Here is a 57,671-nt window from a genome sequence, read left to right on the forward strand (position 1 = left end):
GGACGGACCGACACCGATATTCACCAGGGTGATGCCTCGCCCATCCTCGCGGATCAGGTGATAGGCGGGCATTTGGTGGCGCCGCCACGCTGTGTCTGACAATTGCAGATGCGCAGAATCGACATTGCCCTCAATATGCAATCCGCCTGCGCCAGTCAGCGCGGTATAGCCATCGCTACCGATCTGCTGAGCGCCCCAGTCAACGAATTCATCAACATAGCGATGATAATTCGTAAACAGTATAAAGTCCTGAAAGTCCTCAACCCGCGTGCCGGTGTAGTGGGCGAGACGGGCCAGCGAATAGTCCGTGCGCAGTCCGTCGAACAGCGATAGCGGCATCGCCGTGCCCTCGGTTACTTCCAGTGCATCTGCGATTTCGTCACCAATCAGGGCCAAGTCTGTGGAGGGGAAGTGTTGGGCGATGTCTTGCGGCGCGATACCAACCATCGCGGCGCCCGCTTCCCCGTCGAGAACATAGGGAAATGGGATCTCCTGCCGCGATCGTCCGACAGTGACATCAACTTCATACTCGTCAAAGATCAGGCTGAGTTGCTCGGTCAAATATGATGCGAACAAATCCGGGCGGGTGACAGTGGTCTTGTATGTGCCCGGCTCTTCCAACCGACCGAAGGCCCGGCTGCGATCCTTGGGTTCCCCGACTCCTGAGTAATGCAATGTGATCTCGGGATAGGCATAGCTGCCATCGGTCCGCTTGCGGGCCGGGGGAATGGTGCCATCTCGGCCAAACGCGATTACATCGGCGCGCAGAGATGAAACCGCAGTGTCGTAGACTTGTTGGAGCTGGCTCAGGATTGCTTCGATTGATGTCATAGGGGCGACGTATACCTCTCATGCGGAATTTCAAAGACATGGCTCAAATCATGTCCATTTACAAAAAGGGCGCGACCCTCGCAGGCCGCGCCCCTTGAAAGCGCAAAGGCTAAGTTGAACTTAGTCTTCAGCTTTATCCTCTTCTACCGCAGGTGCAGCTTCTTCTTCAGCGGCAGGTTCTGCATCGTCAGCAGCTACCGCTTCGGCATCTGCTGGCTTTTCGAACATGTCTTCGGGAATTTCGCCCGGTTCCAGCGTTGAATCAACACGGGTTTCTGCGGCCGCTTCCTCGATCTCTTTCTGCTCGTCTTCGAACATTTGAGCGAGAACATCGACACCCTGGCTCTGAAGCTCGGCTTCATCGTCAGACCGTGCAACATTGGCTTTCACAGTGACGCGAACCTCTGGGTGCAGAGCAACAGTAACATCGTGCATGCCGATCGTCTTGATCGGGCTGCCCATGATCACCTGTTTCTTGTCGACGTCGTGACCCTGTTCGGCCAGGCCAGCGACGATGTCGCGAACATTGACAGAGCCATAAAGCTGACCAGCGTTTGACGATGCACGGATCAGAACGACCTCTGCCCCGTCCACTTTGCCGCCGGCCTTCTCGGCTTCTGTACGACGCTCAGCATTCTCTTTTTCGAGCCGCTCGCGGTTCGCTTCGAATACTTTCTTGTTGGCGTCGTTAGCGCGCAGAGCCTTCTTCTGCGGGAGCAGGAAGTTGCGGGCATACCCGTCCTTAACGGTAACAACGTCACCAATCGTGCCGAGCTTCTCAATACGCTCAAGGAGAATGATATCCATGTGTCTTCTCCCTTATTTCACGATGTAGGGCAGCAGGCCGATATGGCGAGCGCGCTTGATAGCCTTGGCCAGCTCACGCTGCTTCTTGGCGCTGACGGCGGTGATACGTGACGGAACGATCTTGCCGCGCTCTGACATAAAGCCCTGCAGCAGACGAACGTCTTTGTAATCGATTTTTGGCGCACCTTCACCCGAAAATGGGCAGGACTTGCGACGACGGAAGAATGGTTTTGACATTAGTCGTCTCCTCGCTCTGCGCGACGCTTCTTATCGCGATCGCTCTTGCGCATCATTACGCTTGGGCCGGCTTCGTGCTCGTCAACGCGAATGGTCATATAACGAATGACATCTTCGTTGATACGCGTCTGACGTTCCAGCTCTTCTACAACAGCGCCAGGGCCGTCGATGTTGAGCATGACGAAGTGCGCCTTGCGGTTGCGGTCGATTTTGTAAGCGAGTGATTTGAGGCCCCAAGTCTCCGTCTTGGTGACTGTGCCTTCATTCTTCTCGACAATTTCGGTAGCAGTGGCGGCCAGTTGATCGACCTGAGCCTGGCTCAAGTCTTGGCGCGCCAGAAAGATGTGCTCGTATAGAGCCATATCTCTGTCCTTTCAGTTCATGCCGATCGCTGGCACTCCCACGCGGCTCGCGGGGGCCCCTCCGGCTTTCTTTCTCGCCTCTTGGAAAGAAGCGATGGGCGCACATAGCGAAACGCGGTGATAATGCAAGGCTTGTCGCGCGCCGCAGAACGGGGCAGGGCATTTGTTGCTCTGAGGGGAGAAAAGTCAAATGCCATCAGGTTTGGTCGCTTTACTGGATGATGTATCGATAATCGCGCGCACAGCCGCTGCGTCGGTCGATGATATAGCCGCCGCTGCAGGGCGCGCAGGGTCAAAAGCCGCCGGTGTTGTGATCGATGATGCGGCGGTCACTCCGTCCTATGTCACGGGCCTGAGTCCAGCGCGCGAGCTGCCGATCATTTGGAAGATTACCAAAGGCAGCCTGATCAACAAATTGCTGATCCTGCTGCCTGGCGCGCTCTTACTCAGCGAGTTCCTGCCGCAAGCAATCATTTTCGTGCTCATGCTGGGTGGTGCTTTCCTTGCCTATGAAGGCGCGGAAAAGGTCTTGGAAAAACTCGGCGGTGCCAAACATGGTGCGACGCTGGAGGATGAAATTACCGATCCTGCAGCATTCGAAAAGCAGCGTGTTTCTGGCGCCATCCGTACGGATCTGATTTTGTCGGCGGAGATTATGGCGATCACGCTCAACGAAGTGGCCGCAGAAGACTTCTGGACACGGGCGGGCGTGTTGGCCCTGGTCGGCGTGGTCATCACAGTTGTTGTTTATGGTGCAGTTGCCTTGATCGTAAAGATGGATGACCTTGGTCTTGCTTTGACCAAGCGGGAATCAAACCTGGCCCAGTCAGTGGGGCGCGGCCTAGTCGCTGCCATGCCGGGACTGCTCACCGCACTTTCAATTATCGGAACGGTGGCAATGCTGTGGGTCGGTGGCGGCATCTTGTTGCATGGCACGCATGAGCTGGGCTGGCATGGGCTGTACGATGCCACTCACGGGATTGAGGCGGCGGTTGCGAACACTTTTGGGCCGTTGGGCGGACTGATGGGTTGGCTGACTTATGCAGCGCTATCCGCCTTGCTCGCTTTGATTGTCGGCTCGATAATCGCATTTCTTTTGCACAAAGTGTTGAAATTCGGTCACGAAGAGGGCGCAGAGGTCGCGCATTAGACCCACTCTGGGACAGTTTGAAAACGTGTCTTACCCTTAACCAGAAACCGTCCAGAGTCCCAATTCGGTACGCGGTAATGCGTAGCGCTAGCGCACCCTAAACGTCTGTCACACACCCCATTGAAGCCATGGTTTTTCGTCATGGTTAACGGGGAATAATTGTGCGTCGCATCGCGCTCTTTGCGTGGATCATAATGGTTACCAACTTCGCCTTTGCGGGCCCGGCACTAGCGCGATTCGCTGGGCCCGCAGAGGTGATGTCTGGGCTGTTTATGGCGTCCGTGACTGCGGCAGCGGTCCCTTTTCTTTCAAGCGCGCTGGCCGCAATGCTGGTTTGTGGGCTTCTGATCGTCCCCCTGATCTATGATGCGTTGTTCTATCGCATCCTGCGAGAGCGCTTCATTTTGCTGCATGCCGCGATGGTTGCCGCGATGCTGGGCTTTACGCTGACGAGCAGCGCTCTCGCTCCGGTGCTCTTCAATGGTGTTGCGCCCGATCTGCTGGGGCGCCTGAATATGCTGATCTTTGTGGTGGCGTGCATTTTCGCGCTGCTATTTGCAAGCCGAGTGATTGAGCGAACATATCGCAGTCAATTCATGGAGTTGAACCTGATCGGTGCGGCAATCCTGATATTAGCCATCACGGTCATCGCGCTTGTCGCTGGGCTTGAGCCCTATCTCAATGAGAACCCGCGCTATCTGCTGACCTTCTTTGTGCCGGCAGCGGTCTTGATGGCGGTGATCGTCTTGGCAATTGGTCAGGGGAGCCGTGCCGCGCAATGGGTGGGGTTTGGCCTGGTGGGCGTTTTGGCGGCAGTGGTAGTCCTGCTCTTGGATGCGGTTGGGATAATGCAACTTGGCATTGGTCCGACAGGTCTTGCGCTGCTCTCTTTGGTCACATTCGCTGTTGTAACCTCCCTTGGCGTTGGCGATCGCTTTCTGGCGATGCGTCAGGACCGCGACAGCGCCGTTCTGCAGGCGAACGAGCTTGGTCAGATGGCTCAGACTGATGGTCTTACTGGCCTGCTGAACAGGCGTGCATTTGAGAAGGTTGAGACCTTGCATCTGGGCGAAGGGTTGTTGGTCGCCGACATTGACCGCTTCAAGCCGATCAACGACAACTTTGGCCACCAAATGGGCGATCAGGTGTTGCGCCATACCGCCAACGTCTTGCGAGAATCCATGAGAGAACACGGACCTGCGGAGATTTATCGCTTGGGCGGTGAGGAGTTCGCCATACTCTGTCCGGCAGAGAGAGCGTCGCAACTCATGACGATCGCTGAGGAAGTGCGCGAAATGATTGCGGGCGAAGTGCTAGAGCTTGGTGATGAAATTCTGCCCCCCTATACGATCAGTATTGGAGCGGTAATTGGGCGGGGGCAGGAGATGGATCAGGCGTTTGCCGAGGCGGACTCTGCCTTGTATGGCGCCAAGGCGATGGGGCGCGACCGTTCGGTTCTGTATCGCCACAACCCCGCTACCGATGAGCCGCTGGTTGAGCAGCCGCCGCGCATTGATAACCGCAGCAATTTTGGCGGGACTGAGCGCGCCTAACCTAACCGGGTAAGAACCTCTTTTGCAAAAGTCGTGAGCGTATCGTCGCGCGCACCCATAATCACAATGCGGTCGCCGTGCTGTGCGATCTGAATGAGGCGGTGCGCAACCTCCGCCCGTTCCGGGACATGCTCCGCATCTCCGCCAGCTTCTTTGATCAAGTTGATAATGCGCTCGCTGCCCTCGCTGCGGTCCACGGTCCCGCCGAAATAAACGGGGTCACACAAGATGGTAACGTCCTCGGCGTCTAATTCGCGCGCAAAGGTCTCGGCAAGTTCCGCGCCCATTTGCCGCAACGGTCCGTATCCATGGGGTTGGAAAAACGCGATAATCCGGTCGGAATGCGATTTGAGGGTGCGCAGAGTAGCAGCGCATTTCTCTGGATTGTGTCCGAAATCATCGATGACGGTCACGCCTGATGGGCTGACACCGACAATGTCAAAACGTCGGGCTAACCCCGTAAAACTGCTCAATGCTTCGACTGCCGCGTTGACTGGCACACCGACCGCCGCTGCTCCAGCGATCGCGGCAAGCGCATTGGACAGGTTATGCGCGCCCGGCATCGTCAGCGTGAGCGGATGTTCGCTGCCGTCGTGACGATCTATAACTAACGCAGCCTGACGTGTCGGCCCCTCGGCAACGCTACCCGGCACGATACCGATCTGTGCCTTTTCTTGTGTTACCCCAAACGTGATCGCTTCTTTTGCGTGGGGAAGTAATGCGATGGCCTCTGGATCATCAGCGTTGATGACAGAAATGCGACTGCGCGACAGATACTCTCCGAACAAAATGCGCAATTCGTCCATGCTTTTGTGATCGAGACTGACGTTAAGCAAAACGCCTACCGCAGGCCGGTAGAGCGCGATTGAGCCGTCGCTTTCATCGACCTCGCTGACATAGATGCTCTGTCCACCGACGATCGAACTGGCGAACGGTACGCTCCTCGGATACGAAGTTCTTCATAACCGCGCCGTTCATCACTGTCGGCTCGCGACCGGTACCGCTTGCATGATCCAGCCCAGCATTCCGGTAACGGTCGATTTGCCACTGGTTCCTGCAATGGCGATGCCAGCACCGCTTGTGTTGAACAGGATGGAGTTAAGCTCCGCGCGAGTTAGGCGCAGGCAATCAAGCGTTTTCGCCTTCGCGATCTCTGGCACCGTGTCCTCGACAGCTGCGGAAGCTACGACGATCTGATCGCCTGACGTTATTCCGCTGCCATCCTGCGGATGCAGATCAAACCCTTGCGCCTCTAGTGCCGCAAACTTTTCTGGCGTGCGTCCCTGATCATGGCTGCGGTCAGACCCGGCGACGGTCGCGCCGCGCCCGTTCAGGATTTGCGCCAGCGGCAGCATCCCCGATCCGCCAATGCCGACAAAAAAGAATGGGCGGGCCAGCAATTCTTCAGGTGTGGGAAAGTCGCTCATGGCGCGGCGCTATTCAGTTGTGCCGGGAATGACAAGCGGGCTAGGGCACTTTCATGCAACGGATTGCAATATGTGCCCCAGCGACCCCGCTTGACCCCGCGCATGCGGGGCAGGTGACGGCCCTGGCCGCGGCGGAGTTTCCTGAGCTTGCGCTATCTTTCCATCCGCAGTGTTTCGTCGAGGATGGTCATTTCGCAGGCTCAGACACCGTAAGGGCAGCTGCATTGCTGGAGTGCGCCAATGACCCGGCTTATGACGCCGTCTGGTTTGCCAAGGGCGGATACGGATCGAACCGGATCATCCAGACTTTTATGGAGCATCACAACGCCGCAGCGGGTCATAAGACATACCTTGGATATTCTGATTGTGGGTTTCTGCTCGGTGCACTTCATCATCACCAGATTGGCAAGGCGGTTCACGGGCCGATGCCGGTGGATGTTGGCCGGACCGGTGGCGAGCAGGCAATTAGACGCGCTCTCGGATGGTTCGCCGGGGACGAAGCCGGTTCGGAGCCATCCCTTGATGATCGGCAGACACTGGCATTCAACCTGATGACATTGGCGATGATGGTCGGTTCTGAGCACATGCCAGACCACCGTGATCATGTCATTATGGTCGAAGAGGTGGCGGAACATCTCTACGCGATTGACCGCATGTTTTGGCAGATCACCAACAATCTGACTGATTGCGCTGGGATCCGTTTGGGTGAAGTCACGAACATACCCGAAAATGATCGCCCGTTTGGCGTGGGTGTGGAAGAGATTGCGCGGAATTCGTGCCAACGCCATGGAATCCCGTATCTGGGACGAGCCAAAATCGGGCACAGCATCGATAATCATATCGTACCACTTACAAGCCCGATCTGAGGCCGGGCCGAGCAGGAGAATATCCAGTGACCGCATTTATCTTTCCCGGACAAGGCAGCCAGAAAGTCGGCATGGGCGTCGAACTTGCCGAAGCAAGCGCCGCTGCCAAGGCCGTATTTGAGGAGGTGGATGACGCACTCTCGCAGAAGCTCTCGCTAATCATGAGCGCAGGGCCGGATGATCAATTGCTGCTTACCGAGAACGCGCAGCCCGCGATTATGGCCAATGCCATCGCGACCCTTCGCGTGCTCGAACAGGATTTCGGTGTGAGGCTTTCCGAGCATGCAACATGCGTCGCTGGGCATTCTCTTGGGGAATATACCGCCCTTTGTGCGTCGGGCGCATTCAATCTGGCAGATACCGCGCGACTGTTGAAGCTTAGGGGGCAGGCCATGCAAGAAGCTGTGCCTGTTGGTGCTGGCGCGATGGCTGCGTTACTGGGTGCTGATGTGGAAAAGGCGACGGCGCTCGCACAGGCAGCCGCTGGCACAAAGGTTTGCGAAATTGCCAATGATAACGATCCAACACAGGTGGTGATCTCTGGGCATTTGGATGCGATCGAGCGTGCCATCTCGATTGCCAAGGAGCACGGCATAAAGCGCGGGATCAAGCTGCCTGTTTCCGCTCCGTTTCACTGTTCACTCATGCAACCGGCGGCGGACCGCATGGCCGAAGCGCTAGCGGAAACCCCGCCAGAGGGGTTTATGGTTCCGCTCTATGCGAATGTTACCGCAGCCAAGGTGACCGATCCGGCAGAGGAACGCTCATTACTGATAGAGCAGGTCACAGGCCGCGTGCGCTGGCGCGAAAGTGTGCTGGCTATGCGAGCGGATGGGGTGGAGCATTTTGTTGAACTCGGCGGAAAGGTGCTCGGCCCGATGGTGGGCCGCATCGACAAAGAGGCTCAGGTTACGAGTCTGGTAACGATGGACGATCTGGAGGCTCTTGCGAGAACCATATAGCAAAGCTCCCGTTGCTCGGCATTATAGCAAAGCTCCCGTTGCTCGGCATTCATCCGCCGCGACGTAGCGTTTTGTCAGGAGGACGAGTCGTTATGGTTTCATTCGGACGATTTCGGGCGCTTTTGCTTCTGGCATCAGGATCGTTGGCGGCTGCAGGGTGCCAGCCTGCGGCGAAAAACATCGCGACAACAACGCATGGCGGCGGCCTGAACAGCTTTGCCAATGAGGCTGAGCTTGAAGCTTTCGCGGATAAAATGGCCAAGATGGCCGAGAGACAAAGGCGGGAATACGAATTCAATGCCGTGTTGGAATCAGCCTCATCCAAAGTAGCCGACGCCGGTGCGCCTGCCGACGAGTCCATCACTAATACGCAAGAGGCGGGCGTTGACGAAGGCGGCATAGTCAAACGCGCTGGTGACTATCTCGTCGTGCTGCGCAGAGGCCGGCTGTTTACCATCCGTGTTGGCGACGATGCCTTGACGCCCACCGATGCTGTTGATGCTTTTGCGCCGGACAAGCAGAACCCAGGGTCAACGTGGTATGACGAGATGCTGGTCCGCGGTGACCAGGTGATTGTTATCGGTTATTCGTATGGCGATTTTGGAACTGAGGTGAACCGGTTCAGCATATCTGGCGATGGCCAGCTGACCTATCGTGATACGCATTATTTGCGCTCTGGCGATTATTATTCATCGAGCAATTACGCCTCCCGCCTGATCGGCAATGAGCTGATATTTTACGCACCGGTTTTTATGGACTGGGGCAATTGGCGGGATCGCTTGCCGGCGATGCGTGGTGGTGATGCAAATGGCACTGCAGAGCCACTGGTTACACCACAAGGGTTGCACATTCCCCAGCCTTATCGAGATGGGCGCTATCACCTAAACGTTTTGCATACGGTAACACGCTGCGATGTTTCGACTGCTGAACTGGAGTGTACAGCACAATCGGTTGTCGGCACGTGGTCACATGCGTTTTATGTGTCGCGCGATGCGGTCTATGTCTGGACTGGGCTGGCGCACGAAGGGGCTTATGACTCCGTGGGTCAATCAACACCCGGACAGCTTATCCGCATGCCTCTGGACGGCGCCACGCCAGGCTCGGTCCAATCGCAGGGCTCACCGGTCGACCAGTTTTCTTTCGCTGAGGATGCGGGTGAGGGCGTGCTTCGCGTTGTCTTGCGCGAACAGGGCGCAGGCGAGGGCATGTGGGCTGGCGAATTCTCTCGCGGCGACGCTGCACTTCTGACCGTGCCTTTCGATGAGTTCGGCGACGGCAGTGACGGTATGGATCGCAGTGCCTATCGTAAGTTACCGCGTGTTGATGGCTGGCGCTTCCACAACCGCTTTGTTGGCGATTGGTTGCTTTATGCGGGCGGTGATTATGGCCGCGAAGGCGACGATCCATATCTCTACGCTGTTCCGCTGACTGGTGGCGATGCCATCAAAGTCGGTCTGCCACATGGTGTGACGCGGTTTGATCGCATGGGCAGCGATGGCATTGCCGTGGGTCCGGGCGAGCGGAATACGCTGGGCTTCTCTGCAATTTCGTTGGGCAACACTGCGAAGTTGGAGGATACGTATCTCCTTGCCTCTGCCGGAGAGGGTGAGACTCGCAGTCAGGCGTTTTTCTATCGTCCGGATCGCGGTGCTACTTCGGGTGCGAGCGGAACGCTAGGACTACCGATCACTCGGTCACTCGATCGCAACGGCTCAGAATTCCTCGGCAGCGGCTCTTCGATTTTCTTCATGCGCCGCGATAATCGCGAGTTTTCGCCGGCTGGAGAGCTCGTTGCGGCATCCGCGAATGCCGTAGACGATAAGTGTAAGGCATCTTGCGTTGATTGGTACGGCAACGCTCGTCCAATATTTCTGGGCGACCGCATATTTGCTCTTATGGGCTATGAACTGGTTGAGGGTCGCATGAATGGTGGCGCAATCGCAGAGGTGCGACGCACCAATTTTGCCCCATCGAATAAGCCTAGAAGTTGACGACATGCCCTAGGCTCGGCCACAGGCGGGGAAGTTCAACTTAAAGGTGATTTTATGTTCAGCCTCGAAGGAATGACAGCGCTGGTAACTGGTGCGAGCGGCGGCATTGGTTCTGCGATTGCACGCAGTCTGGCCGCACAGGGGGCGAGGCTCGCGCTATCAGGTTCGAACAGCGACAAGCTTCGTGCGTTTCGTGAAGAGCTAAACACCGAGTTCGGCCATGATCATGTGGAGATCACCTGCAACCTTTCCGACACCACTCAAGTCGAGGAGCTTATCCCCGCGACTATCGATACGCTTGGCCAACTCGATATTCTCGTGAACAATGCTGGTATCACACGCGACAACCTCGCCATGCGGATGAAGGATGAGGAGTGGGATCAGGTCATGCGGGTAAATCTGGAGGCTGCTTTCCGCCTGATGCGCGCCTCCGCTCGCCCAATGATGAAAGCGAAGTTTGGCCGAATTATCACCATCACCAGCGTTGTGGGGGCCACAGGCAACCCCGGCCAAATGAACTATGCAGCGGCGAAAGCTGGCCTCACCGGCATGTCGAAAAGCCTTGGACAAGAGCTCGCAAGTCGCGGAATTACCGTGAATTGTGTCGCGCCCGGCTTCATCCGCACCGCGATGACCGATGAATTGCCCGACGCGCAGAAAGAGGCGCTTAATGCGCGTATCCCGATGGGCCGCATGGGTGAGGGCGGCGATATTGGTGCCGCAGTCGCATATCTGGCGAGCCGTGAGGCCGCTTACGTCACTGGCCAAACGCTGCATGTAAATGGCGGAATGGCGATGATGAGCTAGCGCTTGGCGCGAAAGCTCAGGCGTCTTTGTAATTTACGCTTTTATCCCCAAGGAATCAGGACGGGCAGCGGCTCAGCCTTGCCCCCAATGCCCCTAACGCTAATGTCGATGGCGTAAAGCTGCGTCAGGGGGCGATTCCGCCTTTTTGCACGTGCGACTAGGTATCTAAGCCAAGAGGGACGAAAGTAGCACCCATGAAGGCCACAATTGAACGCGCGACGCTGTTGCGGTGTCTTTCCCACGTACAATCCGTCGTTGAGCGCCGGAACACAATTCCGATCCTCTCCAACGTGTTGATTGAGGCTGGCGGCGACGGCGCATTGAAGGTTACCGCGACCGACCTCGATTTACAGGTTGTCGAGAATATGGCGGCGGCAAGTGTCGATGATCCCGGCGCGATCACAGTCTCGGCGCATCTGCTATTCGATATTGCCCGGAAACTGCCCGAGGGGAGTCAGGTAAGCCTGGAAACGGCGGAAAACCGCATGGAAATCAAGGCGGGCCGCAGCCGCTTTAAGCTGCCCACGCTCCCGCGCGATGATTTCCCGGTTATTGTCGAGGGTGATCTGCCGACGAGTTTTGAGCTTCCCGCGAAGACCCTCGCCGAGTTGATAGATCGCACTCGGTTCGCGATTTCGACCGAGGAAACCCGGTACTATCTAAACGGGATATTCCTGCACGTATCCGAAGACGACAAGCCGGTGCTGAAAGCTGCGGCAACGGATGGACACCGCCTGGCCCGTTTTACCCTGGATCAGCCGGATGGCGCGCAAGGCATGCCAGACGTGATCGTGCCGCGCAAAGCGGTGGCTGAGCTGCGCAAGCTTCTAGAAGAAGCTCTGGATGGCAATGTCCAGATCGACCTGTCTGCAAGCAAGATCAGGTTCACGCTGGGTGGGGAGGGCGGCGTTGTTCTCACCAGCAAACTGATCGACGGGACGTTCCCGGATTATTCGCGTGTTATTCCAACGGGTAATGACAAGCTCCTCAAAGTTGATCCGAAGAGTTTCTTTGAGGGCGTGGACCGTGTTGCGACCATCGCGACCGAGAAAACCCGCGCCGTGAAGATGGGTTTGGATAAGGACAAAGTCACGCTGACTGTCACGAGTCCCGACAATGGCAATGCTTCGGAGGAACTTGCGGCAGAATATGCCGCAGACGGTCTCGAAATCGGTTTCAACGCCGGGTATCTGAAAGACATCCTCAGCCAGATCGATTCCGATGTTGTTGAACTGCACCTGGCAGATGCGGGCGCACCGACATTGATCCGTAAGAATGAGGACAGCCCAGCGCTTTATGTGCTGATGCCAATGCGGGTTTAGTTGGGGGTGGCCGATGTCCGGATATTCGGGCCGGTCATTTCTACGTATGTGCGCATTGTCGAGATAGTCTGCGAAGAGGCTGGCCTATCGCATGAGGTGGTGCCGACCGGGGCACATGCTCCCGAAAATCGCCATCCTTTCGGAAAAGTGCCGGTCGTCGAGGTTGATAGTCTGGAGCTTACCGAGACTGCTCCGATTACGCGCTACCTCGACTGCACGCATAATGGCGGGGCACTGCAGCCCGACGATTCGCATGCCCGGTATGTCATGGATCATTGGATCGCGACCAATGACAACTACCTTTTTCCGCTATTCGAACATGGCCTCGTCATGCCGTACATCATGCATCGCCACGCCAGGTTGCCATTCGATAAAGAACGGATCGCTCGGGCGCTGCCTGACATAGCGAAAACACTTAACTTTCTTGAGCTTAGCCTGCAATCCGACGGTGCGTGGACGTCGCACGGATTTACGCTCGCTGACATCTTTCTGTACGTGAACCTTCTTGGCGTGCGCTCAACACCGGAAGGTCGTGAAGGTATTGCACAATGCGACACTTTATCCGCCTGGATGGCTGTTTGTGATGCCAGACCCAGCATTGCCGTAACGCGCTGGGAGTTTGAGCGCGGCTGAGCTAGAACTATCGCAAAGGAGAGATGCGATGATTCAGCAAGTCCACGTTACCAAAAATAGGCTTGATGACGCCGCACTGGTCGAGCTGGCACCAGGCGAATTGGCAGAGGGTGCAGCACGTCTTGAAATTGAGAGCTTCTCGGTAACCGCTAACAACATCACCTACGCAGTGGTTGGCGACGGATTTGGCTATTGGAACTTCTTCCCAGCACCAGATGGCAAGGGCATCGTACCTATGTGGGGTCATGCGGAGGTTATTGAGAGCAATTGCCCCGATATCGCGGTGGGCGAACGCGTCTACGGCTATATCCCCATGGCGACCCATCTTGATGTATTTCCGGGCAAGATCACGCCCAGCGGTTTTGTGGATACGGTACGAGCATCGCCAACCGATGAGCCCCGTTTACAACCAGTATTCGCGGCTCACCGCCGATCCCGAACATGATCCCGCGCGCGAGGGCGAGCGGATGATCTTTGGCCCGCTGTTCAAGACCGGGTTCCTCATCGAATTCTTCATGCGCAATGAAAACTGGTTTGGCGCTGAGAGCGTGATCCTGACCAGTGCATCGTCGAAGACTGCGATGGGCCTTGCGGCGGTGGCTAAAGAGCGCTCGCCGAATATCAAACGTATCGGGCTGACCTCCGCGGGCAATGTTGGGTTCGTCGAGGGTACTGGCCTCTATGATCAAGTGCTGTCCTATGATGATGTCGGAACGTTGAGCAACGTGGCTGCGGTCTCTGTGGACTTTGCCGGCAACGCCGGGTTGCTGCGGCAGATCCACGTTACCTTGGGTGATGATCTGAAATATAGCTGCCTCGTCGGCGCCACGCATATCGAGGAGCGCGGCGCTGGCGGGCTTGGCGGCGGCGAGGGCATGCCAGGGCCAAAACCGACGTTATTCTTTGCGCCAGATCATGCCGTAGCCCTGTTCAAGAATGTTGGACCAGAGGAGGCTGGCAAACAGATCGCGGCGAGCTGGGGTTTCTTCCTCGATGCGGTGGGCGACACGGTTGATATTGAGCGTCATCAAGGAATTGAAGCGGCAAAGGCAACCTATCTTGAGATGATTGGCGGCACGGTGGATCCAGCTAAAGGCATCGTGATAGAGCCTTAGGTAAGGATCGTGGCTGTGGCGGTGAGAGTGCTACTCCGCCGCCTCTGCCAGTTCTGCGCGCTGTGGCCCGCGGATCAGCCCGCCGGGTGTTTCACCGGTCCACGTGCCATTGCGGAACGTGACGTGACCATTTTTGATTGTGGCGACATAGCCATCCGCCTTTTGCAACAGGCGCTTACCGCCCGCAGGTAAGTCAAAAGCGAGCCAAGGCTTGCCAAGCTTGATCTTCTCCATGTCGATAATGTTTAGATCTGCGAGATAACCCGGCGCAAGCACGCCACGATCCTCCAACCCATAGAGCCGCGCGGTGTCGTTACATTGCCGCTTGATCGCGTTTTCCAGCGTGATCTTGTCACCGCGCTTGCGGTCGCGCACCCAATGCTGAAGCATGAATGTGGGCGAGGCTGCGTCGCAGATCGTTCCGCAATGCGCACCGCCGTCTGATAGCGAATTCACAGTGTCATCGCTGTGTTGGAGCGGATGTAGAAAATCGAGGTTCTTGTCTGCGTAGTTCAGGATGGGCAGATAGATGAACCCGCTCGCATCCTCGCGGCACAGCATGTCATAGGCGTATTCCTGTCCGTCGACGCCAGCCTTGTTCGCGCGCGATTGAACGGTTTCCTCATCCGTTGGCTCATAGTCGAAATCGGGGTCCATTTCATACTGCATAGCCCATCCCTGAGTGATCACCGCGACCACCGGCAGGATATCCGTCGGCGCTTCGGAATAGTCGTTGGCTTCTGACAAAAGCTGCGCCTTGAACGCAGGATCGAGCAGTTTCGCTTTTTGCTCCGCCCATGGAAGGTCAGCAATAGCCTGCCAGCTTGGGCGATAGACGAAGGGATGAACGGTACCCTGCCATGCCATGATGATCCCATTCCCGCGCAGCGCAATCTGTGCGACGATGTTGGCGCCATTATCGTTCTCGGCGCGCATCGTTTCGATCTGCTCGTCCAGCGGCAATTCCTTGGCGATGGATTGTAAGGCGGCGAAAGTTACGGGCAGACCCGTCTCGCGGCTGAGATTGCCCATCCATTCAAATTCATTCCAATCGCGTTGTAGATCGCTCGCCATTTCGAACACACCGTGCCCGACGCGGCCCATCGCGCGGCCAAGCTCGACCAGCTCTTCTGCCGTCGCGGTTGTGCCGGGGACCAAAACGCCATCGACATCCTTGTGCAGCACTGTGCGCGATGTGGAGAAGCCGAGCGCACCGGCTCGTACGCCTTCCTCCACAATCTTTGCCATGGCGGCAACGTCGCTATCTGTTGGCACTGCGCCGGGGCCTTCGCGGTCACCCAACACATAGGCCCGCACCGCACCGTGTGGGACATGAGTGCCCACATCGACTGTGCGTGGAAGCTTCTCAAGCGCATCAAGATATTCCGGGAATGTTTCCCAATCCCATGTAATTCCTTCGGCCAGAGCAGTTCCGGGAATGTCCTCAACACCCTCCATCAGGCCGATCAGCCAGTCATGTTTTTCCTTCTTGGCCGGAGCGAAGCCAACGCCGCAATTGCCCATCACCACGGTGGTGACGCCGTGCCAGCTACTGGGGGCCATTTCCTGGTCCCATGTCGCCTGCCCGTCATAATGCGTGTGAATATCGACGAAACCGGGTGTGACGAGGAGGCCAGTCGCATCGATTTCTTCCGCACCTTCACCAGAAACTTCGCCGACCTGAGCAATGATCCCGTTTTTCATAGCGACGTCACCAGTAAATCGCTCGCTTCCCGTTCCATCAACGATAGTTCCGCCGCGAATGACCAAATCGAAGGCCGCCATGTCTCTCTCCTCAAGTTTCTCTCTGAAACTGGTTTAGCATACGGAAGTGCTTCCTGCTACGGTCGCTCAATGACTGGACAAGCAAGCTGGGATCCCGAGCCTGATAGTGGAATTTCCATCGATTGGGTCGAGGCCAATGGACTGACTTTTGAAGTCGCTCAAATTGGGAAAGGGGATCACCTTGCCCTGTGCCTCCATGGGTTCCCGGAACTCCATTACAGCTGGCGTCATCAGATGCCTTTGCTGGCAGAAATGGGTTACCGCGTCTGGGCGCCCAATCTACGTGGTTATGGCGGGACGACACGACCAGTTGGCGCCCGAAACTATGCGCTCGATCATCTAACGCAGGATATAGCCGCGTTGGTCGACGCTAGCGGCGCCAAGAAAGTCACTCTGATAGCTCATGATTGGGGCGCGATCATTGCGTGGCACTTTGCGATTCTGAAACTCAGGCCGATCGAACGACTGGTCATCATGAATGTGCCGCATCCTATGGTTTTGCGGCGCGAATTGAAGACATGGGAGCAGCGCAAGAAGAGCTGGTATGTTTTCTTCTTCCAACTGCCGTGGTTACCGGAGCGAAGGCTAGGCGCGAATGACGGGAAGGTTATTGACGATCTATTCGCAAAGACCAGCTGTAATCCGGAACAGTTCGGGCCTGACGTGCGCGCGGTCTATGCCAGCGCCGCCGCACAGGACGGCGCGCCTGCGGCGATGGTGAATTATTACCGCGCGGCGATGCGATATCGCGATATTGTCAATTTGGGCGACTATCGCGTCGAGACACCTACGCTCTTGGTTTGGGGTGAGGAGGACGTAGCGCTTAACATTCGCTGCTCGCAGGGTACGGAAGAATGGGTGCCGAACCTCGCCGTAGAACGTTTGCTAGGAGTGTCTCACTGGGTTCAACAGGACGCGCCGGATGCGGTAAACACGATCCTTCGTGATTGGCTGCCCACTCAGGCCTAGCCCCCTTGCAAATTTGCTGTAACGCATCTGCCAAAGACATGACTTATGACCGCCAGTGATCGGAGCTAACTTGATACAAATACAGGCCATACTCTTAGCTGTCGGTGCGCTCGCGCTGGCGAGTTCTGCACAGGCGCAGGATAACGGGCAGTGGCGGATCGATGTTAACGACGATCTTTCTGCGCTACTCGACTGCTTTGAGGCAGAGCAAAAGACGCTCATTTCCGCGCACCGCGGTGGACCTACACCGGGCCTGCCCGAGAATGGTCTTGAGACAATGGATGCGGTGCTCACCGCCATTCCGGCCGTTATGGAAATTGACGTCGCGCAAAGCCCCGACGGTGTTCTCTATCTGATGCATGACCGTACGCTGGATCGAACGACGACCGGCACGGGCAATGTCACTGACGTGCCCTGGAGCGAGATTGAGCAACTGATGCTGGTCGATCAGGCAGGTTGGGTCACGCCGTATCGTGTGCCGACCCTTCGCGCGGCTCTGGAATGGGCTAAGGGACGTACGGTGCTGCAGATCGATTTCAAACGCTCTGCCTCGTATAAGGATACAATCGCCCTGATCCAGGAACTCGATATGGCTGATAATGTGATTCTGATCGCGTATTCGGTCGAAGCAGCCGCACGTTTGCATGCGCTTGCCCCAGAGGCGCTCATCTCGCTCTCGCTCAGCAGTTCCAGCGATTTGGCGGAAGCCGAAGCCGCCGGAATTCCACCGCGCAACATCGTAGCCTTCACGGGTACACGCACGGTGCGTCCAGATCTCTATTTGACGCTCGACAATGAAGACGTAGAGGTGATTTTCGGCACACTTGGGCGCTCATCCAACTCGCTCGACAACATCTTCGAGCGGTTCGGAACGGATGAGAGGTATGCCGAGCTGGGCGAAGGCGGGGTCGATATTATCGCGACCGACCGTCCGCGTGACGCGGCGGAAGCTCTCGAAAATGCTGAGCGGCTGCCGATGGTCGGACAATGCGGCGTATCTCGCGCAAGCGAGTAATTCTACGCCACTTCCGCTTCCTCAACGGGTGGTTCGTCCAGGAACGACCGCAGTTCCGCAATACTTTCGTCCGCATGAGTAAGCAGGAACAGGTGCCCGCCACCCTCGACCGTGTAGAGTCGGCTGTTTGGTATAAGCGAATTGAGGAATTTGCCGTTAATGGGTAGCACGATCTGATCATCGTCGCCCATCATGATCAGCGTTTGCTTGGTCAGGAATGGCAGGGCGGGCGCACTCGTCCAACCGAGCATACAGAGCAGCTGATAGAAGTATCCACGCGGGGAGGGTGCTTTCAGCCTGCCAATATGGCTGGACTTCTCATCTGATTTCTCAAGCTCGCCCCCGTACAAAGTCTGGAAGTGCTTCGCCATGAATTCGGCGTCGACATAGCGCCGCGGATCGATCATTTTCGATAGGGATGCGGGATTGCCCGGAACCATCAGCATGCCCATGGTGGTCGCGATCAGTGCCAGCTTCCGCACTCGGTTGCTGTGTTGCAGTGTAAAGTGCTGCGCCATTGCGCCGCCCCAGCTGATGCCAATGACGTCCACTTCATCTATTCCAAAGCGATCAAGCAGTTTGGTTGTGGTCCAGCTCATCGTAAATGGATTATAGGGGATTGTGGGGTCTGAGGAGTCACCAACGCCGGGCATATCAAACATGATAAAAGCGCGATCATCCATCGCTTCGGCCAGTGGTGCAACCGCCTCTATGTTCGCGCCAATACCGTTAAAAAACAGGATCGGCGGGTGATTGCTGGGCTCATCAAGTCGCCACCGGGCAACACGCAGCGTTCGCCCACCCACATCTTCCATCGTGACGTCAGCCGTCATTGATTTGTTTTTTGCTTTCGCCACGTCGGTTTTCCTCCCGAATGCGCCCGTATGTCTTGTTGTTATCGGGACTATATTAACAGCTCCCCTTGGAACCTGTGCCGTGTCAGCACTTGTCCAGTACGTAGAGGCCGGGTGCCGGGTCCAGAGGTGCGTAGGCTTTGTTCCCAAGTTGTTTGGGTGCCTTTTTCTTTTTGCCAGACCGTGCCTGCACCCACTCCATCCAATAGGGCCACCAGCTGCCCGCAACTTCCTCAGTCGTTTCCAGCCATTTATCGGCTGTATCCGGCAGCTTTGCAGCTTTCTTAGGCAGGTAATAGCGTGCCTTAGGGTTTCCGGGCGGGTTAAGGATGGCTTGCATATGCCCCGAATGCGATAGGACATATGTGACATCCTTAGACCCAAACAGCTTGGTCGACCGGTATGTCGCTTTCCACGGTGTGATATGGTCGGTGACGCCGCCCAGAATGAACAGATCACTCTTCACTTTCGATAAATCTATCTTGTGATCGACCATCTCGACTTCACCTTTCTTGGTGAAGGCAAGCGTTTCAAATATTGTCAGAAAGTCGCCCATCAAGCTGGCAGAGAGGTTGGTCGCATCAGCATTCCAGAACAGCACATCAAATGCGGGTGGATCCTGCCCCAGCAGGTAATTGTTGATGACGTAGTTCCAGATCAAATCGTTCGGGCGTAACCAGGCGAAGCCGCGCGCCAGATCGTCGCCCTTGATAATGCCTTTCTTTTCTGCGCGACGGCGGGCCAGCTTGAGACCGTTGTCAGAGATCAGGCTGCCTGCTTCGATGTCGTTCTGTTGCGGGTGAAGAACACACACCATCAGGGTGAGAGCGCCCAGTAGATCGTCCTTGTCCGATGCCATCTTGCTGGCGAGCATCGCTGCGGTTTGCCCGCCGGAGCAGCCAGCAGAAACGTTGACCTTCTTCGATTTTGTGATCTTGGAAACCGCCTCCATCGCTTCTCGGCACGACCGAACATAGTCGGCCATGTCCCAATGCCCTTGCTCCTTGGTCGGGTTTTTCCAGGAAATAACAAATGTCTGGATACCATTGTCGAGCTGATACTTCACCACCGACTTTTCGGGGCTCAAGTCATTGATGTACATTTTGTTGATTTGCGGCGGGATGGTGAGCTGAGGGATTTCATGCACTTCATCAGTTGTCGGGGCGTAATGCACCAATTCCATCATTTCGGTGCGCAGCACGACCGAGCCTTTGCTGATTGCAACATTCTCGCCCAGCTTGAACGGCTTTTTGTCGACCTGGCTGACCATCCCCTTGTTATGGACCATGTCGTCATAGGCGTTTTTGAGGCCCTTGATCAGGCTCAAGCCGCCACTGTCGATGGCCATTTTCTGCGCCGTAGGGTTACCGACAAGAGTGTTGGTCGGTGCGACACTGTCGATAATGATGTTTGAGATGAAACGCGCACGGTCACGTTCCAGTTCATCAAGCTCAAGTTCCTCCAGCCAATTGGCCATCCCCTTTTGCACGGCCAGATAATACTGCATCCCGGCGCGCATGAAGGGGTTGTACTGCCACGCTTGATCCTTGAAACGACGGTCCTTCGGATCAGGCGCAAGCTCACTTTTGCCAGTCATGATCTTGATCATGTCATCGCCCATGGTGCGGCTGTGTTTCATAAGGCGCTGCGGGTCAGATGCAGTTTCGCGTAGCAGAACAGCGACCGCACCGAAAATATCCTCACGCGTTAGGCCAACAATCGGCCCCAATGCGCTCGTTGACTGTGCTGCTTCATCTTCCAGATTTGGCATACCCGTGTCGTCTCCCCTTAGTCGGCTTTGCCTTGCCTTTTGACCGGATACTGCGTGCGAAACTACATGAATGCAAGGCGTGCGCACATCAGCCAAAAAATTCGTCGACGGCTTGAAGGTTGCAAAGGGACATGTCCGACGCTTTGCCCGTCAATCAGATGGTTATCAAATCTCAACCATTTCACCGTAAACGCATACCCCGAATGTCTAACTGCGTGCGCATGTTAAAACGCACGCCTCGCCCGGAGCTCTTTTTGCGTGCAACTTAGCAGCATCTTTTCACGCAATGAGTCTGTAGAACAGAGCCCGCAGGATCGGCCATTTACACCGATTGAGGCAGCCGACTTTCGCTCACGTGTAAGCTTGCTCGAAAACTTTGAAGCCGCTGGTTTAGGGATATTCTGGGCCACCGACGCTGCAGGACGCATAACGTATCTCAGTAAGCAAGCCTGTGAACGTGCAGGATTGGATATGGCTTCGCTTCTTGGCAAGCAGCTTACTGAAATCGTCAGCATGGACGCGCCGAAACAGGATGAGGAAGTCCAACGACCATTGAAGTTCCTGCTGACTTCACGCACCTCCATTTCAAACGTTGTTGTTCGGCTCAATTCTGACGACAAAGAGGTCTGGTGGGATTTAGTCGGTCGGCCAGAGTTCGACGATCAGGATCGCTTTGTTGGCTATCGCGGCAGTGCAACCGACATCACCGATGTGCGCGAAAAGCATATGAATGCAGAGCGTTTGTCACAATATGACTCGCTCACAGGGTTGGCCAACCGCCACCGCATGGAAAAGCAGCTGGCGAAACGGTTAAAGGCATATCGATCGCTCAAACGGTCTTGCGCCATTCTGATGCTGGATCTCGACCGCTTCAAGCAAGTCAACGATACGCTGGGGCATCCAGCGGGTGACGAGCTGCTGAAGCAGGTTGCAGCGCGATTGAAGCAGATCATTGGTGAAAAGGGCGAAATCGGTCGTCTGGGCGGCGATGAGTTTCTCATAATTCTCCCCGACATGGATGACCGCGGTGACCTGGGCGATCTAGGTCAACGACTGATACAGATGATCTCTCAACCTTACTCAATTGATGGTTCGCGGGCGATCATTGGCACCTCGATTGGCATTGCAATCGCGCCGTATGACGGGGTTGAAACCGAGGGCGTTTTGAAAGCGGTTGACCTCGCTTTGTATGCGGCGAAAGGCGGCGAGCCGCGGCAGTTATCGTTTCTACGCTACTGAGCTGGAAGATGGCGCCAAGATGCGTCACGCGCTCGAAGAAGATCTGCGCGATGCAATGGTCAAGGAAGAGCTGGAGATGCACTATCAGCCCTTGGTTTGTGCGAAGACGCATAAGGTCAAGGGATTCTGAATCGCTCATCCGATGGTTCCATCCAGAGCGTGGCGCCGTTTCACCTGGACTGTTTATTCCGGTCGCAGAAGAAATTGATATCATTAAGCAAATGGGCGAATGGGCGCTCAAGACCGTGTGCCGTCAGGCGACAGAATGGCCGGTGGATCTGAAAGTTGCGGTGAATGTGTCCGCGATCCAGTTCGCTCATGATGATTTCCCGCAAATCGTGGAAACCGCGCTTATTACATCGGGACTAGATCCCGCGCGCCTCGTTCTGGAAATTACAGAGTCGGTTTTTGTCGGTGATACAGAACGTGCAGAGCGGATCTTCAAAGAACTCAAGGATCTGAAAGTCCAGTTGGCGCTTGACGATTTTGGCACGGGCTACAGCTCTCTGAGCTATTTGCGCAACGCGCCATTTGACAAAATCAAAATTGATCAAAGTTTTGTCCGCGGATCGACTGAGAAGGACAATAACAATTCGGCCATTATGAGCGCGATTGTGGGTCTTGCCAGCGCACTCAAGATGGAAACCGTGGCGGAAGGTGTCGAGACCGAAGACGAACTGGCTCTGGTCAAGAAGCGTGGTGCCGACATTATTCAGGGTTACATCTTTTCGCCTGGCTTGCCGCAAGACGAAGTCTTGAAGAGGCTTGAGAACGGTCAGCTTGAATACGAACCGAAAGGCCCCGCCAGATACCGTGCGGATCGCCGGACAGTGTATCGCAAAATAGCCGTGATCCACGAAGATTCGCGTTACAACGTGGTGATGCGGAACCTGTCAAAAACTGGCGCAATGATTGAGGGGCTTGCGGACGTGCCTAAGGGCACGCAATTTGTCCTTGATCTTGGTGATGGCCAGCTAGCGGTATGTACGGTCAGGCGTTCCACTGGAAGCCGACAGGGGATCGAGTTTGAAACCCCGCTGATTAGTGATGGCGCTGACGGTTTGTGTACCCGCCATCGCGTTTCACCTTACGAAATTGAGGCAGCAGGGCGTCCGCTGGAGGCGCTGCGGCAAGATGCGTTCGCGATGCTGATGCAGGAACGCGGGCAATTGGGCACGCAGAAAAAATTTCTCGAGGTTGAAGTTGCCGCGCCGCGTCTAACCAGCGGAATCGGCGCATAATTTTTCAACCAGTTAACGCGCGTTAGTAAAAACCGTTAGGGCGATGCTAACCATTCTGGTTTAGTCCTTCCCAATCGGAAATTACCTTTGTCGAGGCTGCCACGATGGGCGCATTGCCCTTTTCAGATCTGTTTAAGGGTGGCGGCTCCCGGTCGCGCGGCGGCCGTCGCTCGACCGTGGGGGATGCCGAAAAGCTCGAAATCGTTGAAGGGCTTGAGGATGCTGGCGTCAGTTGGTTTTGGGCGACGGACTCTGCTGGCAAAATCACATATCTGAGCCCGACTATTGTTGAGCGATTTGAAACCGACATAGACAGCCTGCTCGACCAGCCTCTTCAATCCCTTTTTGTGCCCTCCGGCGGCGAAACTGACGGCCGCTCTCTTGGTCTAAAGCTGGGTTCGCGCAAAAGTTTCTCAAACCTGACCGTAAAGACCACCGATAAACGGGTGGATCTTGTGCTCCGATTGTCCGGCCAACCTCTATCAAAGGGCGGTGACTTCATGGGCTTCCGCGGCGTCGCGATAGATGTGACCGAAGAGTTCCGGATGGAGGAAGAGGCGGCGCGACTGGCGCAGTTCGATCTCGCTCACCGGTCTTGCGAACCGTCCGCGAATGGAAATGCGGATCAATTCGACGCTCCAGGCCTTCAGGTCTGCCGAGCGGGCCTGCGCGTTGCTGATGCTCGACCTTGATCGTTTCAAGCAAGTCAACGATACGCTTGGGCATGCAGCCGGTGACCAGTTGCTTCAGCAGGTTGCGGAGCGGCTCAAAAGCGCCATTGACGGGCAGGGTGAGATTGGCCGTCTTGGCGGCGATGAATTCCAGATCCTCATGCCTGACATGGATGACCGCGGCGAGCTTGGCGCACTGGCGAAGAAAATTATCGCCATGCTTTCGCAGCCGTATTCACTTGCCGATGGCAGGGCAATAATCGGGTGTTCTGTTGGAATCGCGATTGCGCCCTATGATGGCTTGGAACGTGAAGAGCTGACACGCGCAGCGGACTTGGCGCTTTATGCATCAAAAAATGGCGGTCGGGGCCAATTCCGTTTCTACGCTTCAGATCTTGAGCATGAGGCGAAGCTCCGCAAGCGCATGGAACAGGATCTCGCGCAGGCTATCGAGGATGGTCAGTTCACTCTTGAATACCAGCCAATCGTCTCGCTTGATGGCAATCGTGTCATTGGACTGGAAGCGAAGTACTGCTGGGATGACGAAGATCGTGGCAGGGTAGCATCGGAAACATTTCTGCCCGTTGCCGAGGGCAGTCGTCTGATAGTCCCGATTGGCGAATGGGGTCTGCGCAAAGCATGCGAAACTGCGCTCACATGGCCGGGATCTATTCGTCTCGCGATCAAAGTCTCACCGGTGCAGTTTGCTGCAACCGGGTTTGTACCCATGGTCGAAAAGACGCTGGAGGAAACTGGCCTCGGAGCGAGCCGGCTTGAGTTGCAGCTCGGGGAATCCATTCTCCAAGGTGACAGTGCGGCAGTCGACAAAGCACTGGCAGGCTTGTTCAAGCTCGGTGTGCGATTGACGCTGGACCAATTCGGAAGCGGGCTGTCCTCGCTGAATTACCTGCGGCGGGCTCCGTTTAGCGCGCTCAATATCGGCAGTGAATATTTCGAACCAACGGTGGGCGACGAATATGGCGACATGAAAATGATTGGCGCCATTACGACTCTCGCGGGTGCCATGGGCATGGAAACGGGCGCTTCGGGCATTCATGCGATGGAATTGCTTGAGAAGCTTCAATCGCACGGGATTAACACTATTCAAGGCTACGTGTTTTCCGACGCTCTTACTGTTGATGCCGTGCAGAAATGCCTGGATTCCGGCGAATGGACATTGGCGCCGACGAATGAAGGCTCGCAGCGTGCGACCCGTCGAACAGTCTTCCGCAAGATCGGGATTATTCACGAAGATCACTATTATGATGTGACGCTGCGCAATCTGTCGCGCTCCGGCGCAATGATTCAGGGACTTGAGAATGTGCCTGTTGGCACGGCCTTCGTTCTTGATTTTGGTGGCGGGCAATTGGCCGTGGCATCGGTCAAGCGCACAATGGATGATACGCAAGGCGTAGAGTTTGAGCAGGAATTGGTTGACGATGGTGCGGGCGGTTTGTGTACGCGCCATCGTGTCAGCCCGTATGAACTTGCGACTGCTGGTGCACCGTTAGAAGCGCTTTCGCCAGGAAAATACAACGCTGGCGGACCGGCACCGACTGCTGCGCCAACATATGCGCAATTCACCCTGTCAGAGAACGCACCGTCACAAACCGGTCGGCAAGCCGCATAAGGCCGCTTGGCGCGGTCTGTCTCCCCCGCTAAGGGGCGTGGGTAATGACTGATCTTTCCAAAATACGTAATTTCTCAATTATCGCACACATCGATCACGGCAAGTCCACGCTGGCTGACCGGATGATCCAGGCATGTGGTGGCCTGACTGATCGTGAAATGTCTGAGCAGGTGCTCGACAATATGGATATTGAGCGCGAACGCGGCATTACTATCAAGGCCCAAACCGTGCGTCTCAATTATACGGCCAAAAATGGTGAGACGTATGAGCTGAACCTGATGGATACGCCCGGGCACGTCGACTTTGCGTATGAGGTGTCGCGCAGTCTCGCCGCTTGTGAAGGGGCCTTGCTCGTGGTGGATGCTGCGCAAGGTGTCGAGGCACAGACGCTCGCCAATGTATACCAGTCGATTGAGCACGATCACGAGATTGTGCCGGTGATTAACAAGGTCGATTTGCCGGCTGCGGAGCCGGATCGGGTAAAGCTGGAAATCGAGGAAGTGATCGGCCTTGATGCATCTGATGCCGCGTTGACCAGCGCCAAAACGGGTCTTGGCATTGAAGATGTGCTGGAAGCTGTGGTTGCACGCATCCCGCCTCCAACAGGAGATCGCGACGCCTCGCTCAAGGCGAGTCTCGTTGATAGCTGGTATGATCCTTATCTAGGTGTCGTCATTCTGGTGCGTGTTATCGATGGCGTTCTCAAGAAAGGTCTCAACGTCAAATTCATGCAGGGCGGCACGGAACACCTGATCGACAGGGTGGGGTGTTTCACGCCAAAGCGTGCTGACTTGCCAGAAATAGGCCCCGGCGAAATTGGTTTTATCACGGCGCAGATCAAAGAGGTTGAGCAGGCCCGCGTCGGTGACACGATCACCACCGTAAAGGGCGGGGCGACCGAGCCATTGCCTGGCTATAAGGAAGTACAACCAGTGGTGTTCTGCGGGCTGTTTCCGGTCGATGCAGCGGATTTTGAAAAGCTGCGCGAGAGCATCGGAAAACTGCGCTTGAACGACGCAAGTTTCAGCTTTGAGATGGAATCAAGTGCGGCGCTGGGTTTTGGCTTCCGTGCAGGTTTCCTCGGCCTGCTGCACCTTGAAATCATTCAGGAACGCCTCTCGCGCGAATACGATCTTGATCTGATCACCACGGCTCCGTCAGTGGTCTATCGATTGCAACTCGGCAAGACGAAGAACGAAGATGCCAAAGAGATCTTGCTGCATAATCCGGCGGACTGGCCTGACGTAAACCGGATAGAGATGATTGAAGAGCCATGGATCAAGGCCGTAATCTATACGCCTGACGAATATCTGGGCTCGATCCTCAAACTGTGCCAGGACCGACGCGGTATTCAGACCGATCTGACTTATGTCGGTGGCCGTGCGCAGGTGACGTATGAGCTGCCGCTTAACGAAGTCGTGTTCGACTTTTATGATCGTTTGAAGTCAATTTCACGCGGCTATGCGAGCTTTGATTATGAGCAGATTGGCCTGCGCGAGGGCGATCTGGTTAAGATGAACATTTTGGTCAATGCCGAGCCAGTCGATGCGTTGTCGCTGATTGTACATCGCAGTGTCGCTGAAGAGCGCGGGCGGGGCATGTGTGAACGGTTGAAAGATCTGATCCCACGCCATCTTTTCAAAATACCGATCCAAGCGGCAATTGGCGGTAAAATTATCGCGCGTGAGACGATTGCAGCGCTGCGCAAAGATGTGACCGCCAAATGCTATGGAGGCGATATCAGCCGTAAGAAGAAACTGCTGGAGAAGCAGAAGAAGGGCAAGGCCAAGATGCGCGAGTATGGCAATGTCAGCATTCCGCAGGAGGCCTTCATAGCCGCGCTCCGGATGGGCGAAGAGTAGGCCAAAACCTTGCTCAGCGCTCCGTTCGTCGCAGCGACGAGCGGTTAGTCCCAAATGTTAACGGATTCGCCCTGATTTGGTAACCATCCCCCTGTACGCGGCTTTAACTGCACTCTTTTAGCCGGGGTGAATGACAAAAAGAATGCTTTTGCTCGCGGTCGCGTCTTGCGCTTTGGCTTCATGTGGTGGTGGCAGTGCTCAGGCACCTGCTGGTGTTTCGGTGGCGGTTACGCCTTCGCCGACTCCTACGCCAACACCCACACCGACTCCAACGCCTACACCGACGCCAACTCCCACGCCCACTCCTACTCCCACACAGAGCCCAGCGTCTGCTGGTGGTGATGGCCGGATTGTTGTTGTGACCGAGGGTAGCAGCTCAGCGGTCAGTTGGGGCGGAAGCCATACGGGTATGTTTGGTAACTCGCGCACCGATATTGAGTATCACGGCCTTGCCGTTGGTGGCAGTGGCATCAACACGCTTACTGATCGCATCGATTCTGTTCTCGCTTTAAAGCCTGATCTCGTATCAATCTATATCGGGTCAAATGATCTGCATAAATATGACAGCGCGCAAGAGTTCGCGACAGAGCTCAAGGCCTATGTCGATATTTTGCGAGCCGATGGGGCGCAGGTTGTGATCTCTACGCTGCTTCCGCACCAAATCGCCGGGGCGGACAATGCGACTTACAACGCGATGCGGCTTGAGCTGGCAGAGATTGTGAAGAGCGCTGATTGGGTTGATGGCGTGGCTGATTTCGCCAACGATCCGCAGATGGGATCGAACGACGCACCATTCAATATGGTGCTTTATCAATCTGACGGCTTACATCCAACATCAGGTGCAGCACGCAATCCGGCAACTGGGCAAATGATCCTTTTTGAGGTTTATAAGCCTGCAATGGACGCGCTGGTTGCAGATGTCAGGTGATTGGCGCTAAGCGCTAACGCCTATGGGCGGGGACACAACAAGAAGTACGATGGCGCATGCTGAGCAGCGTGATCGTTTGCCGTGGATCGATCTGGCTCGTGGTTTTTGCATCATTCTGGTTGTGGTGATGCATTTTGACGAATTGCATTTTGCCAACCTTGCGCTCGACGACCGTGCCTCAAAGATTTGGGATACGCTGACAAGCGCGGCACGTCCTGCGCGTATGCCGACTTTCTTTTTTATCTCAGGATTCCTCGCCACGACATCGCTGCACAAGCCATTGCGCGATGTCTGGGACAAGCGGGTTGGCCTTCTGTATTTTGTATATGTGCTCTGGGGCTTCGTCTCGGTGATGACCCTGTGGCTGTTATTTCGTGATTTGTCGGTAAGATCGGTCAAGGATTTTGCCGTGCGCTTTGGCGGTGAATTGCTGTTTCCCAACACGCAAATCTGGTTCTTATACGGGTTGGTCGCTTTCTTCCTCTTGGCGCGCCTGCTCAAAAAATGGCCCATACCGGCCATCGTGCTCGCGTTTGCAGCCTCGGCATTTTCGGAAGGGTTCCACGGAATCGTCGTGCCGCAGATGGTCCGTTCGCTTCCATACTTCCTTGCCGGGATATATTTCCCAATGCTTTTCAAAGGGGCGGTTGCGCGGCCAGGTTGGTTGACCGTGTCGGGCTTGGTTGTCGCTTACGCCGTGTCGATGATTCCGCTGCTGCTGTTTGACAGGGGTATACCGGGGATTTGGCTTATCCCGACGGTGATCGGGATCGCTTTGATCCTTAACCTGGCCCGGGTGATGCAGGATTGGCCGGGTATGAACGCCTTTAAATATGTAGGGCGCAATACTCTGCCGATCTACGTCATGCATTCCAGCATCCTGATTGCGGTCAATGCGCTTTTCGGATCGACGATCAGCGCCTGGGTGCAATCAACAGGCGGTGTGGCACTTGCATTCGCCTATCCATTGATTGGAAACGCGCTCCTTATTTGTCTGTGCCTGCTAATCTATCTGTGCCTCAAGCGCATCGGTGCGGGTTGGCTCTTTACGCTGCCTGAGGCGCTAAAGCTGCGATCATTGCGGCCAAGCCTTGCCGCGACTTAGCGCGCATCAACAAAAGATCGCGTGACTTCACTTGGCGTTCAGCGCCAGCCTGATTATAGGCCATTCTTGATGACACGCTCTAACAAAACAGTTTTCGCCGCCGCCGTGCTAGGGGCAACTCTTACGCTTTCAGCTTGTGGTGGGGGCAATAACAACCCAGCCGACACGGCCTATGTCGCTCGCGACGTGGAAACATTGTACATGTCCGCCAAGGATCGGCTTGATCGCGGGCAGGCGACAATTGCCGCGGCCTTGTTTGACGAGGTTGAGCGCCAGCACCCCTATTCGCCTTGGGCGCGCAGGGCGCAGCTGATGAGTGCGTTTAGCTATTATGTCGCTCGCGACTATAACAAGGCGATCCAGAGCTCGCAGCGTTTTCTGTCAATTCACCCAGGCAATAAAGACGCGCCTTACGCCTACTATCTCATCGCGCTCAGCTATTATGAGCAGATCAGCGATGTTCAGCGCGATCAGAAAACCACGGAGCAGGCGCGCACTGCTCTGCGTGAGGTAAATCGCCGCTTCCCACAGAGTGAATATGCCACTGACGCGCGGCTCAAGCTCGATCTTGTTGAAGACCACTTGGCTGGGAAAGAGATGGAGATCGGTCGCTTCTATCAAAAAAGTGGCCGTTGGATTGCTGCGCAGGTACGCTTTCAAAACGTCGTAAATGACTTTCAAACCACCAGCCACGCGCCAGAAGCGCTGTATCGCCTTACCGAGAGTAGCCTGGCCTTGGGCATCCCGGAAGAGGCCGTGAAGTATACCGCCGTCCTTGGCGCCAATCACCCTGCAAGCAAGTGGTATGAGCGTGCCTATGAACTGGTTCAGGATCACGCATCCGGCGTGACCGCGAGTTAGCGCTGCAAAAGGCGCAAAGTTGCGCCGAAATTAACCAAATCTCACGAGGTGCAGGCTAGGCTTCGGCTATGTCTGGAGCACTTCGTCTTGCCATTATTCTGACCATAGCGGTGCTGGCGCTTGCCGCGCCGGCGAACGCGCGTGCGCAGGGCGATCAACCGTCAGTTGAGATTAGCGGTGTCGTGGACGGATCCGATGAGGGGTTGACCATGGATGCCGTCACTGTGGCGGTGAATGGACAATCGATGATCGTGAAGGCTGACGGTAGTTTTACCGGGAGAGTGCGCCCCAATTCCTACTATCGGCTCGATATTGCCGGAGACTCGGTGTTCGCCAGCGTTCAGACCTTCGGACATCAGGAATTACTCAACACCAGCTGCGGCTGTTTGAAGATCCCGACAATCGAACTTGTTGCTCGCAAGCCTGGCAGGGTGGAGCTATTCTTTGCAGGCGACGCCATGGCAGGGCGCCGCTATCTGAAACCGCCGCGGGGGACGCCTCGTCACATCAGAGACGGCAGTGTTGATGCCGATCTCGACCGCCTGTTGGCGCCGATGAAGCCCTATATCGAAACCGCTGATATCGCTTCGGTCAATTTGGAAACTGTGTTGGGTCATGAGGCCCCGGCAGAACCAATGGACAAGCGGATTGTTTTCTATTCGGTCCCGCAATTGGCAGGGGCGCTCAAGCGTGCTGGCTTTGACCATGTAACCTTGGGCAACAACCACATCTTTGACTACCGCGACCCCGGCATGAAGACCACGTTTGGTTTCCTGGACGAGGCCGGATTGCCTTATTCTGGGGCCGGCTATGATGCCGACGAAGCGCTGGCCGCACATTACGAGACTTTCGGCGACGAGACGCTCGCTCTGATGGGAGTCGTCGGAACCATTGGCAGCCAAAGGGCTCATCAAGCGGCGACTGAAAACAAAGGCGGTGCTGGGCTTGGTTATAACGCAACCGTTCGCGAGATTGTGGACCGCGAACGTCGCGACGGCGCAGTGCCAATCCTGCAATATCATGGGGGGAGCGAGTACAGTCTTCGCCCAACCGAGCGCACTGAACGCAGGCTGCGGATCGCGGCGGAGCGTGGCAGTCCGGTCGTTATCGGACATCATCCGCACGTTGTTCAAGGTCTTGAGGTTTACTCTGGAGCGTTGATTGCATCCTCGGTCGGTAACTTCTTGTTTGATCAAAATTTTCCCGAGACGATGCCGGGATATGTCCTCAAGGTTTGGCTCGATGGCGACAAGTTCCATCGCGCAGAAGTCATCCCCATGTTTATGCTTGACTATCTACCGGTTCCCGCAGTCGGGTCGGTGCGCGAATATGTGCTGCGGCGGGTAATGGCGCTATCGGAAGAGCGTGACACGAAACTGATGCTTAGCGGTGGCCATGCGGTCGTGACTCAGGGCGATCACAAGGTGCAACGGAACAAGCAAGCATGCTCCAAGCTTGGTCGAATGGTGATCTCACGCGAATGTGGAGCGGATGGAGATCGGTTTGGCCAATTGCTCGTCCCCGGGGGCGATTTCGAAAATAGCACCTTTGGTGATGCACGGGATCGGCGTTGGGGTTCTGAGGGTATGGACGTGGAGTTTGTGCGTTCCGATACCCTGAATCAGCATGCCGAGTTGAAGTTCCATGAAGTTGGCAAGTCAGCTTATCTCTACACCCAATCCTATCTGCGTTACGTCCGTGCGGATAAGGTCACAATTGAGTTCGATATTCGTGCTAATGAGCCGTTGGATTTAGAGGTGCTGGTGAAAGCGCGCCCCGGTGTAGGGGAACCAGCGGGGAAACGCTGGGCTGGGCAAATATTTGATAAAGCGGGAATAGCTGCAAGCTCTGACTGGCAAACAGTAAGATTTGAGTTTGACGTGCCGCGCGACGAAGTTGGCAAAGTGCGAGAATTTCGGCCAATCCTGAAATTCACAGGCGATGGCGCTGGACCCGCGCAGAGTGTGGTTATCGACAATCTCAACTTGGTTGCTTGGCAGAGCGAAGGGATGAGGGACTTTGCGCGTAACAGTATGGCATGGAGCCATATTGCGGCAGATGTTCCCGGTGTCGCCTCAGTTAGCAACTGACCGCTTTTGGTCGGATTTCCTTTGCTGTTCGTCGAGGTTGAGACCTTGCGGGCTTGGAATGAGATCGTTTTAGTCGTATTTGACCATTGCGGGCCGGGCCCCTCTGGCGAGTATCATCCTTTGTGATCTCGTGATGTCGGACCGCATCGGATTGCCGATGCATGCGAGCCCCCGGGTTGTCCCTCACATCCCCCCTCCAAGGCCCGGCAGGTGAAGCATCATCGGTGGTCCGATTGTATTCTCAATTTATACGAAATGCTCGGTCACGCGGTACTTGCGCGTTGCTCACTTACTTGGCTGACCTATAGGTCTTCATTTGCGACTTTTGCACGAAATCGGGGAACCGCGCTTAAGGACCCTCATTGACCTAACAACACCACTTTACAGGGAGAGACCCGATGGTCCGCGCGATTGCGCCCATGCTTCGTGATTTTCTGCAAAAAGAAAGCGCAGGCGGCATTGTATTGATCTTCTCAGCGTTGATTGCGCTTATCGTGGCCAACAGCGCGCTGTCTGGTGTCTATGGCGAGCTCCTGAATGTGCCCGTCACGTTGGCTGTGGGCAGCTTCGCGATCGATAAACCTTTGATCCTTTGGATTAATGACGGCCTGATGGCGATCTTCTTTTTCCTTGTAGGGCTGGAGGTAAAACGCGAAATTTTGGTCGGCCAGCTGTCCAGCTGGGACAAGGCGTCGCTGCCCCTTGTCGCTGCCATAGGCGGAATGGCGATGCCAGCTCTCATCTTTGTTGGGCTAAATGCCGATAGCCCAGAGACAATTTCCGGATGGGCCATTCCGTCCGCGACCGATATTGCCTTTGCGTTGGGTATCCTTTCACTGCTCGGGCCACGGGTCCCGGTCGCGTTAAAGGCATTATTGCTCGCAGTCGCAGTGATCGATGACATCGGCGCGATTGCAATCATCGCAATCTTCTATTCCGGCAATATAGACACCGATATGCTTATGGGCGGCGCAGCTGCGCTGGTCGCATTGATTGTCGTCAATCGCCTGAAAGTCGCCTCCAGCATTCCCTACGTATTGCTCACTATCGTCATGTGGGTGTTCGTGTTGAAATCGGGCGTACACGCGACCCTTGCCGGTGTCGCTGCGGCCATGACCGTACCGATGGCTGCGCGCGGCGGTGAGAACCCACTTGAACGGATGGAGCACGCGCTTCACCCATGGGTCGCGTTTCTCGTCATTCCGATCTTTGGTTTCGCCAATGCGGGTGTGTCCTTCGCCGGGCTTGAGCTTTCTGCACTGGCTGAGCCGCTGCCGCTGGGCATCATCCTTGGTCTGTTGATCGGAAAGCAGGTTGGTATTTTCGGCTTTGCTTGGATGGCTGTTAAAACCGGCCTCGCTAAGTTGCCTGAAGATGTAAACTGGCGACAGGTACACGCATTGTCATTGCTGGCGGCAATCGGCTTCACCATGAGCCTGTTCATCGGCAATCTGGCCTTCGCGGATCAGACGCTGGTGGACGCAGTGAAGCTCGGCGTACTTGCCGGGTCGGGTGTCGCTGCGATTAGCGGGTTTCTGCTTCTGAGGTCAGCATTGCCAAATCACGTAGCTGCGGAATAGCTGTTCGTTTCCGCACAGCACCACGTGACGGGCGCGGAGCGATTGGCTAGATGCCAATGTAATGCTCACGCGCCTGTCCATCCGCAACATCGTCCTGATCGAGGCGCTTGATCTCGATTTTGGGCGCGGTCTTGGTGTCCTGACCGGTGAAACCGGCGCTGGTAAGTCGATCTTGCTCGATGCACTAGGCCTGGTGCTTGGCAACCGCGCTGAGACCGGGCTTGTTAGGGCGGGCGAAGAAAAAGCCAGCGTCACGGCCAGTTTTGAGTTTGCTACATTGCCCGTGAGCTTAGCCGAAATGCTTGACGATGCAGGCGTTGAGCTGGAGCCGGGCGAACCGCTGCTGATCCGGCGCCAAGTTAAGGCCGATGGCGGTTCTAAAGCGTGGATCAATGATCAACCGGTTGGGGTTGCGTTGCTGCGCGAACTCAGTGGGCACCTCGTTGAGTTGCACGGTCAGCATGATGATCGCGGGCTGGTGAATCCACGCGGCCACAGGGCGCTGCTTGATCGTTTTGCGGGTGCAGACACGGCAAGCGTCGCATCAGCTTGGGCTAGTTGGCAAACCGCAGCTGTACAATTACGCGAAGCGCGCGAAGCGCTGGAACAATCCAAGCTTGATCAGGATTTGTTGCTTGCACATCTGGCTGAACTAACCGCGCTGGAACCTCAGGCAGGCGAGGAGGCGCGCTTGGCTGAAACGCGCTCTGCCATGCAAAAGGGAGAGAAACTGTCAGGCGATTTGGAGGAATTACGCCAGATTTGGGAGGGTTCGGATTCCCCGCTCGCTTCGCTGCGTATCGCGGCGCGGCGGCTTGATCGAATTGCGGCGGAGCATCCCTTACTTGCCGAAGCGTTGGCATCGCTTGATCGCGCTGTGATCGAGGCCGGTGAAGCGGAGGATAAGCTACACGATGCCGCCAATGCATTGGTCCATGATCCTGCTGCGTTGGATGAGGCGGAGACCCGCCTTTTTGAGCTGCGCGCTCTGGCTAGAAAACATCGCTGCGAAGTCGATGAACTGCCTGAGAAAATGCGCGAGTTTCGTGTTGCTTTGGATTCCATCGAAGGTGGCGAGGCAGAACTGGACGCGCTCGAAGCGGCGGCAAAGTCCGCGCGCGAAGCTTATGAGAAAAAGGCTGGTGTATTGCACAAGGCGCGGGTCGCAGCGGCGAAGAAGCTGGATAAGGCGGTTGCGGGTGAATTGGCTCCGCTCAAGTTGGACGCAGCCAGCTTTCTGACGGCCATCGGCGCGTTGCCAGAGGAAAAATGGGGACCGCATGGTATGGACAGCGTCGAATTCCTGATCTCGACCAATCCTGGTGCCGACCATGCGCCGCTCGGCAAAATCGCCAGTGGCGGCGAATTGTCGCGTTTTATTCTGTCGTTGAAAGTGGCTTTGGCGGAGCAGGGCGGGGCAGCAACGGTGATCTTTGATGAGATTGATCGCGGGGTCGGTGGAGCTGTGGCGAGCGCGATTGGCGACCGGCTCGCAAGATTGGCGGACGGTGGGCAATTGCTGGCAGTGACGCATAGCCCGCAAGTCGCCGCGAGGGGCGGCATGCATTATCTCATTGCCAAGGCGTCGAGCGGGACAGTGACGAAGACCAGTGTAAGCTTGCTTGATGAAGCCGGGCGGCAGGAAGAAATCGCCCGAATGCTATCGGGCGCTGAGGTAACGCCGGAGGCGCGCGCGCAGGCGGACCGCTTGCTGGAGGGAGTGTGAGCACGCAACTGTCCGAAGCTGAAGCCGCCAACGAACTGATGCGGCTTGCGCGCCAAATCGCGCGGCATGATGAGCTGTATCACGCGAAGGACGCGCCTGAGATCACCGATCAGGAGTATGATGCGCTTGTCCGCCGCAATGCGGAGCTGGAGGAAGCTTTCCCGCATCTGATCCGCGATGACAGCCCATCGAAAAAGGTCGGACATGCGGTCGCTGCATCACCGCTAAGCAAGGTAACGCATGAGGTTCGCATGATGAGCCTCGACAATGGATTTTCCGATGAGGAAATCCATGAATGGGTAGCGCGAGTGCGGCGGTTTCTGTCGCTATCTGATGACGCGCCAATTGCCTTTACCGCCGAGGATAAGATCGACGGGCTGTCCTGTTCGCTACGTTACGAAAACGGCAAACTGATGCGTGCGGCGACACGCGGGGATGGGCAGGTGGGCGAGGATGTGACGCCCAATGTCGCGCATATCACTGATATTCCTCAGCAGCTTTCTGGCGAGGCACCCGACGTGTTTGAAGTGCGCGGTGAGGTGTATATGGGCCGCGAGGATTTTGTGGCGCTGAATACGCGTCTGATGTCCGAAGCACGCGAGGCGGCAGCGGCCAAGGGTGAAGAGCTGGACGAGAGCAAAGTGCGGCAATTCGCCAATCCGCGCAACGCAGCGGCAGGATCATTGCGTCAGAAAGACGCCAAGGTGACGGCTAGTAGGCCATTAAAATTCTGGGCGCACGGTTGGGGGGCGGCGAGCGACGTTCCGGGCGAAACCCAACACGAAGTGGTCGAGCAACTTGCCAAATGGGGCATTCCTGTGTCGCCGTTGTTCACGCGGGTCGAGACGGCGGAAGGGCTCCTCGCGCATTACGCCAAGATCGCCGATGCGCGGCCTGATTTGCCGTATGAAATCGATGGTGTGGTCTACAAGGTCGACCGGCTTGATTATCAGCAGCGGCTTGGTTTTGTCGCAAAAGCACCGCGCTGGGCGCTGGCCCATAAATTCCCCGCTGAGCGCGCGCAAACAACGCTTGAGAGCATCGACATTCAGGTCTACCGCACTGGGAAGCTGACTCCTGTTGGACGGCTCTCACCTGTGCTGGTGGGCGGCGTGACAGTAACCAATGTAACGCTCCACAACCGCGACGAGATTGCGCGTCTGGGCGTCCGCCCAGGTGATCGCGTGGTCGTGCAAAGGGCGGGCGATGTTATTCCACAGCTTGTGGAGAACCTGACCTGTGAGGTGGAGCGGACCGCATTCGCGTTCCCTGATCGCTGCCCGGAATGCGATAGCGAAGCAATTGCTGAAGAAGGCGAGGTCGATGTTCGCTGCACGGGCGGTCTGATCTGCCCCGCACAACGCACTGAGAGATTGAAGCATTTTGTCTCTCGCGGCGCGCTCGATATCGACGGTCTTGGCGAAAAAACCATCGATCAATTCTTCGCGCTGGGCTGGCTGGAAAGCCCTGCTGATATCTTCCGCTTAAGGGAACGGCGTGAGGACATCCTCGCGCTCGAGGGTTGGAAAGAGCGCTCTGTGGACAATCTGTTGGCTTCTGTGGAAGCACGGCGCGAGCCGGATGCTGCGCGCCTGCTGTTCGGCCTTGGCATTCGTCATGTCGGGGCGGTGACGGCGCGCGATTTGATGAAGCACATGCATGAGCTACCGGTGTTGCGCGACATTGCGATCAAAGCCCGCGAAGGAGACGAGGAAGCGGCGTCAGAACTTGCCTCCATCGACGGAATCGGCCCATCAGTGGTCGAGGCGCTTGGCGACTTCTTTCACGAACCGCATAATATCGCGGTCTGGGACGATCTGCTGAGCGAGGTTTCTCCGCCGCGCTACGAAGTGAAGACGGTTGAAAGCCCGGTTGCTGGCAAAACCGTGGTGTTCACCGGAAAACTCGAAACAATGAGCCGCGATGAAGCAAAAGCACAGGCGGAAAGATTAGGGGCAAAAGCTTCTGGTTCCGTGAGCGCAAAAACCGACCTTTTGGTCGCAGGACCGGGTGCGGGCAGTAAGTTGAAAAAGGCACAAGAGTTAGGTGTTGAGACGACCGACGAGGCGGGTTGGGCCGAGATTGTAAAGGCGGCAGGATGAGCGAAAAACTCGAAAAAGTGATTGATGAGAAGGCCGCAAGTTTTTGGCAGAAATTGCGGCGCGATCTGGAATCCCCACGGCAGGTACGCCGGTTTGGCAGTGGCTGGCTATCCGGCTTCTTCGCGCTGCTATTCTCGCTCGCGGGCCTATTTCTTGTCGTCACGCTACGTTTTCCTGAGTGGTTTGCGACCCCTGAACTGGAGGTCGTCAAGCAATGGGGCGGGTTTCGCGCATTAGTGCATGGCGTGCTCCTCGCCAGCTATGCGCTGGCTTTGCTGAGCCTGCTTTTGCGAGCCGCGCAAAGTGCTCGGCATGACTGCGTTGGCTATCGGTATTGGCGCGGCGCTGATTGGCGGTGCCAATGTTCAGCCAGATGAGACGCGCAGCTGGGGCATCTTCTTCGGCCTTGATTTCTTCATCATCAATCTGCTCGCAACTGGCTTTATGTTCGCTCCGTTCGAACGTTTGGTGCCGCATCGGCGAGAGCAAAGATTGTTCCGCAACGAGTGGCGGGAGGATCTGTTCTACTTCCTCATCAGCACGATGTTTGTGCAGATCCTCACATTCCTGACGTTGGCACCTTCGACAGTGATCAACGCGAATACCAGTAACTGGGAAGCGTTCCGGGCAGGCATAGCGAGCCTACCGTGGATCGTGCAATTCATCATCGTCTTGGTGACATCGGACATTCTGCAATATTGGTATCACCGGCTCTTCCACCAGGTTCCTTTCCTGTGGGGATTCCATGCGATCCATCACAGTGCAAAGTCGATGGATTGGCTGGCGGGATCACGCATGCACCTGATCGAAGTTATTGCGCTACGTATGGTCACTTCATTGCCCCTCTTTACGCTTGGGTTCAGTCCGTCAGTGATGCAGGCCTATCTCGGCTTTATCTATGTTTGGTCTTCGCTGCTTCACGCGAATGTCGGGGGTAACTTTAACCGATTGGGGCATTGGATCGCGACGCCGCGCTTCCATCATTGGCATCACGGCCTTGAGCGTGAGGCGTTCGACGTCAACTTTGCGATCCATTTCCCTTGGATCGACAAGCTGTTTGGGACTTTCCATTTGCCCAAAGATCGGTGGCCAAAGGATTACGGTATCCCGGAAGATGTTCCGCGTGGGTATGGCGGGCAGTTTCTGTATCCATGGACCCGCACGGGCAAGAAGACCGATAGCGAGCCTGCGGAATAGATGCTGGAACAGTTTCATTCGCAGGCGGCCCGTATTGCAGGGGTATTGATCCAGCGTGGTGAGAAGGTCGCGGTGGCCGACGGTGCGACCGGTGGATTGATCGCTGCAAGCCTGCTTACCGTTCCGGGCGCGCTGAAATTCTATGTCGGAGGTGGAACCGTGTATTCCTTCCGTGCCCGCGACGTGCTCTTTGATCTGCCGTCAGAGGCATATAAAGGCATGCGCTCCGCAACTGAGGAGTATGCACTGCTACAAGCGCGCGCGATCCGCGACAATTTTGGCGCTGAATGGGGTGTCGCGGAGAGCGGCTCAGCAGGATCGAGCAAACACCCTATGGGCGTTGCGTCTGGGCGGAGCGTCGCCGCAGTGGCCGGTCCAGATGGTGAATGGACTCAGATGACCGAAACCAGCAGCGATGACCGGATCGCAAACATGTTTGCCTTTACTAAAGGTGCGCTGGATTTGCTCGATCAGACCCTGAACCCATAAAAACTTTCGAGTGATGTAGAATCGAAAACCGCTCGCTCGTCTTTGTGGCAGAGCCTCGCCATATTGGCACTAGTCGCAATGGAGACAGACGATGGAATACATGCTGCTGATTAACGAAGATGAGAGCTTCTACGAAGGTGAAGACGGCGCCAAGATGCTGGAGGACGTGGTCGGAAAGCACATGGCATTGATCGATGAGATGAATGCCGCCGAGGTGTATGCAGGCGGCAACCGTTTGCTTGGTGCTGGCACCGCAACAACCATCAAATACAAAGATGGAGAAGCGACCCTACATGATGGCCCTTTCGCTGAAACCCATGAAGAACTTGGCGGGTACTATGTGATCAAGGCCGACAATCTCGATCAGGCAATTGCCTGGGCTCGCAAGATTCCTGTGCCCAGCAACGGCGCCGTCGAGGTGCGCCCAATTTGGCAATATGAGGAATGATTCCAGCGCATGAGATCGCGGATGTGCGGCCACGGGTCATCGCGGCGCTGGCTGCACATTTCCGTAGTCTGGATTGGGCAGAGGACGGCTTCAGCGATGCCGTTGAAGCCCTTCTGCAAATGTCACCACCGCCCGATCGCCCCGATGCGTGGCTGTTCGTCACCGCAAAGCGGAAAGCGTTGGATCGAATGCGGAAGGCGCAAGTGGAACAGCGCATACTTTCGCGAGAGATGAACGAGCCCGAAATGGCTGAGGTTATTCAGTTTCCAGAATCAATTCCTGACGAGCGGCTGAGCCTGCTTTTCATTTGCTGTCATCCTGCGCTGTCGGTTGAGGCGCGTGTCGCACTGGCATTGAAAGTGATTTGCGGTTTGCCCGTCTCCGATATTGCGCGTGCTTTTTTAACCAAAGAAGCGACAATTTTTCAGCGCATCACTCGCGCCAAGGGCAAGATTAAACAAGCGAACATTCCGTTTGAAACACCTTCGAGAAAGGAATGGCCAGACCGAATTGAGGCGGTTCTGCTCACTTTGGAGCTGGCATACACGGTCGCTTATCAGGATGGTGCGGGTTCGGGCTCGAATGCTGAGCTTGGGCGTGAAATTGAACGTTTGACGGCACTAGCCGCTGAGCTGTGTCCAAGTGAATCCGAGGTGCTCGCTCTTGCTGCTCTGGTTGCGCTTGCTGCGTCGCGCACAAAAGCGCGCGTCGATGCGAAAGGAATGATGGTACCGCTTTCACAGCAGGACGTCGCGCTGTGGGATGGTAAGAGGATAGCACAAGCACGGCAGTGGCTGGATAAAGCCGCAACGTTTGGCGAGACTGGCCCGTATCAAGTCATGGCGGCGATCCAACTAACGCATGCAGCTCGCCATTTCAGACGCGAGGTGGACTGGGCATCAATCCTCAAGTTATATGAAGCTTTAAGTATTATGCGAAAGAGCAGCATTGTTGCCATCAACCATGCGGTCGCGATGAGCCATGTTGAAGGAGCAGAAGCAGCATTGGATTTGCTTCTCACCATCCCACGCGATCGTCTGGACAACTATCGCCCTTTTCATGCAGCGCACGCATATTTGCTTGCACAACTGGGCCGTAGTGAAGAAGCGCAGTCGGCATTTGATAAGGCGTTGAAATGCGACCCGCCGCCAGCGGAACGGCTATATCTCGAGCAACAGCGCGCCTTGCTCGACTAGCTTTCTGAGCGGTCAGGAACCCACTTCATCACACCGCCAGCGAACGGTGTCCAAAACCCGGTCTTGATACCTGCTTCCGCCAATGTGTCGCTCGTCCATTGATTGCAGGTGTTGCCGATGTGATAAGCGCCAGGGGCGTCGTAAAAAGCGTCGTACCAGCTATATCCAGGATATACTTCGCGCCGGGTTGGGTTGGCTATGCTTCGTTCAATAACGGTGATCAGCTTTGCATATTGCTCAGGTGTGATGCGCAGCTCGCGATGGTTGGGAGAGGGTATCGGATTTGCATAATGTGCGACATGCAAGAGCGCCTCTCCGCCCACGATCGCGCGCAGCGCCGTCCCTGATTTTAGATCTGCCCAAGTGGGTGTGTTGAGGAATACATCCTTTTGGCCCCAGCTGATCGATATGTGAGTGTAAGAAACCTCTGGCCGTTCAAGATCGCTCGCCGGGAAATGCTCGTGCCAATCTTTTTGCGGTGAAATGATTGGCATGACTACGGCGGTATGCACGTCATTGGTTTCAATCAGGATAGTGATGCCGTCTTCCGGTTCCACCCAATCCGGATTGCGCGGGATCGAGGATCCGATCCAGGCGGTGACAAGGAAGCCGCCGATGATCGCGGCTCGCCCCAAAGAGCAGACGCTTGGAAAAGCGTGCGATTGTGCTCAATGCAGTCGGCGTTTTCTCAACCACAATATCGACCAATCTCCGCAAACCTGACGCTGGGCAAGGCGGAACCCTTCTTTGAAATATGCGGTTCTGACGGCTTTCTCCTGCGTCTCAAGCAACCCTGCAAGCAACAACTGTCCACCGGGCTGAACGGCATTTGCAAAGCTTAGCGCGAGATCAATCAGCGGCCCGGCAAGGATGTTCGCGATCAGCAGGTCGAACGGCGCGCGAGCTTGAAGGGCAGAGTGATTTACACCGTCCGCAATGATCATTGCCAAGTGTTCGTCGCGATCCCCAATCTCGATGTCATTAAGCTGAGCATTCTCGCGCACAACCTGATCACAAACCGGATCGATGTCTGATGCGATTGCCTGTGCACGTGGCCATAGCCGCATGGCTGCGAAGGCGAGCAGGCCAGTGCCCGTTCCGACATCAGCATGATTGCGGATGACTACGCCGCGACGCTTCATCGCATCGAGCTGCGCCAGGCATCCTGCTGTTGTCTCATGCTGGCCAGTGCCGAAAGCCAGACTTGCGGGGATTGTGAGGTTGACTGCGTCCGGGTCTGGTTCGTAATCTGGTGTGTGCACACAAAAACGCCCGGCATATATCGGTTCAACGCCTTTCTGGCTTTCGGTGACCCAGTCGACGTCGGCGAGCTTTTTGCTCTCAAACTTTGGAGCCTTGCCCGCAAATAGTTTCGCGAGCGAATTCGTATCGGCGGCACCAGGTTTGCGCGGCAACCATGCCTCGAAGGCCCAGCGTTCAGGTGTCTTTGGGTCTAGCTCGCAAGCTGACACCACGAATTCGGGGTCCCAGTCTAGCGAGGTCTCTTGCGCAGCCAGCGCTTTCTTCGCCGCGGTTTGGGAAACGACGGTGCTGAGCTTCCAGCTACTCACTGGCCTGCTCCGCTTCTTTGGTCAGGCGGTTATTCAGTCTCTTTTCGACCGCGTCAGCATAGCCAACGCAGCTCATCCCGCCCGTAAATGATCCATTCTTCGCTCGCTGCAGCATGAAGCTGGCGGAGGGATGAGGTGTCAGTAGGATGTCGCAATCAACCTCGAGAAGGCGTTGCAGTCCCTCGCGATAACCTTGCACGTATTCCGGATGGTCAGAGAAGCGATATGCGTCGCTGGATACTGGAGAGAGACTGTCGGCATAGACAATCCATTTGCAATCATCACCAGCGCAACTTTGCCATTGCCAACTCAAGGCTCCGGGTGTGTGTCCCGGCGTTTCGATGGCGGTGAATGTGGTATTTCCGGAATAGACATTCTCGCCATTTGCCACCTCGGCTTCGACAAGCGCGGGTCGCATAGCTTCATGCATCCCGAACTGCGGATCGTCAGAGGTTTCCTGTCCGGTTGCGATGACCTGCGAAGCGATCTTTGACGCAATAATAGTCGCGCCGCTTGCTTCCTGCATTCTTGCAAAACCACCGACATGGTCAAAGTGTTCGTGGCTGTGAAGCAGGAAACTGACCTGCAACGGATCAATGCCCAATGCGCGCATATTGTCCATGACAAGTTCCGCGCCTTTCTCGGTACCGGTGTCGATCAGGACATGCCCATCTTCCCCAACCACCAATAGCGCCGTGATGCCGCAGGTGCCGACGTAGTATGTGTTGCCGTGAATATGAAAGGCTGACGTGGGCTTGTCCCACTTGTCCCAAGGCTTGCAGACTTCGGCCCATTGCTGGGGCGTGGCTGGTGCGGATACCACTTGCGGCCCCGTGTTGGTGCAAGAGGCGAGCAACCCAATAATGGCGAGCAGACCAAATCTAGCGGACATAACTTGCTCCATTCACATCAAGCGTGGCGCCCGTCATGCTGGGCGGGGCATCAAGCGCGCACCAAGCAATCATGGCGCCGACCTCTTCCGGTTCTGCGACTCGCCCAAGTGGGATGTCTGCCAACAAAGCGGCACCGCCGCGACTCTCCAGATAATCATCAGCCATCGCGGTATCGGTAAAGCCGGGAGTTATCGCAAAGCTGAATATGCCATCCTTGGCATAGGCTCGTGCAATAGTTTTATGCAGTGCCAGCATGCCACCCTTGCTGGCGGCGTAGTGCCAGTGCGCAGGGCTGTCCCCACGATGCCCCGCGCGGCTCGCAACGTGCACGATGCGCCCGCTTACTCCACGGTTCTGCCAATGCCTGATCGCGAAGCGCGACAATTGCGCTGATGCGGTAAGGTTGATCCGCATCGTGTGCTCCCAACCGTCGAGCCAGGCAATATCCGACGCCTCGATCGGATTGGGAATGAACACGCCGGCATTGTTGATGAGGACATCGATCTTGCCCTCATGCTTTTTCAGCGCGGCCTCCCACAACTCTTGCGGATCAGATGGCTCTGCAAAATCGGCGCTGATCATGTTCGCATCGCGAGCTAGGGTGGCTTGGCCGACTACCGCCGCCCCGCGATCTTCAAGCGTTTTTCTGGCTGCCGCGCCAATCCCGCGACTCGCTCCGGTGAGAAGAATGCGTGTCATGCAACATGCTATTCGCAAATTTGCGGCGCTTGTCGAGGTTCGATCTCTTGCCTCACCCGATGGGATCGCTAAGGGAGTTAACTCAAACGTTTGGTTGGAAGAATTCTATGGCAACTCGCCCTTTATCCCCGCATCTTCAGATATGGAAATGGGGCCCGCATATGCTGGTCTCGATCCTGCACCGTGTTAGTGGTGATGGATTGGCGCTCGTCGGTTTGGGTGTCCTGATCTGGTGGCTAGGTGCGCTTGCCAGCGGTCCTGCAGCCTATGAGACGTTTCTCACACACGCTGGTGCCTGGTACGGGCAGGTTGTGCTCGTCGGCCTCACTTGGGCCTTCTTCACTCATATGATGAGCGGGCTGCGTCACTTCGTGCTCGATATTGGGGCCGGATACGAGCTTGGCATCAACAAGGTCTGGTCGGTTCTTTCGCCCTTAATCGCAATCGCGATGACAGCCGCCTTCTGGCTGTTCATCTTCTACAAGCAGCTTGGGTAAGCCTCATGGGTAATGGTACATCAATCAGTACGGGTACGCGGTCTGGGTTCAGCCGGTCACGGCGCGCATCACTGGTTGGTGCAACGCTTTACCGCAATCGGCAATCTGGTGCTGATGATATTCCTGCTCGCCAGCCTCGCTCTGTTGCCTGGCTATGAGTATGGCGAAGTTGCGAAATGGATTGGCCAACCACTGGTGGCGGTCGCGATGGCACTGCTCATCGTCAGTGTGTTCTGGCATGCGCGACTGGGTCTGCAAGTTCTGATCGAAGATTACATTCACACATCCGGGAACAAGTTTGCGGTTATTGCGCTGCTTAATCTGGCGACCATTGGTGGTGCCGGATTTGCTCTGTTCTGCATCGCGCGCCTCTCTCTCGGTGGAGCCATTTAATGACTGCTGAAACCAAATACGCCGACTACACAATTATCGACCACATTTATGACGTTGTGGTGGTGGGTGCCGGTGGCTCCGGATTGCGTGCGACAATGGGCGCGGCTGAGGCTGGCCTGAAAACGGCCAACATCACCAAAGTTTTCCCGACACGTTCGCACACAGTCGCGGCGCAGGGCGGCATCGCAGCATCACTGGGCAACAACACCCCAGATCACTGGTCATGGCACATGTATGACACGGTGAAGGGCTCTGACTGGCTCGGCGATCAGGATGCAATTGAGTATCTGGTCCGCGAAGCCCCTGCTGCGGTTTATGAGCTGGAGCATGCGGGTGTTCCGTTCAGCCGTAACGAAGACGGCACGATTTATCAGAGGCCCTTCGGTGGCCATATGCAGAATATGGGCGAGGGCCCTCCGGTTCAGCGGACATGCGCCGCAGCGGACCGTACCGGCCATGCAATGCTGCACGCGCTCTATCAGCAGAGCCTGAAATACGATGCGGATTTCTTCATCGAGTACTTCGCGCTCGACCTGATCATGAAAGACACGCCTAACGGCAAGGTTTGCGTGGGCGTGATCGCGATGTGCCTGGACGACGGCACAATTCATCGCTTCCGTTCGCATTCAGTTGTTTTGGCGACGGGTGGTTATGGACGCTGCTATTACACAGCGACCTCTGCACACACGTGCACCGGCGACGGTGGCGGCATGGTGCTGCGTGCTGGCTTGCCGCTTCAGGACATGGAGTTTGTTCAGTTCCACCCCACCGGGATTTACGGCGCGGGCGTGCTCATTACCGAGGGTGCACGGGGCGAGGGCGGCTATCTTACGAACAGCGAAGGCGAGCGCTTTATGGAGCGTTATGCGCCTAGCGCCAAAGATCTGGCGAGCCGCGATGTTGTGTCGCGATCCATGGCTCTGGAAATGCGCGAGGGGCGCGGCGTTGGTGCCGATGGCGATCACATCTATCTGCACCTTGATCATATTGATCCGAAGGTTCTGGGCGAACGTCTGCCGGGCATCACCGAGAGCGGCAAGATCTTCGCTGGCGTCGACCTGACGCGCGAACCTCTGCCCGTAACGCCGACGGTCCATTACAATATGGGCGGCATCCCCTGTAACTATCACGGCGAAGTGATGGCTGGCGATCTGAGCGATCCTGAGAAAACAGTTCCGGGCCTGTTTGCCGTTGGCGAGGCGGCATGCGTTTCTGTGCATGGCGCAAATCGTCTTGGCTCAAACTCGCTTATCGACCTCGTGGTGTTTGGTCGTGCAACTGGCCACCGCCTGCAAGAGACGATCAAGCCGGGCACTAGCCATGATGAGCTGCCTGCCGATAGCGCTGGCTTGGCGCTGGAGAGGCTCGATCACTTCCGCAACGCGAAGGGCGGTTCGCCAACCGCTGCGATCCGGTCTGACATGCAGAAAGCGATGCAGCAGCATGCAGCTGTCTTCCGCGATACAAAGCTAATGGATGAAGGCGTTCAGAAGCTCGCAGATCAGAACAAACGGATGGAGGATATTCACGTGTCTGACCGTTCACTGATCTGGAACAGCGATCTGATCGAAACGCTTGAGCTCGACAACCTGATGTCGCAGGCGAACGTGACGATGGCCAGTGCGGCAAATCGTAAGGAAAGCCGTGGCGCGCATGCGCATGAGGACTTCCCTGATCGCAATGACAAGGAATGGATGAAGCACACCATTGCCTGGTTCGATGGTTGGGGTGGGAATGGCGGCATGGGCCGGCTTGATTACCGTCCGGTGCACGAATTCACGCTCACTGAGGATGTCGACTACATCAAACCGAAGGCGCGGGTGTACTAATGTTTGATGTTGAGTTTAGGTTCAACAGTGTTGATCGTCGCCGACAGATGCCGACTGTGCCAAGGGTCGGCGAGCGCGTTGATTTGGATGAAGGCGAAGATGGTCGCTTCATTCTTCTTGTAAGTTCAATCGTACATATCGAAGAACGCGATGGTTGGTCGTATCATTGTACCTGTGAGGTGCGCAACAATTGGTTAGACTAAGCTAATCGCCAACGGTCGCTGCGCCGAACTCTTCAAACCACCCCGCTTCGGCGGCGCGTTCACCAAACAGTTGTGCGCCGTCCCGCGTCCAATGGCCGTAATCATAGACCGTCTTTTTGCCATCTGGGGTCAGCTGGCTGCACGTCTTTTCCGGTCGCGAACAGACGAGGCCATACCGGTCATATACCGGAACACCCAGTTTCTCGCCTAGCTGCGCGATCCAGCGGTTGTCGCTGGCCACCTCGCGGTCTTGCGCGTTATATGCCAGTGTGTTGGCCTCTGGGATGTCAGGCATTTCGCCCCGAGATTGCGCCAGATGGTCAATAAATGGCAGTCGCGTATCGTTGGGATAGCGGGCTGTATTGTTAATCAGCACCACCTCTTTGCCATCAGCCAAGAATGTGCGGATCGCAGGCTCATAAGTTGGTACGCCAGGAAACCAGAAGGAGGCGACGGCGATCACATCGGCTGCCTGGTAGTTCGGAGCCTGACGGAGCACCTCAACCTGATCTGCCCTAAGTATGCCCTCCATTCCAAACCGTGCAAAGCGGACACCGGCAAACTTGTCGGTATTGAGATACAGTGCGTTGAACAAATCAATGCTGTGCGAGTTACCGATCACCAAAACCTTTGTCTGGTCGGTCTCATCAAACCATAGATTGTTCAGTTCATTGGGCGAGGGGCGGTGCGCCTCTGTCTCGCCAGATACACCGCCGGGCACCCCATCGGTTACCTTCCAATGTACCTCTTTCAGGCGGCCATTGTCGAAATCATTGTCGCCATACACCGTCGCCAGCGTCTTAGCGCGTGGCGCGTTGTTCATGTCGATTGCATTGAGGCCGAATGGCAGGGCAATAATGGCCAAAGCGCTCGTTGCGAGCCCGACCAAAAATGGTTTTGTCGACACTTTGAAGCGAAGCGGCTTCTCGACGAGCTTATAACCTGCATAGGAAAGCGCAAAGGTTAGGGCGACCCAGATTGTCCAATCCAGCGGGCCCGGGTTTTCAACGCTATGCAAGCGCGCAAAGGCGAAGATGGGAAAATGCCAGAGATAAATTGAATATGACAGCTTGCCGATGAACACCATTGGTTTGGCTGCCAAGGCGCGTGTGGTCACGTCGTGCTGGTTTGCGAACGCAATCATCAGGCATGTCCCGAGGATTGTGGGGATGGTGACGAATCCCGGGTGCGATCCGGCATCTAGATCTACGAAAATCATCGACGCACCGATCATGACGAAACCAATCGTGGGCGCAAAACGCAGCCAGATATGTTTCTCGGTCAGGGCGCGCCAATTCACGACTGACAAACCCAACAGTGCGCCTGCTAACAATTCCCACGCGCGGCTCGCTGTTGAGAAGAAAGACAAATGTGGACGCCAGTCTGTGGTGAGCTGAGCGACAACAAAGCTGCCGACTAGCAATGCGAGACCAAGCGGCATCAGCCATTTGCGTTTCATCTTCATCGCAAGGATTAGAATGACTGGCCACACGATGTAGAATTGTTCCTCAATGGCTAGCGACCATGTGTGGAGGAAAGGCTGAAGAAGGCCGGATTGCGAGCCATATTCGTTCAGTTCAATGAACCAGAAAATGTTGCTGTAGAAACCCAGCGAAGCCCAGATAGAGCCAGCGAAGGCGCTTACCTCGCTCGGCAAGAGTGTGAAGTATGCCACCGGCAGTGTTGCGAAGATAACCAGAAAGAGTGGCGGTAATATTCGCCGGGCACGCCTCAGATAGAAGTCAGCAAAATTCATGCTGCCCTTGGCTTCGATTTCTTTCGCGATGATGCTGGTAATCAGAAAGCCGGACAGGACGAAAAACATGTCCACGCCCAGAAATCCGCCTTTAAGGACGTATTCCTGAGTGGAGGGCATTCGCAGGTGATAGATAATTACGGAAACGACGGCGATGGTTCGCATGCCGTCTATCTCTGGCCGATATTGTATCGCCATATTCTGGCTATCCCCGTTCACACATCAGTGCGTCGCCGCACTCGTCCAATTGCCCTGTTGCACCGCGATGGTTGATTTGCAAACCATCATCCATGCGACCGGCGGAATAGACACAAAGATCAAAAGAGTATTGTGGCATGCCGCAACGCGTCTTATCCCAAGACAATGTTGGGGCGTTTGATTACCAGTACGATTGTGGCGGCGGCGTTATCAGGTGCTGTGGCCGCTCAGGACGTCAGCTCTCTCGAACAGCCTCCCTCGCACAAATCACCATGGCCGACTTTGTCGACTGGTAAGAGCAAGTCCGCGAAAGCGGCGGCGCTTCAGTTGGGGCCGGAATTTCGCCGGAATGTGTCGCCCAAAGAGCTGCTTCGACAGAGGCGCCTGCTCGATGCGCAAATCGATGCTTTGCGTTCGCAAAGGGCCGGGCAGGTGGATCCATATGTGCTTTCCATTGCTCTCGATAGCGACCCGGTGTTTGCAAGAGAAGCGCGTGAAGCAGCGCGGGTACTTAATCGCCGCTATGGTGCAATCGGTCGAACGGTTACCCTTGCCGGGCCTGACGGGAAGGGGGCATCACCCCTGCCGCAGGGGTCAATCAATGCGTTGGCGTACACCTTGGCTCGCCTGTCGGAGGTGATGGATCCGACAGAAGACGTGCTGATCCTGTACACTACAAGTCATGGCATACCTCAGGGGCTTGCATATCATTATGGCGACGATGGATATGGCATTTTGTCGCCGCAGTATATGCGCGACATGCTGCGCGAGCTGGGCATTGAAAAGCGGGTTCTGATTATCTCGGCATGTTATTCGGGGACTTTTGTGACTCACCTTGCAGGACCTGACACCGCCATTGTGACAGCTTCGGCATTCAATCGAACATCATTTGGATGCCGTGCGGACAATGACTGGACCTATTTCGGCGATGCGTTGATCAACCGAGCCTTGCGCAAACCACAGTCGCTTGGAAGTGCTTTCGATGCAGCAAGCGCCGATATTGCGAAATGGGAGCAAAGCCAGAAGCTCACACCATCCTTGCCGCAGATTTTGGTCGGCGCCTCAGCGAAGGTCTGGCTCGCTGACCTGGAGTCTGAGATGCCAAAAACTGCAACGAGGCCGGTCGGCAAGCCGTCGGTGGCCGAGTAATCAGGCCAGATCACTGTTTCTGAGCCATGTCGCGCCACGCCTTCGGTACTGGCTGATTCCGGTTTTCTCGAATAGCGATTGCCTTTGTGATCAGTTGCGCAGCACCCGGCGCGCCTGTTTGCTGCTTTAGCGCAGCGAGATTTGCGAGACTTTGCGCATCATTCTGGTCCAGCGCTGTTACGTCCTCCAAACGTTCGATCGCGGAATTGGTGTCATTGCGTTTAAGCGCCATGGCGACAAGCGTGCGCAATGCCGATGGTTTGTCAGCCTCTGCCATACCGTCAGTGCGGAGCATGCGCACGAGCGCCTCTTCGCGCAGTGCATCGGAGGTGATCGATTGACCAAGAGCATAAAGGCGTTTGGCACCCTCGAGACGCTCAGCGGGCGAAAACTCGGTGTCGCCGGACACATATCTTAACAGATCACGCGCCGCTTCGTTGTCGCCTTCCACCACGAGCATGTCTGACTTCGCAAGAATGCAAGCGACCTCCTCGCTGACTGCTTCGCCATCACTCTCGCACGATCGGATGATCTTTTTGCGTGTCGGGTTTTGCAGGTGAAATGGTTCAAACCCGCCACCCGGCGACCCTGCAAGACCAGTGCTATTGGCGTAATTTAGGTTGGAAAAAAGCGGCTTTTTTGAAATTCGACTTCCCGCCTTCACGCGCTCTTCTTCCTCAGTGCCGGTGACAACGATTGGCACTGCTTCGGCGTGTTCGCTGGAATACCCCTCTTGTGGGGGCTCATCAGTGCTTTCGGAATTCACCTGCTTTTGCCCTTGCTCCTGCCGCTGATCCGTGGGCGATGGTTGATAAGTCACCGAAGCAAAGGCGAGAAGGGCAATCGGGATAAAGCTCCATGTCATTGGTCCATAGTGAAATGTCGCTTGTCGACTAGCAAGCCATAAAATGCCCCATTCATATGGGCTTCATGTTTACAACTGTAGCCGATATAACTACAGACGTAATCGTTGATCTCAGGAGGGCGGGATGCCGCGGGATAAAGCCACCAACGTAGAACGTATTTCAGAAGCTGAGCATGCTGTTATGGAAGTGCTGTGGGATCATAGTCCGCAAAGCGCTTCGCAGGTTTGTGAAACTGTCTGCGAGAGGCGTGACTGGTCCATCGCAACGGTCAAAACACTGCTGTCTCGGCTAGTTACCAAAGGCGCGCTTGCAACAGAGCCTGACGGGCGAAAGTTTCTTTACGCGCCGTTGATTGAGCGATCTGATTACGTTGGTGGAGAATCCCGCAGGCTTGTAAACCGTCTTTTTGGCGGAAAAGCTGCATCTCTATTCGCGCATTTGGCAGAGAATGAAGCACTTACTGATGACGATCTTTCGGAAATTGAGGATCTGTTGAGGGAGCTGCGCAAATGACCCAGTTCTTGTTTGAAACACTGCTCTGGACCGGTGTGCTGATCGGTGCGGTTCTGCTCCTTCGTCGTCCGGTTGCCAAACATCTTGGCCCTCAGGCTGCATACGCTTTGTGGCTGCTTCCGGCATTGCGGCTGATTATGCCGCCGCTGGTTCTGCCAGCATGGCTAAAACCGCAGGAAGCTCCGCTGCAGCCAGCCGAGGCTCCGGTTGCGGAACCCGTAACACTCACAACCGAGGTGTTGGTCACGGTAACCGATCCTGGCACGCCGGGCGAAGTGGTGAATATCACTCCGTTGGAGCCGATTGCCACCACCACATCGTTCTGGGATTCGATTGCGCTGCCCTCGCTCGCCGATTTGGCGATGCCGCTGGCCGCGATATGGCTTGCCGGTGCGATTATCTTTCTGACGCGCAGGTTTGCTCTGTACCACGCCATGCGCGCAGAGTTGCTCGATGATGCATACGCGGTCGGCCAGTCTGCAAAGGTTCGACTGGTGGAAACGCCGGCGGTCAATGGCCCGGTTGCCTTTGGCGTTCTCGATAAAGTGGTCGCGCTACCTATCGATTTCATGATCAGCCGTGACCGTGTGGCGCGTGACCTGGCGTTAGAGCATGAGCTTGCGCATCATCGCGGGCACGATCTGCTCGTCAATATTTTGGTGCAGCCCTTGTTCGCGCTGCACTGGTTTAATCCGCTTGGTTGGGCAGGCTGGCGCGCGCTGCGCCGTGATCAGGAGGCCGCATGCGATGCGCGTGTGCTGGCGTCTCGACCCAAGTCCGACCGAGCAACTTATGCAGGGATCATTGCTGAACTGGCCACTTCGGCCAATGGCAATGCCCGGCTCGCTCTTGCCGCTCCGATGGCCTGTCCTGTGCTGGGGGACAAATCCATCATTCATCGACTTAGGAGTATTTCAATGTCCGACCTTTCCCAGCGCCGCAAATTTGCAGGACGCGCCTTCTTGGCAGGGAGTGCATTGGCGCTGCCGCTCACAGCATCCATTAGCTATGCGAACGGACCGAGTGATTTAGTCGCGCCTCCTGCTCCGCCAGCAGCGCCCTCAGTTGCTATGACGCCTCCGACGCCACCAGCACCCCCAGCACCGCCGCTGGCTCCCGCATCCATCCAGGCCGTTGCACAGATTGATCCTGACGTTGAAATCGATGTGGATGCCGATGCCGAAACCGTTGAAGAGGTCGAGCGTCAGCTTGATGAGATGGAAGAGGAGCTCGAGCGCGCTGAGGAACAGCTGGAGCGTGAAATTGAGCGTGGGGAACGCCGCGTGGTGCGCATCCGTCGCGGTCAAGAGAGGTCTCTTGACGCTGCTCGCGAGCGGGCGCGTTTCCATGAAGAAGCCGCCAGGGAAGGGCGACGCCACGCACAGCTCTCAATCAGCAAGATGCGCCGCGAACTCGCCGAAGATGGGCAGTTCCGCAAAGAGATGCGTCTGGCCTTGACCGAAGCCAGAAGCCGCAGTCCGCAAGTTGTGGTCGAATGCCTCGATGATCGAACCCGGATCGCGCAGAGCAAGATCTCGCAGGACGGTCAGACCACAATCTTTCTGTGCAAAGCCGCGATAGAGAAGACCGCACGGGAATCTATAGGTCATGCACGCAAGGCAATCGAACAAGATCGCACCTTGTCGAAGCACGAAAGAGCTGAGGCATTGCGTTCCATTGACGAGGCAATGAGCGACCTCAATGAAAGCATGAACGAAATGGATGAAGAGATCGCCGAGATAAATGTAGAAATCGCGGAACTCAACGAGACAACCTGATCCGCCTCATATCCATCCCAACGATATGACGGATACTCCAGCGCGGGGTGATCGGTAGGCAAGTACCGGTCACCCCTTTTCTTTGGTCGGTCATCCAGCCCAGTTTGACGGTTCACAACGCATTCAGTTCATCGTACTAGAGAAACGTGTTATCGTATCGATAGGAGGATGAGGCGATGCGCAAAGAACGTTCCCCAGGTTTCAAACTATTTATGGCGGCGCTGATCGGCTTTGCGCTGATCGTGCCGCTCAGCATGGTCTATCTGCTCGTCAGTGACCGGCAGCATCAATCGCGCGTTGCGCAGGATAATATCACGCAAGGGTGGGGCGGTTCGCAGACTGTCACGGGTCCCGTGCTGGTGGTGCCATATGAAGTGCAACGACAGGTTAGTGAGCAACGAGGCGATCAGACGGTTACGCGAACGGTGACTGACCGGCGTCAGCTATATTTGTCGCCCGAAAGCCAGGCCATTGATGTTGAGCTTGAGCCTGAGACGCGCAGCTATTCCATTTATCAAACGGTGACCTATCTGGCCCAGCTTCAGGGAAAGGCGCGGTTCGCGCTGCCCGAAGATTTTGAACGGATCGGTGTGGATCGCGACGATTTGCTGTTTGAAGAGGCAGAGTTACGCTTCGGCGCATCGGACTCACGGGGCCTTCAGAGCGGTGCCTTAGTCACCGCCAATGGGGAAGCAATTGATTTAAAACCCGGGCGTGGGCCTGCGGCAAGTTCTGGCTCCGGCTTTCATGGGTTCTTTGAATGGTCGGAAGCCGAACCACTGGAGCTGGTTTGGTCTTTCTCAACGCGCGGAAGCCGTTCGATGGCAATCGTTCCACGCGGCGGCGAAACTGATATCAGTGTGACCTCGCCGTGGATGCACCCAAGCTTTGGCGGCGATTTCATTCCTGATGAGAAAAGCGTGGATGATAGCGGCTTCACCGCAAACTGGTCTGTGACCAATCTCGCTTTGGGAGAGGCTCTTGTGCGTTTGGAGGATCTTGGTCCACCTGTCATCCACGAAGGTGACGATCGCAGCTATTATCCCGCCGTCGAAGCTGGCAATTCCTCGGGAACGAGCAAGGCGGCCTCCATCCGTCTGATCGAACCTGTTGACGTCTACAACCAAGTTGATCGTAGCGTGAAATACGGTTTCCTTTTCATTGGTTTCACGTTCCTCGCCTTCCTCATGTTTGATCTGATCGGTGGGGCTCGCGTTGCGGCGGCGGAATACCTTTTATCGGGTGCAGGCTTGGTACTGTTCTTCGTGATGCTGTTGGCTTTTGCAGAAGTGATCGGCTTTGCGCTGGCATACATTGCGGCAAGTGCGGCGGTAATTGGATTGCTCACAGCATATAGTGCGGCTGTCTTGTCGAGCTGGAAGCGGGCCGGATTTATCGGTGCGTTGTTAGTTGGCCTTTACACGCTGCTCTACATCTTGCTCAGCCTCGAGGCGTTCTCTCTGATCATTGGCTCGGTATTGCTCTTCGCAGCACTTGCCGGAGTGATGTACGCGACGCGCAGCATCGATTGGTCGAGCGTGAGCGTGCGCGGTGAGAAAGACGCTGAGGCACTTCCCGAGTAAGGACGCCTCTTCATCGTCAGAAAAGGGCTCGGAGTTTTCGCTCCGGGCCCTTCTTCTTACCAGCAATCAGCCGATATTGGTGATCGCGTCACATTCGCGGTCATTACCGCGCATACCGAGCCGGAGCGCTTGCATACGCTGCTCGCTTGTCCCGTGGGTAAAACCTTCAGGGTTGACCCGCTGGCCTGATCGACGCTGAATTGTGTCATCGCCGATGGAGCTTGCCGCCCGCATGCCTTCCTCAACATCGCCGGGCTCGATCAGATTGCTGTTCTTGCCTGCCCATACACCGGCATAGCAATCTGCTTGCAGCTCCATCAGCACACTAAGCTGATTGGCGGCGCGAGGGTTTTGCGCTTGTGCACTGCGAATTTGCTGGGAAATGCCGGTGATTGTCTGGATGTGGTGCCCATATTCATGCGCCACGACATACAGCCGCGCAAAGTCGCCGCGATCGCCCGCCATTTGTGCGAGCTGATCATAAAAACCGACATCGATGTAGATGGTTTGGTCTGCTGGGCAGTAAAACGGGCCCATATTCACCGAGCCCGGGCCACAGCCTGTGTTAAAGCGGCTAGATGTCGCGAACTTAAGCGTTGGCTGCTGGAACTGCACGCCCTGTGCGGCAAACACCTGACCCCAGGTCTGGTTGAGCGAATCGAGCGCGCTGCATGTTTCCGCTGCATATTGGTTGGAATCGCAGATTGCCTGTTCATTCTCTGCGGATGGTGCACTTTGTTGTTGCGGCGCGCTATCCTGCATGCCGCCAATGGTGGCGGCAGTCTGAAACGGGTCAGCGCCAAACACAAAATACGCAATCGCCGCGATCACGATGGTGCCGCAACCGATGCCGCCCGTCCGCCCGCCGGGCATGCGTCGCCCGCCGCCGGTGGTGCCAACTTGGATATTGTCAGTGTTAAATGGATTTAAGCGCATCTGTCTCCCCCACGCTGGTATGCGCTAGACACTAAGCAAAAACAGCGCGAAAGCGAAGAGCAATATATTTCTACGGAGCGCAGACATGTTTCTCGAAGGCAAAAAGGCACTGATTACGGGTTCAACATCGGGCATTGGCCTGGCGGTGGCACGCGCCTTGAAAGCAGAGGGCGCACAGGTCGTGCTCAACGGTTTTGGTGATGCCGAAGAGATTGCTCAGCTATGCGATGAATTGGGCGCGAGCCATTCGGGCGCAGATTTGACCGATCCTGAGCAGATTGAGGGTATGATGGAGGATGCGGGCGCAATCGACATCCTCGTCAACAATGCGGGCATGCAGCATGTGAGCCCGGTCGAGGATTTCCCCGTCGATAAATGGAATCTGATCATGGCGCTCAATCTCTCCGCGCCGTTTCACACCACGCGGCTTGCGGTGCCCGCCATGAAAGAAAAAGGGTGGGGGCGCATTATCAATACCGCCAGCGCGCATTCATTGACCGCATCGCCGTTCAAGAGCGCCTATAATGCCAGCAAGCACGGCATTGCAGGATTTACCAAGACGGTCGCGCTAGAGCTGGCGCAAACCGGCGTAACGGCAAATTGCATAAGCCCAGGTTACGTATGGACACCCCTGATCGAAGGTCAGATCCCTGACACGATGAAGGCGCGGGGGCTCAGCCGCGACGAGGTCATCAACGACGTCCTGCTGGCTAAACAACCTACCAAGAAGTTCGTGCAGCCTGAAGAGATCGGAGCTCTCGCCGTATTCCTGTGCCGCGAAGAGGCGGGCAATGTGACCGGCGCGAATTGGAGCATTGATGGAGGTTGGACGGCGGAATAGCGCAGATTTCGCCTTGCCCCACTAGCGCCCGCGACAAACCATTGTTACAGGCACTCGTCACGATTCTCCGCGTATCCACCAAACTTCTGGATAGCGCGCAAAAGCTAGAAAGTGACATTTATGGACATCCCACTCGGCCTTACATTCGATGACGTATTGTTACGTCCGGCTGAGAGCGACATCCTTCCCTCAATGGCGGATACCGCCACGCGTCTGACGCGTGACATCACGCTCAACATCCCGGTGGTTTCGAGTGCGATGGATACTGTGACCGAGGCGGATATGGCCATAGCGATGGCGCAGTTGGGCGGCATCGGCGTCCTACACCGCAATCTGACCGTGGTGGAGCAGAGCGCGGCGGTACGCGCGGTGAAACGCTATGAGAGCGGGATGGTCGTCAATCCGATTACCATTGGTCCGGACGCGACGCTGGGCGATGCGCAGATGATCATGGATCAGAACAAGATCAGCGGCATCCCCGTGACAGATCCGAAAGGCAAGCTGTTCGGGATACTGACCAACCGTGATGTGCGCTTTGCTGAGAATCCTAACCAGCCGATCCGCGAGCTGATGACGACGGAAAATCTCGCGACTGTTCCTTTGGGGACGGGACAGGATGAGGCGCGGCGTCTCTTACACCAACGCCGCATCGAGAAGCTGCTGGTGGTCGATGATGACGGCAAATGCGTAGGGTTGATTACGGTCAAGGATATCGAGAAAGCGGTCGCTTACCCTCGCGCGACCAAGGACCCCAGCGGGCGGCTCCGCGTGGCGGCAGCAACTACCGTGGGCGACAAGGGTTTTGAGCGCACGGAGGCCTTGATTGACGCTGAGGTGGATGTGGTGGTGATCGACACCGCTCACGGGCATAACAAGGAAGTTGCGGCTTCCGTCGAGCGCGTCAAAAAAATGTCCAATTCTGTGCAAGTCATCGCCGGCAATGTCGCGACAGGCGAAGCGACTAAGGCGCTGATTGGCGCAGGTGCTGACGGCGTGAAAGTTGGCATCGGCCCCGGTTCCATCTGCACCACTCGCGTTGTTGCGGGCGTTGGTGTGCCTCAGTTGACCGCAATCATGGACTGCGCCGAGGCTGCCGCGGCAGAGAATGTCCCGGTTATTGGCGATGGCGGTCTGCGCACCAGCG

At 56.2% G+C, this 57,671-nt stretch carries 52 protein-coding genes and 2 pseudogenes (2 of these 54 running past the window's edge); 39 read left to right on the plus strand and 15 right to left on the minus strand.

Features of this window, described 5'->3' with window-relative positions; genetic code table 11:
• From ACZ1GM_RS07615 to rpsF, 4 genes are all read right to left on the minus strand, one after another.
• Window positions 1–831: the 5' portion of an AMP nucleosidase gene (locus ACZ1GM_RS07615; protein ID WP_472675923.1), read on the minus strand. The gene continues 606 nt to the left of window position 1, outside the view; only the first 831 of its 1,437 coding nucleotides appear in the window; it begins with the start codon at window positions 829–831; the stop codon falls past the left edge of the window.
• Window positions 832–951: 120 nt separating this feature from the next.
• Window positions 952–1,638 carry a 50S ribosomal protein L9 gene (gene rplI / locus ACZ1GM_RS07620; RefSeq protein ID WP_472675924.1) on the minus strand — a complete coding sequence of 229 codons (687 nt, stop codon included), beginning with the start codon at window positions 1,636–1,638 and terminating at the stop codon, window positions 952–954.
• Between the two features lie 12 nt (window positions 1,639–1,650).
• Window positions 1,651–1,875 (minus strand): 30S ribosomal protein S18, encoded by a 225-nt coding sequence (gene rpsR, locus ACZ1GM_RS07625; RefSeq protein WP_472675925.1) that lies wholly within the window; start codon window positions 1,873–1,875, stop codon window positions 1,651–1,653.
• Complete coding sequence (gene rpsF / locus ACZ1GM_RS07630; protein ID WP_472675926.1) at window positions 1,875–2,237, minus strand: 30S ribosomal protein S6; 363 nt, start codon at window positions 2,235–2,237, stop codon at window positions 1,875–1,877. Before rpsF ends, rpsR begins: the two co-directional genes overlap by 1 nt.
• 190 nt (window positions 2,238–2,427) lie before the next feature.
• Here rpsF and ACZ1GM_RS07635 point away from each other — a divergent pair, with 190 nt between their 5' ends.
• Both ACZ1GM_RS07635 and ACZ1GM_RS07640 read left to right on the plus strand, forming a co-directional pair.
• Entirely contained in the window at window positions 2,428–3,387 is a 960-nt protein-coding gene (locus tag ACZ1GM_RS07635; RefSeq protein WP_472675927.1) for a DUF808 domain-containing protein, read from the plus strand.
• A 272-nt stretch (window positions 3,388–3,659) separates the two neighbouring features.
• Window positions 3,660–4,940 carry a GGDEF domain-containing protein gene (locus ACZ1GM_RS07640; protein WP_472675928.1) on the plus strand — a complete coding sequence of 427 codons (1,281 nt, stop codon included), beginning with the start codon at window positions 3,660–3,662 and terminating at the stop codon, window positions 4,938–4,940.
• Here the strand turns inward: ACZ1GM_RS07640 and ACZ1GM_RS07645 are convergent.
• Window positions 4,937–6,367 (minus strand): annotated as a pseudogene (locus tag ACZ1GM_RS07645) (glutamate ligase domain-containing protein). The gene ACZ1GM_RS07640 and the pseudogene ACZ1GM_RS07645 overlap by 4 nt on opposite strands.
• A 53-nt stretch (window positions 6,368–6,420) precedes the next feature.
• Between ACZ1GM_RS07645 and ACZ1GM_RS07650 the strand changes: the two are divergent.
• The 8 genes from ACZ1GM_RS07650 to ACZ1GM_RS07685 all read left to right on the plus strand — a co-directional run bounded on the left by ACZ1GM_RS07650 (window position 6,421) and on the right by ACZ1GM_RS07685 (window position 14,063).
• The gene (locus ACZ1GM_RS07650) at window positions 6,421–7,233 is read left to right on the plus strand and encodes an LD-carboxypeptidase (RefSeq protein WP_472675929.1); all 813 of its coding nucleotides are present in this window, start codon (window positions 6,421–6,423) and stop codon (window positions 7,231–7,233) included.
• Window positions 7,234–7,259: 26 nt separating this feature from the next.
• On the plus strand, window positions 7,260–8,195 hold the full coding sequence (gene fabD, locus ACZ1GM_RS07655) for an ACP S-malonyltransferase (protein WP_472675930.1): 936 nt from the start codon (window positions 7,260–7,262) through the stop codon (window positions 8,193–8,195).
• A gap of 92 nt (window positions 8,196–8,287) precedes the next feature.
• Window positions 8,288–10,186, plus strand: a complete 1,899-nt coding sequence (locus tag ACZ1GM_RS07660) for a beta-propeller domain-containing protein (protein ID WP_472675931.1) — start codon at window positions 8,288–8,290, stop codon at window positions 10,184–10,186.
• A 54-nt stretch (window positions 10,187–10,240) separates the two neighbouring features.
• A complete protein-coding gene (gene fabG / locus ACZ1GM_RS07665; RefSeq protein WP_472675932.1) occupies window positions 10,241–10,993 on the plus strand; it encodes a 3-oxoacyl-[acyl-carrier-protein] reductase in 753 nt (250 codons plus the stop codon).
• A 194-nt stretch (window positions 10,994–11,187) separates the two neighbouring features.
• Window positions 11,188–12,315: a DNA polymerase III subunit beta gene (dnaN, locus tag ACZ1GM_RS07670; RefSeq protein ID WP_472675933.1), complete on the plus strand. Its 1,128-nt coding sequence runs from the start codon at window positions 11,188–11,190 to the stop codon at window positions 12,313–12,315.
• Window positions 12,316–12,321: 6 nt separating this feature from the next.
• Window positions 12,322–12,948, plus strand: a complete 627-nt coding sequence (locus ACZ1GM_RS07675; protein WP_472675934.1) for a glutathione S-transferase family protein — start codon at window positions 12,322–12,324, stop codon at window positions 12,946–12,948.
• A gap of 28 nt (window positions 12,949–12,976) precedes the next feature.
• Entirely contained in the window at window positions 12,977–13,393 is a 417-nt protein-coding gene (locus ACZ1GM_RS07680; protein ID WP_472675935.1) for a DUF2855 family protein, read from the plus strand.
• The gene (locus ACZ1GM_RS07685) at window positions 13,341–14,063 is read left to right on the plus strand and encodes a DUF2855 family protein (RefSeq protein WP_472675936.1); all 723 of its coding nucleotides are present in this window, start codon (window positions 13,341–13,343) and stop codon (window positions 14,061–14,063) included. Before ACZ1GM_RS07680 ends, ACZ1GM_RS07685 begins: the two co-directional genes overlap by 53 nt.
• A 30-nt stretch (window positions 14,064–14,093) precedes the next feature.
• On the opposite strand, the gene ACZ1GM_RS07690 is transcribed toward ACZ1GM_RS07685, so the two are convergent.
• Window positions 14,094–15,848 carry an N-acyl-D-amino-acid deacylase family protein gene (locus tag ACZ1GM_RS07690; protein ID WP_472675937.1) on the minus strand — a complete coding sequence of 585 codons (1,755 nt, stop codon included), beginning with the start codon at window positions 15,846–15,848 and terminating at the stop codon, window positions 14,094–14,096.
• Window positions 15,849–15,917: 69 nt separating this feature from the next.
• On the opposite strand from ACZ1GM_RS07690, the gene ACZ1GM_RS07695 reads away from it, so the two are divergent.
• Both ACZ1GM_RS07695 and ACZ1GM_RS07700 read left to right on the plus strand, forming a co-directional pair.
• Window positions 15,918–16,817 carry an alpha/beta fold hydrolase gene (locus ACZ1GM_RS07695; protein ID WP_472675938.1) on the plus strand — a complete coding sequence of 300 codons (900 nt, stop codon included), beginning with the start codon at window positions 15,918–15,920 and terminating at the stop codon, window positions 16,815–16,817.
• A gap of 70 nt (window positions 16,818–16,887) precedes the next feature.
• A complete protein-coding gene (locus ACZ1GM_RS07700; protein ID WP_472675939.1) occupies window positions 16,888–17,832 on the plus strand; it encodes a glycerophosphodiester phosphodiesterase family protein in 945 nt (314 codons plus the stop codon).
• A gap of 2 nt (window positions 17,833–17,834) precedes the next feature.
• Here ACZ1GM_RS07700 and ACZ1GM_RS07705 read toward each other — a convergent pair whose 3' ends face one another.
• Both ACZ1GM_RS07705 and ACZ1GM_RS07710 read right to left on the minus strand, forming a co-directional pair.
• Complete coding sequence (locus ACZ1GM_RS07705) at window positions 17,835–18,689, minus strand: alpha/beta fold hydrolase (RefSeq protein ID WP_472675940.1); 855 nt, start codon at window positions 18,687–18,689, stop codon at window positions 17,835–17,837.
• Window positions 18,690–18,771: 82 nt separating this feature from the next.
• Complete coding sequence (locus ACZ1GM_RS07710; RefSeq protein WP_472675941.1) at window positions 18,772–20,457, minus strand: PHA/PHB synthase family protein; 1,686 nt, start codon at window positions 20,455–20,457, stop codon at window positions 18,772–18,774.
• 258 nt (window positions 20,458–20,715) lie between these two features.
• On the opposite strand from ACZ1GM_RS07710, the gene ACZ1GM_RS07715 reads away from it, so the two are divergent.
• The 17 genes from ACZ1GM_RS07715 (at window position 20,716) to ACZ1GM_RS07795 (ending at window position 40,822) form a co-directional block, all read left to right on the plus strand.
• Entirely contained in the window at window positions 20,716–21,696 is a 981-nt protein-coding gene (locus ACZ1GM_RS07715; protein ID WP_472675942.1) for a diguanylate cyclase domain-containing protein, read from the plus strand.
• Between the two features lie 98 nt (window positions 21,697–21,794).
• Window positions 21,795–22,937 carry an EAL domain-containing protein gene (locus ACZ1GM_RS07720; RefSeq protein ID WP_472675943.1) on the plus strand — a complete coding sequence of 381 codons (1,143 nt, stop codon included), beginning with the start codon at window positions 21,795–21,797 and terminating at the stop codon, window positions 22,935–22,937.
• 104 nt (window positions 22,938–23,041) lie between these two features.
• Window positions 23,042–23,629, plus strand: coding sequence for a hypothetical protein (locus ACZ1GM_RS07725; RefSeq protein ID WP_472675944.1), 588 nt, complete (start codon window positions 23,042–23,044; stop codon window positions 23,627–23,629).
• Window positions 23,556–25,238: a putative bifunctional diguanylate cyclase/phosphodiesterase gene (locus tag ACZ1GM_RS07730; protein WP_472675945.1), complete on the plus strand. Its 1,683-nt coding sequence runs from the start codon at window positions 23,556–23,558 to the stop codon at window positions 25,236–25,238. The genes ACZ1GM_RS07725 and ACZ1GM_RS07730 overlap by 74 nt, the downstream gene beginning before the upstream one ends.
• Window positions 25,239–25,282: 44 nt before the next feature.
• Window positions 25,283–27,100: a translation elongation factor 4 gene (gene lepA / locus ACZ1GM_RS07735; protein WP_472675946.1), complete on the plus strand. Its 1,818-nt coding sequence runs from the start codon at window positions 25,283–25,285 to the stop codon at window positions 27,098–27,100.
• Between the two features lie 142 nt (window positions 27,101–27,242).
• Window positions 27,243–28,028 (plus strand): SGNH/GDSL hydrolase family protein, encoded by a 786-nt coding sequence (locus tag ACZ1GM_RS07740; protein ID WP_472675947.1) that lies wholly within the window; start codon window positions 27,243–27,245, stop codon window positions 28,026–28,028.
• 49 nt (window positions 28,029–28,077) lie between these two features.
• Window positions 28,078–29,133, plus strand: coding sequence for an acyltransferase family protein (locus tag ACZ1GM_RS07745; protein ID WP_472675948.1), 1,056 nt, complete (start codon window positions 28,078–28,080; stop codon window positions 29,131–29,133).
• A 69-nt stretch (window positions 29,134–29,202) separates the two neighbouring features.
• Window positions 29,203–29,994: an outer membrane protein assembly factor BamD gene (locus tag ACZ1GM_RS07750; protein WP_472675949.1), complete on the plus strand. Its 792-nt coding sequence runs from the start codon at window positions 29,203–29,205 to the stop codon at window positions 29,992–29,994.
• Between the two features lie 68 nt (window positions 29,995–30,062).
• The gene (locus ACZ1GM_RS07755) at window positions 30,063–32,084 is read left to right on the plus strand and encodes a CapA family protein (protein ID WP_472675950.1); all 2,022 of its coding nucleotides are present in this window, start codon (window positions 30,063–30,065) and stop codon (window positions 32,082–32,084) included.
• 398 nt (window positions 32,085–32,482) lie between these two features.
• Window positions 32,483–33,664 carry a Na+/H+ antiporter NhaA gene (gene nhaA, locus ACZ1GM_RS07760; protein WP_472675951.1) on the plus strand — a complete coding sequence of 394 codons (1,182 nt, stop codon included), beginning with the start codon at window positions 32,483–32,485 and terminating at the stop codon, window positions 33,662–33,664.
• 61 nt (window positions 33,665–33,725) lie between these two features.
• Entirely contained in the window at window positions 33,726–35,390 is a 1,665-nt protein-coding gene (gene recN, locus ACZ1GM_RS07765) for a DNA repair protein RecN (protein ID WP_472675952.1), read from the plus strand.
• Between the two features lie 38 nt (window positions 35,391–35,428).
• Complete coding sequence (gene ligA, locus ACZ1GM_RS07770) at window positions 35,429–37,492, plus strand: NAD-dependent DNA ligase LigA (protein ID WP_472678520.1); 2,064 nt, start codon at window positions 35,429–35,431, stop codon at window positions 37,490–37,492.
• On the plus strand, window positions 37,489–37,869 hold the full coding sequence (locus tag ACZ1GM_RS07775) for a hypothetical protein (protein ID WP_472675953.1): 381 nt from the start codon (window positions 37,489–37,491) through the stop codon (window positions 37,867–37,869). Before ligA ends, ACZ1GM_RS07775 begins: the two co-directional genes overlap by 4 nt.
• Window positions 37,805–38,689, plus strand: a complete 885-nt coding sequence (locus ACZ1GM_RS07780) for a sterol desaturase family protein (RefSeq protein WP_472675954.1) — start codon at window positions 37,805–37,807, stop codon at window positions 38,687–38,689. Before ACZ1GM_RS07775 ends, ACZ1GM_RS07780 begins: the two co-directional genes overlap by 65 nt.
• Entirely contained in the window at window positions 38,690–39,178 is a 489-nt protein-coding gene (locus tag ACZ1GM_RS07785) for a CinA family protein (protein WP_472675955.1), read from the plus strand.
• 91 nt (window positions 39,179–39,269) lie between these two features.
• Window positions 39,270–39,626, plus strand: coding sequence for a YciI family protein (locus ACZ1GM_RS07790; RefSeq protein ID WP_472675956.1), 357 nt, complete (start codon window positions 39,270–39,272; stop codon window positions 39,624–39,626).
• 23 nt (window positions 39,627–39,649) lie between these two features.
• Window positions 39,650–40,822 carry an RNA polymerase sigma factor gene (locus ACZ1GM_RS07795; protein WP_472675957.1) on the plus strand — a complete coding sequence of 391 codons (1,173 nt, stop codon included), beginning with the start codon at window positions 39,650–39,652 and terminating at the stop codon, window positions 40,820–40,822.
• Here the strand turns inward: ACZ1GM_RS07795 and ACZ1GM_RS07800 are convergent.
• From ACZ1GM_RS07800 to ACZ1GM_RS07815, 4 genes are read right to left on the minus strand one after another with little or no spacing between them, the layout of a single operon-like run.
• Window positions 40,819–41,457, minus strand: coding sequence for a TIGR02117 family protein (locus ACZ1GM_RS07800; protein ID WP_472675958.1), 639 nt, complete (start codon window positions 41,455–41,457; stop codon window positions 40,819–40,821). The genes ACZ1GM_RS07795 and ACZ1GM_RS07800 overlap by 4 nt on opposite strands.
• Window positions 41,458–41,490: 33 nt before the next feature.
• Window positions 41,491–42,393, minus strand: coding sequence for a 50S ribosomal protein L11 methyltransferase (locus tag ACZ1GM_RS07805; RefSeq protein WP_472675959.1), 903 nt, complete (start codon window positions 42,391–42,393; stop codon window positions 41,491–41,493).
• Window positions 42,386–43,285 (minus strand): subclass B3 metallo-beta-lactamase, encoded by a 900-nt coding sequence (gene bla, locus ACZ1GM_RS07810; protein WP_472675960.1) that lies wholly within the window; start codon window positions 43,283–43,285, stop codon window positions 42,386–42,388. The genes ACZ1GM_RS07805 and bla overlap by 8 nt, the downstream gene beginning before the upstream one ends.
• Complete coding sequence (locus tag ACZ1GM_RS07815; protein WP_472675961.1) at window positions 43,275–43,985, minus strand: SDR family NAD(P)-dependent oxidoreductase; 711 nt, start codon at window positions 43,983–43,985, stop codon at window positions 43,275–43,277. The genes bla and ACZ1GM_RS07815 overlap by 11 nt, the downstream gene beginning before the upstream one ends.
• Here ACZ1GM_RS07815 and ACZ1GM_RS07820 point away from each other — a divergent pair.
• The 4 genes and pseudogenes from ACZ1GM_RS07820 to sdhA all read left to right on the plus strand — a co-directional run bounded on the left by ACZ1GM_RS07820 (window position 43,984) and on the right by sdhA (window position 46,704).
• On the plus strand, window positions 43,984–44,175 hold the full coding sequence (locus ACZ1GM_RS07820; RefSeq protein WP_472675962.1) for a hypothetical protein: 192 nt from the start codon (window positions 43,984–43,986) through the stop codon (window positions 44,173–44,175). The two genes, ACZ1GM_RS07815 and ACZ1GM_RS07820, sit on opposite strands and share 2 nt — an antisense overlap.
• Window positions 44,147–44,482 carry a succinate dehydrogenase, cytochrome b556 subunit gene (gene sdhC / locus ACZ1GM_RS07825; RefSeq protein WP_472675963.1) on the plus strand — a complete coding sequence of 112 codons (336 nt, stop codon included), beginning with the start codon at window positions 44,147–44,149 and terminating at the stop codon, window positions 44,480–44,482. The genes ACZ1GM_RS07820 and sdhC overlap by 29 nt, the downstream gene beginning before the upstream one ends.
• 5 nt (window positions 44,483–44,487) lie before the next feature.
• Window positions 44,488–44,875, plus strand: a pseudogene (gene sdhD, locus ACZ1GM_RS07830) (succinate dehydrogenase, hydrophobic membrane anchor protein).
• The gene (gene sdhA, locus ACZ1GM_RS07835; protein ID WP_472675964.1) at window positions 44,875–46,704 is read left to right on the plus strand and encodes a succinate dehydrogenase flavoprotein subunit; all 1,830 of its coding nucleotides are present in this window, start codon (window positions 44,875–44,877) and stop codon (window positions 46,702–46,704) included. The pseudogene sdhD and the gene sdhA overlap by 1 nt, the downstream one beginning before the upstream one ends.
• 204 nt (window positions 46,705–46,908) lie before the next feature.
• Here sdhA and ACZ1GM_RS07840 read toward each other — a convergent pair whose 3' ends face one another.
• Complete coding sequence (locus ACZ1GM_RS07840; RefSeq protein ID WP_472675965.1) at window positions 46,909–48,861, minus strand: acyltransferase family protein; 1,953 nt, start codon at window positions 48,859–48,861, stop codon at window positions 46,909–46,911.
• A 132-nt stretch (window positions 48,862–48,993) separates the two neighbouring features.
• On the opposite strand from ACZ1GM_RS07840, the gene ACZ1GM_RS07845 reads away from it, so the two are divergent.
• Complete coding sequence (locus tag ACZ1GM_RS07845) at window positions 48,994–50,010, plus strand: C13 family peptidase (protein ID WP_472675966.1); 1,017 nt, start codon at window positions 48,994–48,996, stop codon at window positions 50,008–50,010.
• A gap of 10 nt (window positions 50,011–50,020) precedes the next feature.
• Here ACZ1GM_RS07845 and ACZ1GM_RS07850 read toward each other — a convergent pair whose 3' ends face one another.
• Window positions 50,021–50,875 carry a hypothetical protein gene (locus ACZ1GM_RS07850; RefSeq protein ID WP_472675967.1) on the minus strand — a complete coding sequence of 285 codons (855 nt, stop codon included), beginning with the start codon at window positions 50,873–50,875 and terminating at the stop codon, window positions 50,021–50,023.
• A 124-nt stretch (window positions 50,876–50,999) separates the two neighbouring features.
• Here ACZ1GM_RS07850 and ACZ1GM_RS07855 point away from each other — a divergent pair, with 124 nt between their 5' ends.
• From ACZ1GM_RS07855 to creD, 3 genes are all read left to right on the plus strand, one after another.
• Window positions 51,000–51,389: a BlaI/MecI/CopY family transcriptional regulator gene (locus tag ACZ1GM_RS07855; protein ID WP_472675968.1), complete on the plus strand. Its 390-nt coding sequence runs from the start codon at window positions 51,000–51,002 to the stop codon at window positions 51,387–51,389.
• On the plus strand, window positions 51,386–53,167 hold the full coding sequence (locus ACZ1GM_RS07860) for a M56 family metallopeptidase (protein ID WP_472675969.1): 1,782 nt from the start codon (window positions 51,386–51,388) through the stop codon (window positions 53,165–53,167). Before ACZ1GM_RS07855 ends, ACZ1GM_RS07860 begins: the two co-directional genes overlap by 4 nt.
• A gap of 176 nt (window positions 53,168–53,343) precedes the next feature.
• Entirely contained in the window at window positions 53,344–54,750 is a 1,407-nt protein-coding gene (gene creD / locus ACZ1GM_RS07865; protein ID WP_472675970.1) for a cell envelope integrity protein CreD, read from the plus strand.
• Window positions 54,751–54,816: 66 nt separating this feature from the next.
• Here creD and ypfJ read toward each other — a convergent pair whose 3' ends face one another.
• A complete protein-coding gene (gene ypfJ / locus ACZ1GM_RS07870; RefSeq protein ID WP_472675971.1) occupies window positions 54,817–55,686 on the minus strand; it encodes a KPN_02809 family neutral zinc metallopeptidase in 870 nt (289 codons plus the stop codon).
• A gap of 85 nt (window positions 55,687–55,771) precedes the next feature.
• Here ypfJ and ACZ1GM_RS07875 point away from each other — a divergent pair, with 85 nt between their 5' ends.
• Together ACZ1GM_RS07875 and guaB are read left to right on the plus strand one after the other, a co-directional pair.
• The gene (locus ACZ1GM_RS07875) at window positions 55,772–56,527 is read left to right on the plus strand and encodes a 3-hydroxybutyrate dehydrogenase (RefSeq protein ID WP_472675972.1); all 756 of its coding nucleotides are present in this window, start codon (window positions 55,772–55,774) and stop codon (window positions 56,525–56,527) included.
• Window positions 56,528–56,647: 120 nt separating this feature from the next.
• On the plus strand, window positions 56,648–57,671 hold the 5' portion of the coding sequence (guaB, locus tag ACZ1GM_RS07880) for an IMP dehydrogenase (RefSeq protein WP_472675973.1). The gene runs 431 nt beyond the window's last position; 1,024 of the gene's 1,455 nt are visible here — the first part of the coding sequence; the start codon lies at window positions 56,648–56,650; its stop codon lies off the right edge, out of view.

Source organism: Qipengyuania sp. JB2-7, assembly GCF_055693485.1.

Bases quoted from the DNA above. Each gene is read 5' to 3' on its own strand.
- rplI (WP_472675924.1), bottom strand. From the start codon at position 1,638: ATGGATATCATTCTCCTTGAGCGTATTGAGAAGCTCGGCACGATTGGT.
- rpsR (WP_472675925.1), bottom strand. From the start codon at position 1,875: ATGTCAAAACCATTCTTCCGTCGTCGCAAGTCCTGCCCATTTTCGGGT.
- rpsF (WP_472675926.1), bottom strand. From the start codon at position 2,237: ATGGCTCTATACGAGCACATCTTTCTGGCGCGCCAAGACTTGAGCCAG.
- ACZ1GM_RS07635 (WP_472675927.1), top strand. From the start codon at position 2,428: ATGCCATCAGGTTTGGTCGCTTTACTGGATGATGTATCGATAATCGCG.
- ACZ1GM_RS07640 (WP_472675928.1), top strand. From the start codon at position 3,660: ATGGCGTCCGTGACTGCGGCAGCGGTCCCTTTTCTTTCAAGCGCGCTG.
- ACZ1GM_RS07650 (WP_472675929.1), top strand. From the start codon at position 6,421: ATGCAACGGATTGCAATATGTGCCCCAGCGACCCCGCTTGACCCCGCG.
- ACZ1GM_RS07660 (WP_472675931.1), top strand. From the start codon at position 8,288: ATGGTTTCATTCGGACGATTTCGGGCGCTTTTGCTTCTGGCATCAGGA.
- fabG (WP_472675932.1), top strand. From the start codon at position 10,241: ATGTTCAGCCTCGAAGGAATGACAGCGCTGGTAACTGGTGCGAGCGGC.
- dnaN (WP_472675933.1), top strand. From the start codon at position 11,188: ATGAAGGCCACAATTGAACGCGCGACGCTGTTGCGGTGTCTTTCCCAC.
- ACZ1GM_RS07680 (WP_472675935.1), top strand. From the start codon at position 12,977: ATGATTCAGCAAGTCCACGTTACCAAAAATAGGCTTGATGACGCCGCA.
- ACZ1GM_RS07685 (WP_472675936.1), top strand. From the start codon at position 13,341: ATGAGCCCCGTTTACAACCAGTATTCGCGGCTCACCGCCGATCCCGAA.
- ACZ1GM_RS07690 (WP_472675937.1), bottom strand. From the start codon at position 15,848: ATGGCGGCCTTCGATTTGGTCATTCGCGGCGGAACTATCGTTGATGGA.
- ACZ1GM_RS07695 (WP_472675938.1), top strand. From the start codon at position 15,918: ATGACTGGACAAGCAAGCTGGGATCCCGAGCCTGATAGTGGAATTTCC.
- ACZ1GM_RS07710 (WP_472675941.1), bottom strand. From the start codon at position 20,457: ATGCCAAATCTGGAAGATGAAGCAGCACAGTCAACGAGCGCATTGGGG.
- ACZ1GM_RS07725 (WP_472675944.1), top strand. From the start codon at position 23,042: ATGGGCGCATTGCCCTTTTCAGATCTGTTTAAGGGTGGCGGCTCCCGG.
- ACZ1GM_RS07730 (WP_472675945.1), top strand. From the start codon at position 23,556: ATGCGGATCAATTCGACGCTCCAGGCCTTCAGGTCTGCCGAGCGGGCC.
- lepA (WP_472675946.1), top strand. From the start codon at position 25,283: ATGACTGATCTTTCCAAAATACGTAATTTCTCAATTATCGCACACATC.
- ACZ1GM_RS07740 (WP_472675947.1), top strand. From the start codon at position 27,243: ATGCTTTTGCTCGCGGTCGCGTCTTGCGCTTTGGCTTCATGTGGTGGT.
- ACZ1GM_RS07745 (WP_472675948.1), top strand. From the start codon at position 28,078: ATGGCGCATGCTGAGCAGCGTGATCGTTTGCCGTGGATCGATCTGGCT.
- ACZ1GM_RS07750 (WP_472675949.1), top strand. From the start codon at position 29,203: ATGACACGCTCTAACAAAACAGTTTTCGCCGCCGCCGTGCTAGGGGCA.
- ACZ1GM_RS07755 (WP_472675950.1), top strand. From the start codon at position 30,063: ATGTCTGGAGCACTTCGTCTTGCCATTATTCTGACCATAGCGGTGCTG.
- nhaA (WP_472675951.1), top strand. From the start codon at position 32,483: ATGGTCCGCGCGATTGCGCCCATGCTTCGTGATTTTCTGCAAAAAGAA.
- recN (WP_472675952.1), top strand. From the start codon at position 33,726: ATGCTCACGCGCCTGTCCATCCGCAACATCGTCCTGATCGAGGCGCTT.
- ligA (WP_472678520.1), top strand. From the start codon at position 35,429: ATGCGGCTTGCGCGCCAAATCGCGCGGCATGATGAGCTGTATCACGCG.
- ACZ1GM_RS07775 (WP_472675953.1), top strand. From the start codon at position 37,489: ATGAGCGAAAAACTCGAAAAAGTGATTGATGAGAAGGCCGCAAGTTTT.
- ACZ1GM_RS07780 (WP_472675954.1), top strand. From the start codon at position 37,805: ATGACTGCGTTGGCTATCGGTATTGGCGCGGCGCTGATTGGCGGTGCC.
- ACZ1GM_RS07785 (WP_472675955.1), top strand. From the start codon at position 38,690: ATGCTGGAACAGTTTCATTCGCAGGCGGCCCGTATTGCAGGGGTATTG.
- ACZ1GM_RS07790 (WP_472675956.1), top strand. From the start codon at position 39,270: ATGGAATACATGCTGCTGATTAACGAAGATGAGAGCTTCTACGAAGGT.
- bla (WP_472675960.1), bottom strand. From the start codon at position 43,285: ATGTCCGCTAGATTTGGTCTGCTCGCCATTATTGGGTTGCTCGCCTCT.
- ACZ1GM_RS07820 (WP_472675962.1), top strand. From the start codon at position 43,984: ATGCAACATGCTATTCGCAAATTTGCGGCGCTTGTCGAGGTTCGATCT.
- ACZ1GM_RS07815 (WP_472675961.1), bottom strand. From the start codon at position 43,985: ATGACACGCATTCTTCTCACCGGAGCGAGTCGCGGGATTGGCGCGGCA.
- sdhC (WP_472675963.1), top strand. From the start codon at position 44,147: ATGCTGGTCTCGATCCTGCACCGTGTTAGTGGTGATGGATTGGCGCTC.
- sdhA (WP_472675964.1), top strand. From the start codon at position 44,875: ATGACTGCTGAAACCAAATACGCCGACTACACAATTATCGACCACATT.
- ACZ1GM_RS07840 (WP_472675965.1), bottom strand. From the start codon at position 48,861: ATGGCGATACAATATCGGCCAGAGATAGACGGCATGCGAACCATCGCC.
- ACZ1GM_RS07850 (WP_472675967.1), bottom strand. From the start codon at position 50,875: ATGACATGGAGCTTTATCCCGATTGCCCTTCTCGCCTTTGCTTCGGTG.
- ACZ1GM_RS07855 (WP_472675968.1), top strand. From the start codon at position 51,000: ATGCCGCGGGATAAAGCCACCAACGTAGAACGTATTTCAGAAGCTGAG.
- ACZ1GM_RS07860 (WP_472675969.1), top strand. From the start codon at position 51,386: ATGACCCAGTTCTTGTTTGAAACACTGCTCTGGACCGGTGTGCTGATC.
- creD (WP_472675970.1), top strand. From the start codon at position 53,344: ATGCGCAAAGAACGTTCCCCAGGTTTCAAACTATTTATGGCGGCGCTG.
- ypfJ (WP_472675971.1), bottom strand. From the start codon at position 55,686: ATGCGCTTAAATCCATTTAACACTGACAATATCCAAGTTGGCACCACC.
- ACZ1GM_RS07875 (WP_472675972.1), top strand. From the start codon at position 55,772: ATGTTTCTCGAAGGCAAAAAGGCACTGATTACGGGTTCAACATCGGGC.